50 protein-coding genes are annotated in these 54,911 nt (G+C 33.1%); 3 read left to right on the forward strand and 47 right to left on the reverse strand.

Annotated elements, in window-relative coordinates; all coding sequences use genetic code 11:
* Nucleotides 1–106 precede the first annotated feature (106 nt).
* From RWL86_RS03410 to tig, 40 genes are all read right to left on the reverse strand, one after another.
* Nucleotides 107–673, reverse strand: a complete 567-nt coding sequence (locus tag RWL86_RS03410; RefSeq protein WP_314077181.1) for a hypothetical protein — start codon at nt 671–673, stop codon at nt 107–109.
* A 528-nt stretch (nt 674–1,201) separates the two neighbouring features.
* Nucleotides 1,202–2,428, reverse strand: coding sequence for a peptidase T (gene pepT, locus RWL86_RS03415; protein WP_314077182.1), 1,227 nt, complete (start codon nt 2,426–2,428; stop codon nt 1,202–1,204).
* Between the two features lie 17 nt (nt 2,429–2,445).
* Entirely contained in the window at nt 2,446–3,570 is a 1,125-nt protein-coding gene (locus tag RWL86_RS03420) for a Nif3-like dinuclear metal center hexameric protein (protein ID WP_314077183.1), read from the reverse strand.
* A complete protein-coding gene (locus tag RWL86_RS03425) occupies nt 3,557–4,267 on the reverse strand; it encodes a class I SAM-dependent methyltransferase (RefSeq protein WP_314077184.1) in 711 nt (236 codons plus the stop codon). Before RWL86_RS03425 ends, RWL86_RS03420 begins: the two co-directional genes overlap by 14 nt.
* An 18-nt stretch (nt 4,268–4,285) precedes the next feature.
* Nucleotides 4,286–5,053: a DeoR/GlpR family DNA-binding transcription regulator gene (locus RWL86_RS03430; protein WP_314077185.1), complete on the reverse strand. Its 768-nt coding sequence runs from the start codon at nt 5,051–5,053 to the stop codon at nt 4,286–4,288.
* Between the two features lie 72 nt (nt 5,054–5,125).
* Complete coding sequence (aspS, locus tag RWL86_RS03435) at nt 5,126–6,883, reverse strand: aspartate--tRNA ligase (RefSeq protein WP_314077186.1); 1,758 nt, start codon at nt 6,881–6,883, stop codon at nt 5,126–5,128.
* Between the two features lie 15 nt (nt 6,884–6,898).
* Nucleotides 6,899–8,215 carry a histidine--tRNA ligase gene (hisS, locus tag RWL86_RS03440; RefSeq protein WP_314077187.1) on the reverse strand — a complete coding sequence of 439 codons (1,317 nt, stop codon included), beginning with the start codon at nt 8,213–8,215 and terminating at the stop codon, nt 6,899–6,901.
* A 424-nt stretch (nt 8,216–8,639) separates the two neighbouring features.
* Nucleotides 8,640–9,326 carry a hypothetical protein gene (locus RWL86_RS03445; RefSeq protein ID WP_314077188.1) on the reverse strand — a complete coding sequence of 229 codons (687 nt, stop codon included), beginning with the start codon at nt 9,324–9,326 and terminating at the stop codon, nt 8,640–8,642.
* A complete protein-coding gene (locus RWL86_RS03450) occupies nt 9,310–9,477 on the reverse strand; it encodes a hypothetical protein (protein WP_314077189.1) in 168 nt (55 codons plus the stop codon). Before RWL86_RS03450 ends, RWL86_RS03445 begins: the two co-directional genes overlap by 17 nt.
* A 210-nt stretch (nt 9,478–9,687) precedes the next feature.
* Nucleotides 9,688–10,680, reverse strand: a complete 993-nt coding sequence (locus RWL86_RS03455; RefSeq protein ID WP_314077190.1) for a glycosyltransferase family 2 protein — start codon at nt 10,678–10,680, stop codon at nt 9,688–9,690.
* Nucleotides 10,681–10,689: 9 nt separating this feature from the next.
* Complete coding sequence (locus RWL86_RS03460; RefSeq protein ID WP_314077191.1) at nt 10,690–12,129, reverse strand: hypothetical protein; 1,440 nt, start codon at nt 12,127–12,129, stop codon at nt 10,690–10,692.
* 193 nt (nt 12,130–12,322) lie between these two features.
* A complete protein-coding gene (locus RWL86_RS03465) occupies nt 12,323–13,714 on the reverse strand; it encodes an ATP-binding cassette domain-containing protein (protein WP_314077192.1) in 1,392 nt (463 codons plus the stop codon).
* Entirely contained in the window at nt 13,714–15,228 is a 1,515-nt protein-coding gene (locus RWL86_RS03470) for an ABC transporter substrate-binding protein (RefSeq protein ID WP_314077193.1), read from the reverse strand. The genes RWL86_RS03465 and RWL86_RS03470 overlap by 1 nt, the downstream gene beginning before the upstream one ends.
* On the reverse strand, nt 15,225–16,013 hold the full coding sequence (locus RWL86_RS03475; protein ID WP_314077194.1) for an ABC transporter permease: 789 nt from the start codon (nt 16,011–16,013) through the stop codon (nt 15,225–15,227). Before RWL86_RS03475 ends, RWL86_RS03470 begins: the two co-directional genes overlap by 4 nt.
* On the reverse strand, nt 16,010–16,945 hold the full coding sequence (locus RWL86_RS03480; protein ID WP_314077195.1) for an ABC transporter permease: 936 nt from the start codon (nt 16,943–16,945) through the stop codon (nt 16,010–16,012). The genes RWL86_RS03475 and RWL86_RS03480 overlap by 4 nt, the downstream gene beginning before the upstream one ends.
* A gap of 13 nt (nt 16,946–16,958) precedes the next feature.
* The gene (locus tag RWL86_RS03485) at nt 16,959–17,690 is read right to left on the reverse strand and encodes a class I SAM-dependent methyltransferase (RefSeq protein WP_314077196.1); all 732 of its coding nucleotides are present in this window, start codon (nt 17,688–17,690) and stop codon (nt 16,959–16,961) included.
* On the reverse strand, nt 17,690–18,466 hold the full coding sequence (locus tag RWL86_RS03490) for a class I SAM-dependent methyltransferase (protein ID WP_314077197.1): 777 nt from the start codon (nt 18,464–18,466) through the stop codon (nt 17,690–17,692). Before RWL86_RS03490 ends, RWL86_RS03485 begins: the two co-directional genes overlap by 1 nt.
* Before the next feature lie 158 nt (nt 18,467–18,624).
* A complete protein-coding gene (locus RWL86_RS03495; RefSeq protein WP_314077198.1) occupies nt 18,625–19,725 on the reverse strand; it encodes a 3D domain-containing protein in 1,101 nt (366 codons plus the stop codon).
* A gap of 91 nt (nt 19,726–19,816) precedes the next feature.
* Complete coding sequence (gene accA, locus RWL86_RS03500) at nt 19,817–20,584, reverse strand: acetyl-CoA carboxylase carboxyl transferase subunit alpha (protein WP_314077199.1); 768 nt, start codon at nt 20,582–20,584, stop codon at nt 19,817–19,819.
* Nucleotides 20,581–21,444, reverse strand: coding sequence for an acetyl-CoA carboxylase, carboxyltransferase subunit beta (accD, locus tag RWL86_RS03505; RefSeq protein ID WP_314077200.1), 864 nt, complete (start codon nt 21,442–21,444; stop codon nt 20,581–20,583). The genes accA and accD overlap by 4 nt, the downstream gene beginning before the upstream one ends.
* A gap of 12 nt (nt 21,445–21,456) precedes the next feature.
* Nucleotides 21,457–22,827, reverse strand: coding sequence for an acetyl-CoA carboxylase biotin carboxylase subunit (gene accC, locus RWL86_RS03510; RefSeq protein WP_314077201.1), 1,371 nt, complete (start codon nt 22,825–22,827; stop codon nt 21,457–21,459).
* Between the two features lie 3 nt (nt 22,828–22,830).
* The gene (fabZ, locus tag RWL86_RS03515) at nt 22,831–23,262 is read right to left on the reverse strand and encodes a 3-hydroxyacyl-ACP dehydratase FabZ (RefSeq protein ID WP_006702538.1); all 432 of its coding nucleotides are present in this window, start codon (nt 23,260–23,262) and stop codon (nt 22,831–22,833) included.
* A gap of 10 nt (nt 23,263–23,272) precedes the next feature.
* Nucleotides 23,273–23,761, reverse strand: coding sequence for an acetyl-CoA carboxylase biotin carboxyl carrier protein (gene accB, locus RWL86_RS03520; protein ID WP_314077202.1), 489 nt, complete (start codon nt 23,759–23,761; stop codon nt 23,273–23,275).
* 3 nt (nt 23,762–23,764) lie between these two features.
* Nucleotides 23,765–25,000, reverse strand: a complete 1,236-nt coding sequence (fabF, locus tag RWL86_RS03525; RefSeq protein ID WP_314077203.1) for a beta-ketoacyl-ACP synthase II — start codon at nt 24,998–25,000, stop codon at nt 23,765–23,767.
* 12 nt (nt 25,001–25,012) lie between these two features.
* Entirely contained in the window at nt 25,013–25,744 is a 732-nt protein-coding gene (fabG, locus tag RWL86_RS03530; protein WP_314077204.1) for a 3-oxoacyl-[acyl-carrier-protein] reductase, read from the reverse strand.
* Nucleotides 25,741–26,700 carry an ACP S-malonyltransferase gene (gene fabD, locus RWL86_RS03535; protein WP_314077205.1) on the reverse strand — a complete coding sequence of 320 codons (960 nt, stop codon included), beginning with the start codon at nt 26,698–26,700 and terminating at the stop codon, nt 25,741–25,743. Before fabD ends, fabG begins: the two co-directional genes overlap by 4 nt.
* 48 nt (nt 26,701–26,748) lie before the next feature.
* Nucleotides 26,749–27,708 carry an enoyl-[acyl-carrier-protein] reductase FabK gene (fabK, locus tag RWL86_RS03540; RefSeq protein WP_314077206.1) on the reverse strand — a complete coding sequence of 320 codons (960 nt, stop codon included), beginning with the start codon at nt 27,706–27,708 and terminating at the stop codon, nt 26,749–26,751.
* Nucleotides 27,709–27,723: 15 nt separating this feature from the next.
* Nucleotides 27,724–27,954 carry an acyl carrier protein gene (locus RWL86_RS03545; RefSeq protein ID WP_314077207.1) on the reverse strand — a complete coding sequence of 77 codons (231 nt, stop codon included), beginning with the start codon at nt 27,952–27,954 and terminating at the stop codon, nt 27,724–27,726.
* 19 nt (nt 27,955–27,973) lie between these two features.
* The gene (locus tag RWL86_RS03550; RefSeq protein WP_314077208.1) at nt 27,974–28,927 is read right to left on the reverse strand and encodes a beta-ketoacyl-ACP synthase III; all 954 of its coding nucleotides are present in this window, start codon (nt 28,925–28,927) and stop codon (nt 27,974–27,976) included.
* Nucleotides 28,927–29,391, reverse strand: coding sequence for a MarR family transcriptional regulator (locus RWL86_RS03555; protein ID WP_314077209.1), 465 nt, complete (start codon nt 29,389–29,391; stop codon nt 28,927–28,929). The genes RWL86_RS03550 and RWL86_RS03555 overlap by 1 nt, the downstream gene beginning before the upstream one ends.
* A gap of 137 nt (nt 29,392–29,528) precedes the next feature.
* Nucleotides 29,529–31,658 (reverse strand): heavy metal translocating P-type ATPase, encoded by a 2,130-nt coding sequence (locus RWL86_RS03560; RefSeq protein ID WP_314077210.1) that lies wholly within the window; start codon nt 31,656–31,658, stop codon nt 29,529–29,531.
* A gap of 151 nt (nt 31,659–31,809) precedes the next feature.
* On the reverse strand, nt 31,810–32,094 hold the full coding sequence (locus RWL86_RS03565) for a post-transcriptional regulator (protein WP_314077211.1): 285 nt from the start codon (nt 32,092–32,094) through the stop codon (nt 31,810–31,812).
* A gap of 15 nt (nt 32,095–32,109) precedes the next feature.
* Nucleotides 32,110–32,409, reverse strand: coding sequence for a preprotein translocase subunit YajC (gene yajC, locus RWL86_RS03570; RefSeq protein ID WP_314077212.1), 300 nt, complete (start codon nt 32,407–32,409; stop codon nt 32,110–32,112).
* Between the two features lie 56 nt (nt 32,410–32,465).
* Entirely contained in the window at nt 32,466–33,611 is a 1,146-nt protein-coding gene (gene tgt / locus RWL86_RS03575) for a tRNA guanosine(34) transglycosylase Tgt (protein WP_314077213.1), read from the reverse strand.
* Nucleotides 33,612–33,758: 147 nt separating this feature from the next.
* Entirely contained in the window at nt 33,759–34,061 is a 303-nt protein-coding gene (locus tag RWL86_RS03580; RefSeq protein ID WP_314077214.1) for an iron-sulfur cluster biosynthesis protein, read from the reverse strand.
* 64 nt (nt 34,062–34,125) lie between these two features.
* Entirely contained in the window at nt 34,126–34,551 is a 426-nt protein-coding gene (locus RWL86_RS03585) for a GNAT family N-acetyltransferase (protein WP_314077215.1), read from the reverse strand.
* A 5-nt stretch (nt 34,552–34,556) separates the two neighbouring features.
* Nucleotides 34,557–35,150, reverse strand: a complete 594-nt coding sequence (yihA, locus tag RWL86_RS03590) for a ribosome biogenesis GTP-binding protein YihA/YsxC (protein ID WP_314077216.1) — start codon at nt 35,148–35,150, stop codon at nt 34,557–34,559.
* Nucleotides 35,151–35,152: 2 nt separating this feature from the next.
* Nucleotides 35,153–36,427, reverse strand: a complete 1,275-nt coding sequence (locus RWL86_RS03595) for an MFS transporter (protein WP_314077217.1) — start codon at nt 36,425–36,427, stop codon at nt 35,153–35,155.
* A 17-nt stretch (nt 36,428–36,444) separates the two neighbouring features.
* Nucleotides 36,445–37,683 carry an ATP-dependent Clp protease ATP-binding subunit ClpX gene (gene clpX, locus RWL86_RS03600; protein ID WP_314077218.1) on the reverse strand — a complete coding sequence of 413 codons (1,239 nt, stop codon included), beginning with the start codon at nt 37,681–37,683 and terminating at the stop codon, nt 36,445–36,447.
* 148 nt (nt 37,684–37,831) lie between these two features.
* Entirely contained in the window at nt 37,832–39,112 is a 1,281-nt protein-coding gene (gene tig / locus RWL86_RS03605; RefSeq protein WP_314077219.1) for a trigger factor, read from the reverse strand.
* Nucleotides 39,113–39,345: 233 nt separating this feature from the next.
* Here tig and recU point away from each other — a divergent pair, with 233 nt between their 5' ends.
* The gene (gene recU, locus RWL86_RS03610; protein ID WP_399534388.1) at nt 39,346–39,933 is read left to right on the forward strand and encodes a Holliday junction resolvase RecU; all 588 of its coding nucleotides are present in this window, start codon (nt 39,346–39,348) and stop codon (nt 39,931–39,933) included.
* A gap of 10 nt (nt 39,934–39,943) precedes the next feature.
* Nucleotides 39,944–42,445, forward strand: a complete 2,502-nt coding sequence (locus RWL86_RS03615) for a PBP1A family penicillin-binding protein (RefSeq protein ID WP_314077221.1) — start codon at nt 39,944–39,946, stop codon at nt 42,443–42,445.
* A gap of 85 nt (nt 42,446–42,530) precedes the next feature.
* Here RWL86_RS03615 and rny read toward each other — a convergent pair whose 3' ends face one another.
* The 6 genes from rny to gtfA form a co-directional block, all read right to left on the reverse strand.
* Nucleotides 42,531–44,096 carry a ribonuclease Y gene (rny, locus tag RWL86_RS03620; RefSeq protein ID WP_314077222.1) on the reverse strand — a complete coding sequence of 522 codons (1,566 nt, stop codon included), beginning with the start codon at nt 44,094–44,096 and terminating at the stop codon, nt 42,531–42,533.
* 121 nt (nt 44,097–44,217) lie between these two features.
* Entirely contained in the window at nt 44,218–45,189 is a 972-nt protein-coding gene (locus tag RWL86_RS03625; protein WP_314077223.1) for a bifunctional oligoribonuclease/PAP phosphatase NrnA, read from the reverse strand.
* Nucleotides 45,190–45,197: 8 nt separating this feature from the next.
* Nucleotides 45,198–46,514 carry a DRTGG domain-containing protein gene (locus RWL86_RS03630; RefSeq protein ID WP_314077224.1) on the reverse strand — a complete coding sequence of 439 codons (1,317 nt, stop codon included), beginning with the start codon at nt 46,512–46,514 and terminating at the stop codon, nt 45,198–45,200.
* Nucleotides 46,515–46,551: 37 nt separating this feature from the next.
* The gene (locus tag RWL86_RS03635) at nt 46,552–46,959 is read right to left on the reverse strand and encodes a metal-dependent transcriptional regulator (protein WP_314077225.1); all 408 of its coding nucleotides are present in this window, start codon (nt 46,957–46,959) and stop codon (nt 46,552–46,554) included.
* Between the two features lie 175 nt (nt 46,960–47,134).
* Nucleotides 47,135–49,774 (reverse strand): bifunctional acetaldehyde-CoA/alcohol dehydrogenase, encoded by a 2,640-nt coding sequence (gene adhE / locus RWL86_RS03640; protein WP_399534390.1) that lies wholly within the window; start codon nt 49,772–49,774, stop codon nt 47,135–47,137.
* A gap of 188 nt (nt 49,775–49,962) precedes the next feature.
* Nucleotides 49,963–51,405 carry a sucrose phosphorylase gene (gene gtfA, locus RWL86_RS03645; protein WP_314077227.1) on the reverse strand — a complete coding sequence of 481 codons (1,443 nt, stop codon included), beginning with the start codon at nt 51,403–51,405 and terminating at the stop codon, nt 49,963–49,965.
* Nucleotides 51,406–51,560: 155 nt separating this feature from the next.
* Between gtfA and RWL86_RS03650 the strand changes: the two genes are divergently transcribed.
* Complete coding sequence (locus RWL86_RS03650; protein ID WP_314077228.1) at nt 51,561–53,084, forward strand: AMP-binding protein; 1,524 nt, start codon at nt 51,561–51,563, stop codon at nt 53,082–53,084.
* An 82-nt stretch (nt 53,085–53,166) separates the two neighbouring features.
* Here RWL86_RS03650 and RWL86_RS03655 read toward each other — a convergent pair.
* A partial coding sequence (locus RWL86_RS03655) for a G5 domain-containing protein (RefSeq protein ID WP_314077229.1) occupies nt 53,167–54,911 on the reverse strand: 1,745 nt, incomplete at its 5' end.

The raw sequence follows: 54,911 nt of genomic DNA on the forward strand, positions 1-54,911 counted from the left end.
TCATAAGTTTGTTGAAATTCTGGATATAAATTGAATTCTTTCAGAGCGTTAATAATAAAATCTTCATTCACAATTTCATTTAGTAGATTGTCAATTTGCTCCGATGTTAACCTTCTTTCCATAACTCTACCTCCTTAATTTTCTGAACATTTCTTATACAATATTCAAGACCATTTGGAACATTAGAATTCATTGTATCAGACAGCACTGATACAGTCCATGATTTTACACAATCACATTGCTCAATGCCAAAAAAGTCCTCTGAATAACGTTTTATTAGATGTTCTAACATTATACCTTCTAATTCAGATTGATTTCCATTTCTTAATTCCCGACATAAACTCTTAAATATAGGTAAATTCATGAATTTCTCACGAAATTTTTGGTAAATTTCATTGTGTTCTTCATTCGTCAAATCTAAAATATTCATATCTTCTAAATTAAGTCTAATTAGAATAACTGCTGTTTCACTTCGAATTTTTTCAGAAATATATTTTTTACATATATATATTTGACTGAAAGCATATACACCATAACCCAAAGTTCCAGGTTTCTTTTGAAATGATGTTTGATTAAAATTCCATTTAGGTAAATTAAAACCCATATTTAAAATAGATTTTGCGCCTTCCTTTGTTGTACCATGATATAATTCTTTTATCCTGATATCAACCATCTCCCATTCGTAAAATAAACAAAGTATGATTATTTACATATAGCTTTTCATACGGCTTTTTTATCAATCAAAACCTGTTCTTAAACATATCTCATTATAACAAATTTACGTCAAACAAACAATATAATATGAAATTATTTTTGTAAATGAAAGTGATTAATATTGCCACCATGTAATAGTATTTTGGTCAATTCTGTATTAAAATCTCATTTATAAGGCACTTTTTTGTTAATTATTCCTGATAGCTTAATTCTATAACTAGTGGTTTTTTTATACTTTTTTTAGGTTTAGAAAAAATATTGTACACTCTCTCAGTTTTAACCGTCCAAAATAAAATTGGCTTTTCTCTACCGTCAGTATATACAGAAGAAGCACATCGCAAACGTACACTCATAAACTTCCGTCAAAATATAATTAGCTTTTCTCTGTAGCTGATGACCAAGGCTCGATTTTTAGCAATGAGACTCGCTATGCGAGGCTGCTTGCGCCGTAGCTACTAAAGAAAAGCTATATTATATTCTTTATTTTTTATTTCGCTAGTAATTGCGCAATTTCAATAATAACATCTCGTGCTTTTTCCATTGATTCTACAGCGACGAATTCATATCGTCCGTGGAAGTTTTCTCCACCTGCAAAAATGTTTGGTGTTGGTAAGCCCATAAATGAAATTTTAGAACCATCTGTACCACCACGAATTGGTTCAATAATTGGCGTAATAGATAAGTTTTCCATTGCTTTTTGAGCAACTTCAACAGCTCTAAAGTCTTTTTCAATGATTTCAGCCATATTGTAATATTGATCATTCATATCAATTGAAATGCGATTGCTATCTAATGATGCGTTTAGTCGATCTGCAACTAATTGTAAATAAGCTTTTTTCGCTTCAAATAAGTTACGATCATGGTCACGAATAATATAGACTAATTTTGCTTCTTCAACGACACCATTAGCATACATTAAATGATAGAATCCTTCACGTCCAGCAGTATGTTCTGGTACTTCAAATTCAGGTAAAGCATTTTGGAATTGACGTGCAAGTTCTAAGGCATTCACCATTGTATCTTTTGCAGTTCCAGGGTGAACATTTTTCCCTTGGATTGTAATTTCAGCTTGAGCAGCATTGAAACTTTCGTATTCTAATTCTCCTACTGGGCCTCCATCCATAGTATAGGCAAAGTCACAGCCAAATTCTTCCACATCAAATAAATCAGCACCACGTCCAATTTCTTCATCTGGACCAAATGCTACACGAATTTTTCCGTGTTCGATTTCAGGATGAGCTAATAAGTATGCACCTGCAGTGACAATTTCACTAACACCTGCTTTATCGTCAGCTCCTAATAAAGTTGTACCATCTGTTGTAATTAATGTTTTCCCAACATAATTTTTTAAATTTGGAAAATCTTTTGGAGATAAAACAAATTTACCTTCTTTATCTAATACAATCGCTTCTCCATCATAGTTTTCATGGAATTGAGGTTGTACATTACGAGCTTCAAAATCAGCTGTATCTACGTGAGCAATAAATCCAACAACTGGTACTTCTTTTGTAGTTGTAGCTGGAATTGTTGCCGTTACGAAACTATTTTTAGGATTTAATCTTACATCTTGATAGCCTAATGCTACTAATTCTTCTACTAAGTCCTTTAAAAACTCTGTTTGACTTGGTGTTGATGGAACAGTTGTGCTTGCTTCATCTGAGCGAGTTTCTTTTTTTACATAACGAATAAAACGATCAATTAATTGATTTGGCATATTACATTCCTACTTTCTTATAAAAATTCAAATGGGTCTGTATCAATCGTACTTTTAATCACTGATACATTCCAATTTTCTTCTTGATTCCATTGTACAAGCCAGTTCGCTAATTTTTCAATACAAACGACTTCAATATGATGCCCTGCATCCACTAATAACATTGGAGATTCTTGAATATCATGAGCCACATGATACGTAATATCGCCTGTTACAAATGCATCTGCCCCCTTAGCTACAGCTGCTTGGTAAAAACTTCCACCAGAACCCCCTAAAACGGCAACTTTACGAATCTTGTATAACGAACGATTTCGTGGAGTGACAAAACGTAATCCTTTTAATTGGAATTGATTTTTGACATAAGTGACAAATTCTTCGACAGATAATGGTTCAGGTAATTGTCCAATTCGTCCAATTCCTAGTGTTTTTGCATCATTTTCTAAAGCCCACACTTCATAAGCTGGAACTTCATAAGGATGACTTGCTTTCATAGCAGTAATAATAGCATCCACTTGATTTTCATAACAGATAACTTCTACTTTTTCCTCTGCTACTTGTTCTGCTTGATTCACTTGTCCAATTGCAGGATTTGCTCCTTCAGTTGGTGTAAAGCGTCCTACTCCACTAGTAGTAAAACTACATTCCTTGTAACAATCACCAATTTGTCCTGCTCCTGCTTCATGCATTGCTTGACGAACTGCGCTAGCTTGTTCTTCAGGCACAAACACGGCAATTTTCATTTGGCGAAGTGTTCCTGTTGGAGATAGTACTTCTACTTTTTCTAATTGTAGGACTTCACTTAACCAATCATTGACTCCGCCTGAAACAACATCCAAGTTTGTATGAGCCGCATAAATGGCAATATCATGTTTTAAAATTTCTTGGTACATTTTATGTTGCGGATTTGTTAAATCAAATTGTTGTACCGGTCTAAAAATCAGCGGATGATGGGCTATAATTAAATCAACATTTTTTTCAATAGCTTCTTGAATGATTGAAGGACGAATATCTAACGTCGTCATCACTACTTGGACTTCTTGATTCCAATCCCCAAAATGTAAACCAATTGGGTCTTTTCCCATTGCTAAAGACTTCGGAACTCTTTGTTCAAATTTACGAATAATCTCTCTAACGGTTGGCATTGTCAATCAATCCTTTCAATTCAAGATATTGATGGTTAAATTTTTCTACTTTTTCAGTTGGAACTTCTTTGCTATTTTTCAATTGTACTAAAATTTCTGCAATTTTACGTAATTGTCGTTCCCATTTACGAATCACTAAATCTGTTGGATTCTCTATTAATTTTGGACCGAATTTAATTTGCGTTGCTGTTAATGGGACACTCTGTTCTCTTTTTTCCGCTACAATAATTTCATACAAGCGATGATGATCTTCCACTACAACTTCTTCTAAAATTTCATAGTGATGGTCCACTAACCACTGTCTTAATAAATGTTCTGCAACATTTGGTTGCAACACTAATTTCTCATTACCCGTTAACGTACCCTTTACTCGACCTTGTTCTAAAATACGAGCAATCAATTCTCCACCCATTCCACAAATAGAAATAGCTGTAACTTCGTCTTTAGAAGTAACAACATCTAATCCATCCCCTAAACGAACAGAAATTTTATCCGTTAAAACATAGTCTTGAACGGTTTGCTGTGCAGACTCGAAAGGACCTTTAACTACTTCACCTGCAATAGCACTAGTAATCAATCCTTGCTGAATGGCATACACTGGTAAATAAGCATGGTCAGAACCAACATCACATAATAATGTCACTCCTTCTATAAAAGAAGCAACGGTTTTCAGTCTTGGACTTAATTCTACTGTCATCTCCTACTCCTTTCTACATTAAGAAATAAATAAAACTTTTACACCAATACTCTTTAAATAAGAAACTGTTTCAGCATCAGCGGAATAATCTGTAATCAAATGCGTAATCATCGAACAATCTGCCGTATGGAAATTAGACTCTCGTCCAACTTTAGCTCCTTCAGCAACAACAATCTTAGGACCATTCGTCCGTTCTAAAATCACACGATTGACTGCTGTTTCGGGTAAAGCAACAGTCGTAATTCCATTTTTATTAATGCCACCGACACCTAAGAAACAAATATTCGCACGTGCTTTCGAAAAAGAGTTAATGGCAAAATCGCCGACTAAAGATTTCTTTTGTTCGAAAATTTCTCCTCCACTTAACACAATCGAAGCTTTTGAAGAGGCTTTTTTAAAAATAGATCGTCCATTATTCGTTAATATCGTAACATTTTCATCTGCTAAATAATTCAATAATAAAAAGGCTGTAGAACCTGAATTAATAAAGACCATATCATGTTCACGTACTAAACCGGAGGCTCGACGAGCAATATTTTTCTTAGTGGAATTATATTGTTTTTGATCAATATTTTCTTTTTCGATTTTACCTGTGATATATTTTGCTCCACCATAAAATCGTTCGATCAATCCTTGATCTTCAAAACGTTGTAAATCTCTTCGTATTGTAATTTCGGAAACTTCTAATCTAGAAGATAACTCTTCAACTGAAAGTTGCCGATGTTCTTGTAATAATTTTAAAATTTCTTGTTGTCTTTTAAACACAACACCTTTGCTATTTTTCATTAGTATTCGTTCCTTATTTTTCTCTATGAAGAACAGAGGAGAAGCCTTCAAAGACTTCTCCATTGCTCATTTTTAGCGAATTTTTAAAGATAATTCTTGTAATTGTTGTTCAGATACTGGACTTGGTGCTTGTGTCATTGTATCCATTGCTGAACCGTTTTTAGGGAATGCAATCACTTCACGGATGTTATCTTCCCCAGCTAATAACATGACTAAACGGTCTAATCCTAATGCAATTCCTCCATGTGGTGGGAATCCATAATCTAATGCATCCATTAAGAATCCAAATTGTTCTTGTGCAGACTCTTTTGTGAATCCTAATACGTTAAACATTGCTTCTTGCATGTCTCTTCTATAAATTCTTAATGAACCTCCACCTAATTCATATCCATTTAATACAATATCATAAGCTTGAGCTTTAGCTGCTGCAGGATTTTCTAATAAAGCATTAAAATCTTCATTTACTGGACGAGTAAATGGATGGTGCATTGCTTGATAACGATTTGCATCTTCGTCATATTCTAATAATGGCCAATCAACAACCCATAAGAAATTGAATTTAGATTGATCAATTAATTCATGTTTTCTACCAAAGTGTAAACGTAATTCAGATAATGATTGAGCTACAACACTTGGTTTATCCGCACAGAAGAAAATAATATCTCCAACTTCTGCATCTAATCGTTCTCTTAATGCTGTTTCTTGGTTTACTAAGAATTTAGCGATTGGTCCTTTTAGACCATCTTCTTCAACTTTCAACCAAGCTAATCCCTTTGCTCCATATTTAGCAACAAATTGTGCTAAGCTATCTGCATCTTTACGTGAATATTCATCTGCTAATCCTTTTAAGTTTAAAGCTTTAACATGTCCACCATTTTCAACAACTGTACTGAACACTTTTAAGTCAGAATCTTTTACAATATCTGCTACATCAATTAATTCTAATGCAAAACGAGTATCTGGTTTATCATTACCATAACGGCTCATTGCTTCAGCAAATGAAAGACGTGGGAATGGAGTTGTTACTTCTACTCCTAATGTATCTTTCATCACTTTTTTCAACAAACCTTCCATCATTTCTTGAATTTCTTCAGCTGATAAGAAACTTGTTTCAATATCAACTTGTGTAAATTCAGGTTGACGGTCTCCACGTAAATCTTCGTCACGGAAGCAACGAACGATTTGGTAGTAGCGGTCTAATCCCCCACCCATTAATAATTGTTTAAATGTTTGAGGTGATTGTGGTAAAGCATAGAAACTTCCTTCATGTACACGAGAAGGTACTAAGTAGTCACGAGCTCCTTCTGGAGTTGATTTTGCTAAGTATGGAGTTTCTACATCGATAAATCCTTCAGTATCTAAATATTCACGAATCGCACGAGTTGTTTTATGACGTAAACGTAAGTTTTCTAATACAGGTTTACGACGCATATCTAAATAACGATATTTCATACGTAATTCATCTGATGCTACTTTATCATCTTCAATATAAATTGGTGGAGTTTTAGCTTTCGCTAATAATTCAACATCATGTACTTCTAATTCCATTGTACCCGTTTTTAAGTTTGGATTTGCTAATCCTTCTCCACGTAAAGCAACAGTACCTGTTACTTCAATAACATATTCTGAACGTAATGTATCCGCAATTTCAAAAGCTGCTTGGTTATGTTGTGGGTTAAATACAACTTGCATCACACCTTCACGGTCACGTAAGTCGATAAAAATAACTCCACCATGGTCACGACGTTTTTGTACCCAACCATGTAATGTAATTTCTTTTCCTACTAATTCTTCTGTGACTAATCCACAATAAATTGATCTCTTTTTCATACAAATCCCTACTTTCTATTTTCCAAAATATTCATCAATTGCTGTTGTATCCATTGTTGCTTGGCGGAATAGACTATCAAAATCTTCATATACATCTGCTAAGTCAACTTTTACTTCTTTACCAGTACTCATTACTTTTAGTGGAACTTGACGACTTGCCAATTCTTCTTCTCCTAAAGTAATCACAACTTTTGCTCCATATTTTTGAGCATTTTTAAATTGAGGTTTTGCTTTTCTACCGAAGAAATCACGATCTACAGAATACCCTTGTTGACGTAAAGAGATAGAAAGTTTTAATACTTCCTCTTCCGTTTCTTCTCCTAAACCAACAATATAAGCATCTAATTCTTGTAAGTCAGGAATTTCTACTTGTTCATCTTTCATTAATAACACAAGTCTTTCCATTCCTAATCCAAATCCGAATCCTGGTGTTTCTGGTCCATCTAATTCTTGAACAAGACCATCATAACGTCCTCCACCACAAATCGTTGTTTTAGCACCAAATGATTTTGAATCCGTCATAATTTCAAAAATCGTATCTTGATAATAATCTAATCCACGAACCATTGTTTCATCAATTTCAAATGGAATTTCTAAGGCAGTTAGATATTGCTGTACTTTTTCAAAGTGACTACGTGCTTCATCAGATAAAAATTCTAAAATACTTGGTGCATTTTTTACGATTTCAATATCACGTTTATCTTTACTATCTAATACACGTAATGGATTTTTGTGAAGACGATTTTTAGAATCTTCACTTAATTCTTCTGCAAATGGTTCTAAATAATCAATTAAAGCTTGTCGATATGCAATACGATCTGCAGTTTTACCTAGTGAATTAATCACTAAACGCATATTTGATAATCCAAGTTCTTTTAATAAATCCCATGCCATTGCAATAGTCTCAACATCTGTTGCTGGATTTGTTGAACCAAATACTTCTACCCCTAATTGGTGGAATTGTCTTAAACGACCTGATTGTGGACGTTCATACCGGAACATTGGAGCCATGTAATAAACTTTAAAAGGTTTCTTATGTTCTGGCCCAAATAATTTATTTTCTACATACGCACGAACGATAGCTGCTGTTCCTTCTGGACGTAATGTAATATGACGGTCACCTTTATCATAAAAGTCATACATTTCTTTAGAAACGATATCTGAAGTATCACCCACACCTCTACTAAATAATTCATAGCTTTCAAACATTGGTGTACGCATTTCTTCGAATTGATAATCGCCTAAAATAATGCGAGCTGTTTCTTCAATGTAATGCCAAATTTTTATTTCCTCTGGTAATAAATCGGCTGTTCCTTTTGGTTTTTGAATCATTTTATCCCTACTTTCTATGTATAAAAAATTGTGTAAAAAAAATCCTGACTCAAATGAATGAGTCAGGACGATTATTTCGTGGTACCACCTAAATTTGAACAGAGTCTTCTCTATTCCTCTACTAAATAACGGCTCTTTTGCCGGAATAACTTTGCATTATTCTCCTCCAGAGTGTCTTTCAATTCTTTCAGTCTTATGAGAAACTTTCAGCCACGATTTCTCTCTCTAATTGCTGCGAATCTACTTAGCTCCTTCACTGGATTTCCTATGAAATTGATACTAATTTACTAAAAAGTTAACTGTTTGTCAAGTAATGTGAATAGAAATGTTAAATTTGTGTCAAACACAAGTGATACTGTCTCAATGAAATACAAGAGTCTGGTTTTCTGGTATCTGCAACCACTCGCAAAATTAAATAACAGAATTACGAATTCTCAAGCTTGGTCAAGTCTAATGCCATCGGCTGATAAGATTGATTTTCATCATTTACTATCGAACCGTATTTAGTAAAACCAAAACTCTCATAAAAATTGATTACCTTATCATGGTTTACACTATCCAACACAATAGTCTGTCCACCAATAATCTTCCGAGCTTTTTGAATTTGAGTAAGAACTAAATTCATCAAATCATCACCACTGATTCTTTTATCAGCTTTATAGTTTTTTCCGAATTGAGCTATTAGAATAGCTGGAATTTCTGAAATATGTTTTGCGGCAGAACGCTTTCCACTGGTCAAAAGCTTCTTCTTTTGACTATTTGATAAGTCATCCATTTTAACAACTTTCAATGTTAGAGAGAAAATTCCAAGCAAATCACTAGAAGAATTTGGCGCTTCCACAATAAACGAACGTGTCTTATTATCCAACTCATCCTTTAAAGCTAATTTAGAAAAATAATCAAGCATATCCTGGTTTCCATTAAAATCAAACTCTTCTATTACCAGATTAGAAAGAGCTAAATAGGTTTCTTCTTTAAAATGATTAACACTTTTTTCATTTGAAGGATTTAACCTTCCATCTTCCATCCAGTTTTTCCACATAGTATTGTAGATAACATCCTTGTAGAACTCTTTTAATGGGGTTATAACTAAATCATCTGAGATAAGCATCAAATCTGCCTTCTGTCCTATGTGGTCTTTCAACTGGTTTAGAAGATTTCTTAATAGCATCTAGGAATTTTTTAGTTGGAGCTGATTGCTTAATTTTTTTCAAGTCTTCTTCAGTAAAAACTATCTCACGAGTAATGCTAATTGTAGCCATATCTAAACCTCCTATTAATTTATCATAATAATTATCTCTATTATACCCTTTACAACGCTTCTAAGTCAATTTAGAGAACCATTTACACTGTCATCTGTAAAACACAAGTGATACTGTCCAATTAATGTTACAATTTAGGATATTTCGTCACATTTTGATTTACACTTGATAGTAATACAAATAGAAATGTTAAATTTTGATGATAGAATATTATTCAATTAATAACCTTTTACCATTTTCACTACTATTGTTTTCTTCATATGTTCTTTTAGAAATAATATATCTGGGTCTGTTTTTAGTTTCTAAATAAATTTTTCCTATATATTCACCAATAACCCCTAAACTAATGAGTTGTACTCCTCCTAATAAGCTAACAATAGCATAGGTACTAGCCCATCCTGCAACACTTTCTCCTGTAAGTTTAGTCCATAGAACCCAAACAATTAGTAGAAAACTAAAGAATGATGTACAAACTCCTATAATAGTTATCATACGAATAGGCTTTACAGATAAACTTGTAATACCATCAACTGCTAATTTAACCATTTTAGAAAGTGGATAATGACTCTCTCCTGCGATTCTTTCTTCTCGTTTATATGTTACAATCGAGTATTGAAAACCAACTAAAGGCACAATTCCTCTTAAAAATAAGTTAACTTCTTTATATTTGCTTAATTCTTCAATAAATCGTTTACTCATCAAACGATAATCTGCATGATTAAATATAATTTCAGCACCAAAAAAGCTCATTAAACGATAAAAACTTTCCGCTGTAAATCTTTTAAAAAACGTATCTGTTTTTCTATTTTCTCTTACTCCATATACAATTTCAGAACCTTTTTCATAAGCTTCTAGCATTTTATTTACACAATGAATATCGTCTTGTCCATCAGCATCAATGGTAATAACTACGTCTGCATATTTTTTAGCCTCGAATATTCCTGCTAAAACACTGCTTTGGTGTCCACGATTTCTACTTTGGCTAATTCCAACAACAAACTCATTATTTGAATATTCTTCTATTAAATTCCACGTATCATCAGTACTTCCATCATTCACATACATCACTCTTGATTGTTGAGAAATGATTTCTTTTTCTACCAATTCTTGAATTTTATCTTTAAAAATCACATTGGTAAAAGGTAAAACTTTTTCTTCATTAAAACATGGAATAACTATATATAAGATTGGCTTTTTCTTCATTGAAACTCCTTAATTATTTTTAAATTTATAAATACTCATACTTTCAATTTCTTTTTCAAAATCATAGTGTTCTTTTATATATTCTTTAATAAATTCATCTGTTAATCTACGATAATCCCATCTTGAATCAAAAACAATATATTTCGGTGGATTATTTAGGATAGAATTTTTAAAATCATCAATTAAAGGTGTTTCATCCTTTAACGATGGAATAAAGAAAAATTTTGTACTAGCTAATCGATCACTTTCTAAATAAATAATTCCATTCATTCTATGAGAATAAATTCTATCGTCATTATATGTATGAGTACGAATATAGTTAGCTACTTCTCTCTCATTAACAGACAAGTCTTGATAACGATGTGAAATATTATCTTTTATTTCCTTTAAAGGATGATAATAAATGATACACATTCCAATTAGTAATATCACAATTCCATATTTTGATAAATAATTGTTAAAATAATCCATAAAAATACTAATATAAGGTACATATAATGGAATCAACACTAATAAATAATGGAAATATGTTCTCTTTGAAACTAATGCAACCACAATACAAAAAATCACTAATAGATTATAAGCAATGACTTTCCAATGATATTTTTTTAATGCTAGTAAACTAGATAACACTATCAATATATTTATTTGTAATTGATTTGTTTGTAATAAATACCATTCAATTACTTCTTTTAGCGAATACTCACTCGGCTGTTTAGAATAAATCATATTTACAATAAATGACTGATAAAACATATCAGTTAATGCACCATTCATCATTAAATATAAAAATAATGGCACAAGAATTAGAAGAATTCCACTTAAAAATAATCCTATTAATTGAATTAAGTCTTTATACTTTTTTTGATAGACTAAATATACAGTTATGTATAAAGTAAAAAATAACCACATTCCTACCATATTAGCTTTTGTAAAAAATACAATAGAAAAAAATAAACCATTTAGTACAACTTCCATTGGTTTAATTTTACTAGTTAATGAATAGTTTAAAAATACATATAAAGAATAACTGATACAAGGTAAAATATAACCTTCTAATCCCCATCCACCTTCAAAGTACTTTTCAAAAATAATAAATACAATAACATTAACCAATATAGAAATGGTTTTATCCGAAAATAATCGTGAGATACGATAAGTCCAATAAAAAAATAAATATATACACAATAAATATAATGCTTTTATCCCTAAAGGACCGGCAACAAAGTACCCTAATGCATTAAAAATAAAAATAAACGGTCCCTTATGATCAAACAAATTAGTATACATTACTTGACCATGATTCATCGCATATCCAAAATATTCAAATATACTAGCATCATAAAGTGCTAAACCTTTTCGAACACTTGTCGTCATCGATAACCAAACTATTATCATTAAAACAAAGGATACAAAATTACCAATGAAAAAACCCTTTTTAAATTTCAATGAACATCCCCCTAAATGTATCATAATATACAAGTATTATATCATAATCTAATAAAATTCGTTGAATATCTTTAATATTTTGTAAAATGAAAATCCCTTACCATTTTATTAGTAAGGGATTCTCAAACAATATATTCTATTTTTTAAGTCTTCTTTTTTTCTCATTCAGATGTTTTTTTCTATATCAAGACTATCATCGCCCTTCCGTTAACACAATAACATTCGAGCAAATCGATTCAATCAACGACTGATTATGGCTAATCAATACTATTGTCATATTGGTTTCTTCTTGAACTTTTTGTAACACTTTTATAACTTTTTCCTGGTTTGCATCATCTAGAGAACTCGTTATTTCATCACAAATCAAGCACTCAGCTCTCGCTAATATAGCTCTTGCAATGGCACAGCGTTGACACTGTCCTCCAGATAATTGATGAGGATATTTTTCTAGCCACTCGAATTCTAACTCTAGAGTAGTAAATAATTCCTGTATCATTTGAATTCGTTCTGTCTTATTCTTTATTTTCCGCATGAATCTTAACGGTTCTTCTAAACTTTTCAAAATCGTTTGATTTGGATTAAAAGATAATAAGCTATTTTGGAATAAATACTGAACTCTTCTGTAATAGCTTTGTTTTTCTTGAGCGAATAATTCTCTTAATTCCTTTCCTTCAATCTCAATACTGCCTTCATATGGGATAAAACCAGATAAAATCTTTGCAAGAGTGGTCTTCCCTGCTCCTGAATGTCCAATGATTCCAGTTACTTCATATTTTGGAATATCAAGTGTAAGATTTTGAAGAATAACATCCTCATCTTTATAATGGTTCGATACGTTTTTCAATTGAAAGAATACTTCTTTTTGTTCACCGTGTTCTCGAACAAAGGAATATTTTTCTTGTAACACTTCCTTTTTATCCACAAAATGACCCTCTTCTAAAGTCAACACTCTCGTACAAAATTGATACGCTAACTCTCGCTGATGTGTCACCATAATGGTTGCAGTATGAAACTGCTTTGCTAGAAGAAGGATTAATTGCATCATCTCCATTTGCAAAGGAATATCTAAAGCACTAAAAGGTTCATCAGCAATAATTAACTTCGGCTGATTGATAAATGCCATTGCAATCATCACTCTTTGTAGCATTCCTCCAGATAATTCATGAGGATATAATTGCAATACTTTTTCTTCTAATTGAACCATTTTTAGAGCTTCTATCATTGTTTGATAATTGGGTTGTACCATTAATTCTTCCAACTGTTGTCTAATTGTAAATAAAGGATCTAAACTATGTTGTCCATTTTGGAAAATGATGCCAATATCCTGCCTTAAATATTCTCTTCTCTTTTTACTAGATAATTTCAACCAGTTTTCTTCTAAAAACATCATTTCAGCAGCATTCATCATTACTTTTTGATGAATATTACCAAGTAAACATTCTAAAAAAGTTGATTTGCCAATACCCGACTCCCCAATAATTCCAATGACTTCTCCTTCTTTAATGGAAAAATCTAAATCTTTGAGAACCACTTCCTGTCCATATGAAGCATTTAATTGTTTAACTTCAAAAATTGTCTGTCCCATTAGTCTTTTACCAATTTATTCGTAATATGATAAAAATCAGATGGAGAAAGTTCAAAATGATGAATATAGTTGTTCATTGCTCCATGTAAGTTGACAAATCCAATGTAATCAACGACTGCTTCATCTCTTGCATAATCTTGAATTTCTGTCACTTCACTACGAGTTTTAGCTTCATCTACTTCATGAGCTAAGGTTGTAATTTTTTCATCTAACCATGAGTCTGAATTTTTCACATAATTTAAGGCTCCATCACTAGATAAAGTTGCATTTAAGAAATAATGAGGATCTCCCGTTGGCAATGTTAATGCGGAAGCTAATGCAATGTCATAATCTAATTGATTTAATCCGTCGACTTTTTCTTGAATATCAATTTTCAAATCAATCCCCAATTGTTTGAATTGTTGTTGGAGTGCTGTAGCAATTTTTTCATTGGCTAATCTCTTATATGTTTTTAGAACAATTTGTAATGGCTCATTTTGCACATTCACTAAAATCCCATCTGCATTTTTTGTTTGATAGCCAGCTTCTGCTAATAATTGTTTCGTCATTTCTGGTTGATATTGTTTATTAGCAAATGTACCACTTGAATAAATACTAGAATCTAAAAAGGCACCATCTGCAGGAGTGACATGACCTTTTAAGAAGTCTTGTGTCAATTCTTGTTTATTAATCGCATGTAAAATCGCTTGACGTACTTTTCTATCTTGTAATCTTGCTTTATTCAATTCTAAATGATACGTTCTTGTACTTGGTTGATTATACACTTGAATAGAAGAATCTTTCATTAATGAATCGGCTACATCATCATTTAAATCTAATCCACCATCAACTTCTTTTGATTTAATCGCTAATTCCAATGTTTTTTGATCTGGAATTAATTGATAATGAACTTCCTTAATCGAAGCATTGCCATCCCAATAATGAGTCGAAGCCGTTAATGAAATGGAATCATTTGGTTTAAATTCTGTCACTTCATAAGGGCCCGTTCCTATAATTTTATCCGTACTTGTTACATCTACAATCGCTGTTTTAGCATCCACTAATTCATGAATAAACTGAGGACTTGGTTTTTCAGTATGAATTGTAAAAGTTAGTGAATCATTAGCAGTATAAGTAGATGTTTTAAAAATTTTACCTGACTTATGGTTTTCCCCTACTCTTTGAATGCTAGCTATAACCGAATCACTCGTAACAGGATTTCCATTAGAAAAAGTAAGGTTTTCTTTTAAATGAATTTCCCATGTTTGATCATCAATCTTCTTATAAGAGGATGCTAACCATGGTTCTACATCAAAGTCCTTTGTTAAACGGAATAATGTTTCTCCAATTCCAAATCGAATCGTATACCAACCTTCCCAATCTTTTGCTGGGTCAATTCCTGCTGTAAATTGAGAATACCCAATTTTAAATGTTGAAGTTTGACTACTTTCTTGTTGTTGAGATGCTGGCTGTACAGGTGCACATCCCACTAAAACTGCTGCTGCAATAGTTAATAACATATTTTTTAATTTCATAAATTTCTCCCTTTCTTCTGTTGAATCCAATGATGAATTCCATTAAACATAATAATCGTTATCGTAATCGCAAGTCCTGGTGCAATCATTAGCCAAGGTGCTTGTTCAAACGATAATCTTCCCTCATTTAACATTGTTCCCCATTCTGGTTGAGGAACTTTCACTCCTATTCCTAAAAAAGATAAAGTTGCTAAACTTAAGATAGTACTCGAAATATTGACGAGCATATACGTCACTAATGGTTGTTGAATATTTTTTAAAATCGTCATCATCCGATACCATAATGGAGCTCCTTGCATATACATTACGGTGACATATTCTCGAACTTTTATTTTACGAATTTCTCCTCTTGTTAATTTGGCATAATACGGTAAATAACTTATTACAAGAGCAATGACGCCATTTCTTAACCCTCCACCTAATACTCCAGCTACCGTAATGGCTATCAGTAAACTAGGAATAGCTAATAAAATATCTAACATACTTGTTATGATTCTGTCGATCCATCCACCAAAGACTCCCGCTAGTCCTCCTAGAAGAATACCGCCTAAATAAGATAATCCAACAATGAACAGAGAAGCTCCAATTGAATATCTAGCTCCTACAATCACTCGAATAAACACATCACGACCAAAATCATCAGTACCAAACCAATGACGAGAACTTGGTGGACTTAACAAATCATTGGCATTCATCGTTTCATAATTTAGGAAAATTGTACTCCACAATAGTAATGCAACTACTAAAATAATAATTCCAATTCCCCATTTTTCCCTTTTTATCATGGCAACTCACCGCCTTTAATACGGGTATCTGTCCTATTTTGTAGTCCATCAGAAATTTGAGTAAGTACTAAATATAAAAAGCTAATACATACAACAATCATTTGTACGAGTGGATAATCTCTCGAACTAATACTATCCATTAATAACTTCCCAATTCCTGGCCAATAAAAAATAGTTTCTACTACAACAACACCCGCCATTAGAGAACCAAACGATAGTAAAATAATCGTCACCATTGTAGGAAATATATTTTTCAATAAATGTCGTTGAAAGATTTTGGACTCTTCCATTCCACGGTAATAAAGCACTTTAACATATTCCTGTTGTAATTCATGTTCTAACAACGCTGAAAATTGTTGAATAAATTTTGCACTCACTGGAATAACAATTGTAATAATCGGCAATATTAGTCCAATACCACCTTGTTTAGCCAGTAAAGGAACCCATTTTAATTGAACACTAAATACAAACATCAAGAAATAACCAATCACGAAAGATGGTAATGACATTTTGAAAAATAGAATCAATTGAAGGAATGATTTTACAATCCGGTTTTGACATCGTACAAAAAATATCGACAATGGAATCGAGATTCCTAGTGAAACTACTAGAGTTATCACTGCTAATTGAATCGTATTCATAGCTGCCGGAATGATTAATTTCTCAGTCTTGATATCAGACACTAAACTCTTTCCAAAATCTCCTTGAAGAAATTTATAAAGCCAATTTCCATATTGTACAAGTAATGGTTGGTTTAGTCCCATTTCCTCACGCATGAGCGCAAGAGCTTCTGTAGAGACACGACCTGTTCCTGCTGACATTTTGACAGAAGCTGGGTCACTAGGTGCTAGATGAATGAGTAAAAATACAAAAAATGAAATACCGACAAATAATACAACTATCGTTAAAAATTTTTTCAATCCTTTAAACATCCACTCCCACTCCTTACTTCTTAGCACATAGTAAGAATAAAGGTGTTGGATTATAAAATTCATCTTTTTCAAGATAAATTCTTTGGCTAATCGATCGATCAATTTGAAGAGAGTCAACTTCTTGATTTAATAAATAGTGCACATCCCATTGAGGTCGCACTTCGCTAGAAATAGATAAACTTCTTTGAATCATTTCGCATTCTGTTAAAGTATCTTGACTTAAATGATGATGAGCATGATGCTGTGGTAAATGACTCGTATCTGTCATACTAGAAGCACCATAATTCCCATCAATATTTATGAGTAATCCACCTTTTTTTAATACTCGAAGCCATTCCTGATAAGCTTTTGGAACATCTGGTAATGTCCAAGTAACATTTCTTGCAATGACGATATCAAAACTTGCATCTTTAAACTCAAGATTTTGAGCATCCATGACTAAAAATTGCGCATCGAACTTCTCCTGTTTAGCAAATACAGTAGCTAAATGAATCATTTCCTTTGTTAAGTCAATTCCTATTACTTCATGACCCATTTGACTTAAAATGCCTGTAAAAAATCCTGTTCCACAACCAATATCTAAAATTTTTAACTCAGTCTTTTGTGGCAAATATTTTTCAAATTCTGTAATCCATCTATCTTTTAATGGGCTATGAAATTCTCTTGTTCGTTGCTCTAAAAAAGAAGCACTTCGATTTGTCCAATAATTTTCAACACGTTCTTGTATCGTTTGTTTCGATGTCATTACGAATCCTCCTTTACAACTTTTATACAAAACATCGGTGTTGCACCATAATTTAATTGTTCTTCATAATCCCACACTAAATCTCCAAAATTTTCTTCCATTTCTACTGAAATTCCATCTTGAGTAGAAAAATATTCCATATCCCATTGCGGTCTTTGTTGATACGTCAAAGGTAATTGCTGAACAATCCAATTCATTTTTTCCTCATCAACACCTTCGCCTTGCCAATAATCTTCTAACTTTTCTTCAATGGCTCTTTTGCGTTTTTCTTCAAATTCTTTTGCTAATGATTCATTTTGAAGAAATGCATACCAATTAGCATCGAAGATGAATAAAGTTCCATTTGGTTTCAATACTCTTAACCATTCTGAATAAGCTTGTTGTGGTTTTTCTAAATTCCAAGTTAAATTTCGACTAACAATAATATCAAATGTTTCTGATTTAAACTCTAACTTTTGAGCATCCATTTGAATGAGTTGTATACTTGAATTTTTTTTGCCATATTTTTGAATATTCTCTTTGGCAACTTCTAGCATTTTATTAGAAACATCAATCCCCGTTATTTTTGTATAACCTAATTCTTCTAAGATAATTGTAAAAAATCCAGGGCCTGTTCCTATATCTAATACTTTAAGAGTTTGATTAGCTGATAACAATCGTTTTAATTGGTCTTTCCATCTTTCTCTTTGAGTTCCCTCTAATTCTTTTTGATTCACTTTAGAATATCCTGTATATCGATGATTCCAATAGCCTTGTATTTCTTCTAATAGGTTCACATTTGTTACTCCCTTTTCACCTTACTTCTGTAATTTCTGTTACAAGTTTATCAAAGAGTTTTCGATTTAATGTTAACAAATCATCACATCAAAAATTTATTTTTCAATGAAACGTTTGTTAACAAAAAAAGAATTCCAGATTAAATCTGAAATTCTTCTTAATTCAACACTTTTATCGTAATTTTTTGTCTTCCAAAATCCACTGCTTGTTGTACTTCCGGATAATGTAAATCAATTCGATTTCCTTTAATATCTCCACCTGTATCACCAGCAATCGCCACTCCATATCCTGGAACTTCCACTAAAGTTCCTAAAGGAATTTGAGTAGGATCTACTGCAATGACATTCGGATTCTCTCTTAAATCAATTCCCATCGCTGTATAATTATTTAGCCCAGGTTGTTTATAAGAATAAGCTGTTGCTTCTGCCGCGAATTCTTTCCCAGTAGAGGCAGTTGTAGAAGATTCTACTGTACTCTTCGTTAAAACTTTCTTTGACTCTTTCTTTTGGAGATACTGATCGACTGCTGAAGGTTTAATTTCAGTAGACCGTTCATTCTTCTCCTCTTGAACAACTTCTTTTTTAGATTCATCCGGTGCATGATGCGTTGTTGGTTCTGTATTTTCAGAATTCTGTTTGGCTTTCAATTCTTGTTCATGTATCGCAAACAATGCTTCTTTATTAGTAGAAAGATTTTGTTTTAACACTTGAATACTTTCTTCATATAAAGTAGATTCTGTTTGTAAATCTTGTTGTTTTCTTAATAAACTATCTTCATTCTCTTTTAATTCTTGTTTAGAAATAACTAATGAATGAACTTCTTGTTTGTAATTTCGTATTGTTAAAATATCTGCCTTGAATATCTCTTGAATCGCAAAAAAGCGATGGAAAAAATCAGAAATACTCGCTGCCTGAAATAGTTGAATAAATCGTTGATACATAATACCACTTGACTGTAATGCTAATAACCGTTGTTTCACAACTGATTCTTTTTCCAGTAATTTTTCTTGTTGTTGATTAATTTGTTGTTCTAATAATGCTTGATTGGATGCTAATTCCTTTAAATCGTTCTTTAATGTTGCAACTTGACGATACTTCTCATTAGCAAAATTTAATTTTTGAGAAAGTTCTTGCTCTAATTGATGAATGGATTCTTGAGAAATTTCTTGTGCATGTATGGATATAGGAGAATGTGTCAGTAATAGAGCTACTACTCCCGTAATGACAATATTTTTTCTTAATTGCTTATCCAGATCCACTCACCACACTTTTCTCATAGTATTCTCCATTATACAAATTCTATATAAAAAAAACGTAACAACCGTATTACAGTGTTGTTACGTTTCACGATTAATATTTTCTAAATTTTTCTAAGCGTTGGCTTACTAGTTCTTCCTTTGATTTGGTACGCCATTCTTTTAAAGATGCCAATAAAGAAGTTTGAAGTTCTGTCGCAATTTTTTTAAACGAACGGTTTTTCTCTAAAATAATTTTATCGACAATTCCTTCTTCGAGTAATTCCTTACTTGTAAATTTCATTAATTCACTTGCTTGTTCTGCTTTTGTACTATCTTTCCACAAAATCGAAGCAAATCCTTCTGGAGATAAGATTGAATAAATGGCATATTCCATCATCCAAACTTCATTAGCAACGGCTAATGCAATGGCTCCGCCACTTCCACCTTCACCCATTAAAATAGCAATAACTGGAACGGTTAAATGACTCATCTCTTGAAGATTTTTAGCAATAGCTTCCCCAATCCCTCTATCTTCAGCGCTTTTACCACAAAAAGCTCCAGCTGTATTAATCATTGTAATAATTGGACGATTAAATTTTTCAGCCTGTTTCATCAGTCTTAAACTTTTTCGATAACCTTCTGGATGAACTTGTCCAAAATTACGCTCAATATTTTCTTTTAAAGTATGGCCTTTTTGCATTCCAATGACTGTAACTGGAATCTCCTTTAAACGAGCAATACCACCAATAATGGCAGCATCATCTGCAAAAAAACGATCTCCTTTTAATTCAATAAAATCATCAAAAATTTCGTCAATCCATTCTTTAGTAGTTGCACGGTTAATATCACGTGCTTTTTGGACGATTTTCATTGGTTTCATCTGAGTTCCTCCTCTAAAGAATGTAGACTTAGAATAGTTTTTAATGTTTCTTTTAACTGAGTACGATGAATGATAGCATCAATAAATCCATTTGCCTGTACAGTTTCTGCTTGTTGGAAATCATCCGGTAACCTTTCTTTCATCGTTTGTTCAATGACACGTTTACCAGCAAATCCTACAATAGCTTTCGGTTCACTAATAATAATATCCCCTTGCATCGCAAAACTTGCTGTGACACCACCAGTTGTAGGATCTGTTAATACCGTGATGTACAATAATCCTGCTAAGTGATGTGCTTGTACTGCTGCACTAATTTTTGCCATTTGCATTAAAGAAAAAATCCCTTCTTGCATTCTAGCACCACCAGAAGCTGTACAAACTATAATTGGAAGCTTTCTCTTTGTTGCTTCTTCAAAGGCTAAAGTCAGTTTCTCACCAACGACTTGTCCCATTGAACCCATCATAAAATAAGAATTCATAATTGCTAAAACAAATGGTAAGTGACTAATTTTTGCAAGACCAACGCTTACAGCTTCTTGTTCTCCTGTTGTTTGTCGTGCTTTTTTCTGTTTCAAATCATACCCTGGAAACTCAACGGGTACTTTTACCTTTGTATCAACAAACCATTCTTCAAACTCATCTGTCATAAAAGCAATTCTTTGTTTTGGTGTTAATCTAAAATGATAATCACAATTTGGACAAATTTGAAATTCCCCAATATCATCCAAATAAACTGTTTTTTGACATTGAGGGCATTGAATCCATTTTCCATCGGGAATCATTGGAGCTTTTTCAGATTCTACTACATCAACAGGATTCTGTTTTAATGAAATATAAGGACGTTTTTTAAATAAACCCATCTAATCACCCCTTTATGGACGAGACTCATGAAACCACTCTGCTAAGAATTTTTCTTCTACAACATTTGTCGTATAATCTCCTCTTTCAAAGAAAGGTGTTACTAATAAATCTTGTAAAAATTCTTTATTTGTCTCTACGCCTTCAACTACTAATTCTTGAAGAACTCGTTGCATTTTTGAAATAGCCTGAGTTCGACTTGGTGCATGGACAATTAATTTTGATAACATGGAATCATAAAATGGTGGAATTTTATATCCAGAATATAAGGCAGATTCAATTCTTACACCTAAACCTCCATTTGGTTGATGTAATACTTTAATCGTTCCAGGCGCTGGTCTAAAGTTTTCCCTTGGGCATTCTGCATTTAAACGACATTCGATAGAGTGCCCTTTAATTTGAATGTCATCTTGAGTAAAGTTTAATCTTTCGCCAAATGCTACTTTTAATTGCCATTCTACTAAATCAATTCCTGTAATCATTTCTGTAATAGGATGTTCCACTTGGATACGAGTATTCATTTCCATAAAGTAGAAATTTTTATCCTCATCTACTAAAAATTCAATCGTGCCCGCATTTTCATATCCTACTGATGTTGCAGCTAATACAGCTGCTTGCCCCATTTTTTCACGTAATTCGTCATCTAAATAAGGACTTGGAGCTTCTTCAATAATTTTTTGATTTTTTCGTTGTAAAGAACAATCACGTTCCCCTAAATGAACAACATTACCATGAGAATCTGCTAAAATTTGAAACTCAATATGTTTGGCAGGATAAATGATACGCTCAATATACACTTCTTCATTCCCAAATCCTTGAAGCGCTTCTTGTTGAGCTGCTAAAAATTGTTTTTCAAACTCATCAATCGTTTGAACTTTACGAATTCCTTTTCCACCGCCACCTGCGACAGCTTTAATTAAAAGAGGAAATCCAATTTTTTCTGCAATTTTCAATCCTTCTTCAACAGTTGGAACAACCCCATCACTACCTGGTATAACGGGAACTCCTGCTTTCATCATTTGTTTACGAGCTTGTGCCTTATCCCCCATCATTTGAATAACATGTGCACTAGGTCCAATAAATTTTACTTGACATTCCTCACACATTTTTGCAAATTTAGGATTTTCTGATAAAAAACCAAACCCTGGATGAATGGCTTGTGATCCAGTTAATACAGCTGCACTTAAAATATTTTCAACATTCAAATAAGATTCTTTACTAATATTTTTACCAATACATACTGCATAATCTGCTAACTGTACATGTAGTGCTTCAGAATCAGCCTGAGAATATACTGCTACTGTTTCAATTTGAAGTTCTCTACATGCACGAATCAATCGACAAGCAATTTCTCCTCGGTTCGCAATTAAAATTCTTTTAAACATATCCTACCTACCAATAATAAAGGTTAACTCCGCTTCACAGACAACTTTACCATCTACAAAGGCTTTTGCTTTCCCAATTCCTGCATATTCTTTTAATTTAAGAATATCCACTTGAAGCGTTAAAACATCACCTGGTGTTACTTTTTTTCTAAATTTCACGTGATTTAAACCACCTAAATAAGCAGTTTTCCCTTTAAAACTTTCTAATGATAATAATGGAATTGAGCCAGCTTGTGCTAATGCTTCAACAATTAATACTCCTGGCAATACTGGTTCTCCAGGGAAATGTCCTTGGAAAACATGCTCATTATACGTTACATTTTTAGTAGCAACCACGTGCTCACCTGGAATTAATTCTTCAACACGATCAATATATAAAATCGGAAAACGATTTGGAATTAATTTCATTACATCTGTTACTGTCATTACACTCATGATGAACCTCCTAAATTTTCTTTAAAGCAAATAATTCTTGCCCATAATCTACCATTTGTCCATTTTCAACAAGTATTTCTACTACTTCACCAGAAATTTCTGCAGTAATTTCATTCATAATTTTCATAGCTTCGATAATACATACTGGTTGTCCAACTTGAACTTTATCTTGTACTTGTACAAAAGTAGGATCATCTGGAGAAGGGGCTAAATACACAATCCCCACAATTGGACTTTTTATATATTGTAAATCTTCTTTTGCAACTACTTCTTGAACTTCAGGCGCTTTAGTAGCTACCGTTTCAGCAATGATTTCCTTTGTAGGTACAAGTGCCACTGGCTTTTCTTCAATCGTTTCAACAACTTGTTTAGAATCACTTACTGGATAATTTTCTCGTTTAGAAAGTTGAAGATTTACTCCTTCTTGTTGTAAATGTAATTCCATTAAACTTGAATGATCGAATAACGAAACAATAGCTTTTAAATCCTCTATATTCATATATTACCCTTTCCACTTTTTAAAGCATAATACTGCATTATGTCCACCAAATCCTAATGAATTACTAATGGCAACATTTACTTCTTTTGCAACACCTGTTAGTGCTGTTACATTTACAGAACATGCTTCATCTTGTTCTTTTACATTAATCGTCGGTGGAATAAAATCCTCTCCAACTGCTTTAATACAGGCAATCGCTTCAATAGCTCCTGCAGCACCTAATAAATGTCCTGTCATTGATTTTGTACTTGAAACATGTACGTTATCTGCAGCTTCTTTTAAAGCATAGCGAATTGCTGTTACTTCAGAAGAATCATTTGCAGGAGTACTTGTTCCATGTGCATTAATATAATCTACATCACTTGGAGATAATTGCGCTTCATTCAAAGCCTGTAAAATTGCTTTTCCTGCACCACTACCATCTGGTGTAGGAGCCGTCATATGATAAGCATCAGCTGTTGCTCCATAACCAACGATTTCAGCATAAATCGTTGCTCCTCTTTTTTGAGCATGTTCTAAACTTTCTAAAACAACAACTCCTGCTCCTTCCCCCATCACAAAACCATTACGGTTTTTATCAAATGGGATAGAAGCTGCATTTGGGTCTTTGCTATTACTTAATGCTGTTAAAGCAGCAAATCCTGCAATCCCAATTTCACAAATCGTTGCTTCTGAACCACCAGCTAAAATGACATCAGAATAACCATGCTTAATATTTCTGAAAGCTTCACCAATCGCATGAGTTCCACTTGCACAAGCTGTTACAATCGAAGTACAAATTCCTCTAGCTCCTGTTTTCATTGAAATATTTCCAGCAATCATATTCCCAATTGTCATCGGAACAAATAATGGAGCAACTCTCGTTGGACCTTTGTCATGCATTTTGATGATTTGTTGTTCCATCGTTGGTAACCCACCGATACCAGAACTTACAATGACACCAAAACGGTCAAAATCCGTATTTTTATGAGTAATTCCACTATGTTCAACTGCTTGTAACGCTGCCGCAATTCCATATTGGCAAAATAAATCCATTCGCTTTGCTTCTTTTCGGTCCATATATAAAGTAGGATCAAATCCTTTTACTTCTGCAGCTACATGAACATCAATATCTTTCGTATCAAATTTTGTAATGAAATCTATACCATTTTTACCATTTTTCAATCCATCCCAAAAACTGGCAACATCATTTCCTAATGGTGTAATAGCACCCATTCCTGTAATGACTACTCGATTCATGTTTTTCCTCCTTTACATATATAAACCACCGTTAATTTGTAATACTTGTCCTGTCATATATTTTTGTTCGGCTAAATATAAACAAGCTTCAGCAATATCTTCAACTGTTCCAAATTTACGCATTGGAATTTGTTTTTCCCATTCTTTGCGAATTTTTTCTGGAAGTGCTTGTGTCATTTCAGTATCAATATATCCAGGTGCGATAGCATTAACGGTAATTCCTCTTGAACCAATTTCTTTTGCTACTGATTTCGTTAAACCAATAATTCCTGCTTTACTTGCAGCATAATTGACTTGACCAGCATTACCAGATACACCAACAATACTTGTCATATTAATAATACTTCCCGATTTTTGACGTACCATATATGGACTAGCAAAACGAATTAAGTTGAAACAACCTTTTAAATTAATATCAATGACATCATCAAAATCTTTTTCTTTCATTTTTAATACTAATCCATCACGAGTAATTCCAGCATTATTAATTAATACATCTATTTTTGAAAACTTCTCAATCGTTTGTTCCACTAAACTTTCAGCAACCTCAAATTTTGAAATATCACCAACAACACATAGAACTTCTCCTGGATATGGAGTAAATAGCTCTAATACTTCTTGGTCAATTTCTGAAGTTGCATTTAGGACAATATTAGCCCCTTCTTTTGCAAAAGCTAATGCAATGCCTAATCCAATTCCTCTTCTACTTCCCGTTACAACGACTGTCTTATCGATAAATTTCATATATTCTCCTCTTTCATTCTACGTAATTCTTGTACTGTTTGATCCAATAACTTCATTGATTCTGTTTGAAGTACAGTTACTTCGATTGAATGACTTTTGGCAATTTGTTTAATCATTTGAGATAAACTTTTTCCAGGTCCAATTTCTACAAACACTCGTACACCTTGTTCTAACATCCATTCAACATTTTGTTTCCATTTAACAGAATGAGTGATTTGTTGTGTCAATATTTCTGCTTTAATAGGAATAGAATGTTGTACTCCAGTCACATTACTTAATACTGGAATACTTGGTATTTGAAACGAAATTGTTTTTATAAAGTCATTAAATTTTTCTGCTGCAGGAGTCATTAATTCTGTATGAAAAGCTCCACTTACGGGAAGAACAATCGCACGTTTTGCACCTTGTTCTTTTAATTTTTCTACTGCTATTTCAACAGCATCCTTTTTTCCACCGATTACTAATTGTCCTGGTGTATTATAATTGGCAGGCGATACTAATAATCCTTGTTCTTGTAATTCTTTACATACCTTTTCAATGACTTCATCTTCTAATCCCAAAATAGCAGCCATTGTACCAGCATTTTGATTAGCTGCCTCTTGCATCCATTCTCCTCGTTTTGAAACAAGCATCAAAGCTGATTCATAACTTAATGCACCACTTGCCATTAATGCACTATATTCCCCAAGAGATAGACCGGCAACGATATCTGGATGAAATCCTTCTTCCTCAAGAAACTGTAAAATAAGTTTAGAAACAAATAATAATAAAGGCTGTGTATATTTTGTTTCATGAAGCTTCGTAGAATGTTCATCTTCTAATAGTTCTAATACCGAAAAATCTAATACTTTTTGTGTTTGTTCTAATAAATTTTGACCCTTAGGATTATCTAGAAACTCTAACCCCATTTGAGGTTTTTGACTTCCTTGTCCTGGGAAAATAAAAGCCGTTTTCATAAGCACTCCTTATACTTTGAAGTTCAAAATAAATTTTGCGTAAAAAAATTATTCTTTAAAACGTTTCATTTGTTCTTGAATCGTTTTTATTGAATCTCTCATTAATTCTTCGATAATTTCTTTACAAGTTTCTTCTTTTTGAATTAAACCAGCAATTTGTCCTGCCATCATCGATCCCATTTGAGTATCCCCTTCAACAACAATTCGTCTAAGAGCTCCTTTTCCAATAGCTTCTAATCGTTCAAAATCAGGATTTTCTTTACTTGTTTCTTCTTTTTCTGCTTGTAAATAAATTTTGGTTAATTTGTTTCTTAATACACGAACTGGATGTCCTGTAATTTGACCAGTAATTACTGTATCAATATCTTTTGCTTTAATCACTGCTTGCTTAAAGTTATCATGGGCAGTAGATTCTTTTGCAATTAAAAATCTAGTTCCTAATTGAACAGCTTCAGCACCTAACATCAATGCAGCTGCCATTCCACGACCATCACCAATACCACCAGCTGCGATAACTGGAATAGTTACAGCATCGACTACTTGAGGCAATAAAGCAATGGTAGTTGTTTTACCAATATGTCCGCCTGCTTCCATTCCTTCAATGACAACAGCGTCAGCCCCAGCTTTTTCCATACGTTTTGCTAAAGCTACAGAAGCCACTACTGGGATTACAGTAATACCTGCCGCTTTAAATTTATCCATATATTTTCCAGGATTTCCAGCTCCAGTACAAACAACTTTTACACCTGCTTTGCAGACTACATCGACAACTTCATCAACAAACGGACTTAATAACATAATATTCACACCATATGGTTTATCCGTTAATTGCTTCATTTCATCAATAAATCCTTGTACAACTGGACCAGGAGCATGTCCACAGGCAATAATTCCTAGCCCACCTGCATTAGATACCGCACTTGCTAAAGATGGATTCGCAACCCATGCCATTCCACCTTGAATAATAGGATACTGGATACCAAGTAATTGACAAATTTTTGATTCCATATAACTCATTCCTTATTATTTTTCTTCTAATTGACTATCAACGTATTTTACTAAATCTTCTACAGTTTCTAATCCATCTTCTGTATCAATTTTTACATCAAATTCATCTTCAATATCATTAATGATTTGGAATAAATCTAAGCTGTCAGCTTCTAATTCATCTTTTAAGCTAGTTGATAATTGTACTTCTTCTTTTTCTTTTCCTAATTGCTCTGTAATAATTTCTTGAATTTTTTCGAATGTCATGTTTGTTTCCTCCAAATAGTTAAATTGTTATGATCATACTTCCCCAAGATAATCCGCCACCAAAGCCACTTAGTAGTAATTTTTGACCACTACCAATTGTAATCAATTGATTTCGAACTAATTCATCTAAAAGAATTGGAATACTTGCTGCTGAAGTATTTCCTACACTAGCTAGATTTGTTGGGAATTTTTCAATTGGTTGTTTTAATTTTTTTGCAACTTGTTCGATTAATCGAATATTTGCTTGATGAAGAATATACAAATCTACCTCATCTGCACTCATATGAGCTTTTTCTAGAGTTTCTGAAATATTTTTAGGAACTTCCCTTGAAACGAGTTCAAAAACTCCTCTACCGTCCATTTTCATTGTGGAAAGTGTATATTGCTCTAATCTTTCTCCACAAACTAAAGCGTCTCCTTTTTGGCCATCAGAACGCAAAGTTTCAACAAATAATGTTGCATCATCTGTTTTTTCTAATAGAACCGCACCTGCTCCATCGCCAAAAAGAATGGCAGTTGAGCGATCTTTCCAATCTAAAACAGATAACATTGTTTCAGCACCAATCACAATACCATATTTTTGATTTCCAGCTGAGAGCATCTTTATTCCTGTTGATAAAGCAAATACAAATCCTGCACAAGCGGCACTAATATCAAATGCAAATGCATGATTGGCTCCAATTGCTCCTTGAACTTTCGCTGCACAAGAAGGACTCATAGTGTCAGGAGTCATTGTAGCTACAATGACAAATTCAATTTCCTCTGGCTTTATCGCAGACTCTTCTAAAAGCTTTTGAGCAGCTTTTATCGCTAAATCACTTGTTGTTAATTCTTTAGCGTAGCGTCTAGTTTGAATTCCAGTTCTTTTTTGAATCCATTCATCTGTAGTATCCAATTGAAGCTCCCAATCAGCATTTTTTATTTCATGAATTGGTAGATAAGAACTTGTATGAATCACTTTTACAGTGGACATCAAATCTCTCCTTTTTGAACTTCAGCTTTGGCTTCATGTAAAAAGTTATATAAATTATGAAGTCCTTTTACTAAAACAGCCATTTCTTCCTCGTTCATTCCTTCAATCGTACGTTTCACTAATTTTTCATGAAACTTACGATGTAATCGATACAAGAGACGACCTTTACTTGTTAAACCTAATCTAACAATACGACGATCTTTTGCATCCTTTAAACGTTCGACATAACCTTTCTTTACTAATGCATTAACTGCTACTGTTAGCGTCCCAACGGTCACATTTAATGTATTGGCAACTTCTGTTGTCGTATGCTCATGGTACATGCCGATTGCTTCAATTGCATGCATTTCTTTAATCGATAAATCTTTGAATTGACTTTGTGCCAATGAAGATTCTTCAATATCTAGCATTTGGTTAAAGACGTCTACCAAATACTCATTAATTTTCTCTAGAGTTGTTTCCATTACTTTCTCCTAATTAGTTTGAATATCAAATCATTTGATATTCAAACTATACTAAATAATATTTTGAATGTCAAACATTTTTTTGCAAAAAAAATTTCTCTTTCATTTCTATGAATTTGAAAGAGAAATTTTCATCATTATTCAATTGGTGTAACAATTAATCTTAATGCATGTAATAGCACTACTACTGTACTTCCTTCATGAAGAATGACTCCAAGTGTTAAATCACTCCAACTAAGGAAATTTAATAGCACTAATATAATCACAATCAATAAAGAAAAAATTAAATTTTGCTTTGTAACAGTCATCATTAATTTGGAAACTTTATGTAATGTTTTTAAAGAATCTAATTGACTATTCATCAATACAATATCACTTGATTCCATTGCAACATCCGTTCCTTTTCCCATTGCAATTCCAACTTCTGCATTCACTAATGCTGGTGCATCATTAATACCATCTCCAACCATTGCAATTGTCGGATATTTCATAGACCACTCTTTTAAGGTATTTGCTTTTTCTTCTGGTAATACATTAGCTCTTACTTCATCCACTTCTAATTCATTAGCAATTGCCTCAGCTGTTTGAATAGAATCTCCCGTTAAAAGCATCGTTTGAATATTTTCTTCTTTGAAATAATCAATCACTTGTTTTGCCTCCTCTTTCGGAGTATCTAAAAGGGCTACTGCTCCAACTACTAAATGATCCTCACTTAAAACTACAACTGTTTTCCCTTCATTCATCCATTGCTCAACAATTGCTGTATATTTTCTTAATGTAGCAAAACTAGAAGGTTTTCCAATACGATAAGTATGATTTCTGTAAGTTGCTTCTAATCCAATTCCTACTTTTGGTGTAACAGATAATGAGTAAGTACGATAAGCTAATCCAGATTCTACGATTGCAAAGGCTAATGGATGATTTACTTTTTTCTCCATCGATACAAGAATGGAGTATAATTCAAATTCACGATCTTTATCCATCACTTTTGCCACAACTTTCGGTGTACCATTTGTTAGTGTACCAGTTTTATCAAAAGCAATCGCTTCAACTTCAGACATTTTTTCTAAAGAAGCTCCAGATTTAATAAAGATTCCTTTTCTAGATAAAGTTGAAATAGCTGCTACCGTTACTGGTGTAGCACTAGCGGCTAGTGCACATGGAGATACCGCAATTAAATAAACCATTCCACGATAAAAAGCTGTTAAGAAATCCCATTTTAACAATAAAATTCCAATCGCTAACACAACTGGGAATAAAGCCAATACGATTGTGACATAGACTGGTTCCCATTTCTTTAAGAAACTACCTGTACGAGTTAAAGATTGACCTGCATCTTGAACTAAGGTAATAATCTTTCCAAGTACACTGTCTTGTTGTTTTTTAGTAACTTTAATAAGCAGTGTTTGTGTTAAATTTAAAGTTCCAGCAAATACTTCACTTCCTACTTCTTTTTCAACCGGAATGGATTCCCCAGTTACAGAAGCTTGATTAATAGAGGACATTCCTTCAATAATTATTCCGTCTGCTGAAATTTGACTACCATTCAATACTTGAATAATATCTCCAACTTCTAAAGAAGAAGCATCTACTTCTTCAAAGTGTCCGTTATTCATTTTTTTCAAAGCTACTTTTGGTTGCAATTGTAATAATTGAGTCATATCTTTACGACTTTTGTTTTCAACATATTCTTCAAGTGAATGAGCAATCGTAAATATAACAATTAGCATTGCTGCTTCTTCAAATTTTCCAATAAAAATTGCACCTAGTGCAGCAAGTGTCATTAGTAAATGAACATTAGGACGAAACTTTTTAAAATGCTTTGTTTCCTCAATAGTATCCAAAATCCCTTCAGTAATGACTTCTTTTCCAATACAAGCAATGGTTAAAAGAAATAAAGCATTCGCAACCCATCCTACACTTCTTTCTAACATCAATGCTAATACAAACATACCAATCGCAAGAACCCAGCGTTGCCAAGGAATTTCATGATGATGATGACCCGAACAATCTCCACAATGATCATGATGGTGGTGGCTACCGTGTTCGTGTGAATGATGATGAGAATCATAATCGTGACTGTGATATTCATCGTGTTCATGAGAATGATGGTGAGAATCATGATGGTGACTATGATGTTCACTGTGTTCATGAGAATGTTCTTCATGATGATGTATTTTTTCATTTATTCTTTGATTCAATAATTGATTCCATTGTAGTTTAAAAACTTCCATAAATTCTTCTAAAACTTTAAATCGATGTTTCATACTCCACAACCTTTCTTACTGAAACTATTATACATGAACATTCATGTTTCAACAAAAAAAGAAATGACTTTTCCTAGTAGTAGTTTAGCCATGAAACCATAGGTTTGCTGGCGTCCTTTACTACTTAAAAAAGTCAATTTCAACTAAAATATTAATCTAACAAAGCACTCAAATCAATGGTGTCCAATGTCATTTCCGTTGAAGTTTGAGCCATAATTGATTCATAATCAAAATAATCATTAATCGTTAATTGATTCAACTGATAAATTTGTTCAAACAAATTTTCAGGCTTCTGCTTCTTCCAGCGATACGTCACAAAATAACTTGCAATATCATAACTGGAAATCGATTCATATCCTTGTGTAATAAACTCAATCGTTTTATATCCTAACCAAGGACGAAATTGTTCTAAAAATTCTTCTTGTTTATCCATCATGACTAAAAGTTCTTACTATTCTCCATCAACAACAGGAACATTATTTTCTCCAACAGTTGGAACAACATGATGAATCGCACGACGTTCAAAAGTTAAATAAACACCATCACAATCGATTTCAACAGTTTGTGCATCCGTATCAATATAATGAACAATTCCATGTAAACCACCAATCGTAACAATGTGGTCTCCTGCTTTCAAAGCATTCATTTGCTCTTGTAATTTTTTATTACGCTCACGATTTTTACGACCAATAAACCACCAAAGGGCTCCTAAACCTACAATATAAAGTAACATTAATGCTAATTGACTCATTTTCAACACTCCTTCATTTAATGTATTACTACTGTATCAAATTTTTCCTAAGAATACTAGAAATTACGAGCATTTTCTTTATTAAATCCATATTCTTCGAAAAATGCTTCTCTAAATTCTAATAAATTATCATCCATAATCGCTTGACGAACTTGTTTCATTAAGTTCAATAAGAAGTATAAATTATGATAACTTGTTAATCGTAAGCCAAATGTTTCATCTGCTTTAAATAAATGACGAATATACGCACGAGAATAATTACGACAAGTATAGCAATTACATTTTTCATCAATTGGACGGAAATCACGTTCATATTTCGCATTTTTTACAACCAAACGTCCGGCACTCGTCATACAAGTCCCATTTCTTGCAATACGTGTTGGTAGTACACAGTCAAACATATCAACTCCACGAATCACTCCATCAATTAATGAGTCAGGAGAACCTACTCCCATTAAATAACGTGGTTTATGAGACGGAATCAGTGGCGTCACATAGTCTAATACTTCATTCATTTCTTGTTTTGTTTCCCCTACAGATAATCCACCAATAGAATACCCTGGGAAATCAAGAGAAATCATATCTTTAGCATGATTCATTCGTAAATCTTTGTATCCTGCTCCTTGTAAAATTCCAAATAAAGCTTGAGTTTCCGGAGATTTATGAGCTTTCAATCCACGTTCTGCCCATCTTGTTGTACGAGCAATAGAGTTTTTCACATAATCATGAGTATGATGGAAATCTGGACACTCGTCAAAACTCATAATAATATCTGCCCCTAATTTATTTTGTACATCAATTGAAATTTCTGGAGACAAGAATAATTTTGATCCATTTAAATGGTTTCTAAAATGTACTCCTTCTTCTTCAATTCTTCTCATATCACTTAAAGAAAATACTTGGAAACCACCTGAATCCGTTAAGATTCCTTTCTTCCAGTTCATAAAGTTATGTAATTTTCCTGCTTCATCTACAATATCCGCACCTGGGCGTAACCATAAGTGATACGTGTTACTTAAAATAATATTTGCTCCCATTTCATCTAATTCTTCTGGAGACATTGATTTAACAGTTGCAAGTGTTCCTACAGGCATAAACATTGGAGTTGGAAAAGTTCCATGTGGTGTAATAATTTCTCCAAGACGAGCACCTGTATGTTTTTCTGTTTTAATTAAGCGATAAGTTACAGCTGGTTGTGTCATTTCTACATTCCTTTCTTTGTACAGTCAACTATATAACTGTATCTTACTATGCTCTATTTGTCCAATGTTTTATAAGATTTTGAGCAAATAAACAAAAAAACTTCAAAAGTCAGATAAAGTTTCTAACTTATGAAGTTAAATTTTTCATTATGCAGTTTGAATGGCACGATAACTATAGGATGGTTCTTTTAATTTTTCATCAAATACAACATCTAAATCGTGTCCTTGGAAAAACCATTCATCACCTGTTTCAACAAAATAAGTAATCCCATTTTTTTCCAAACTAACAAATGGATTATTTGGTGTATCAACTTCTACGGCTAAAGAAAAGCCTTCATGAATTGGACTACATCCATAAACTTTTCCTAAAAAACGAACACCTCGTTCTTTAGAAACTCCCATTTCTTCTTCAAACCATGCTTGTGATTTTTCATCAATTGTTAATTTCATATGCTCCATCCTTTGATCCATCTTTTCTTAATACAAGTTTACCATAGTTTTAAAAATCTTGCTTTTACTTTGCTTGCAATAATGGATTAGCCATAAAAGAAGTACATCCATATTTAGACAAAGCCGTAAATCCATTAGCTTCATAAAACGCAATTGTTTTTAACTCACTATCTGTTGTTAAAATAATTTGATAAACTTCATTAAAATACTCCAGAGTTTGACGTAGTAATTGTGTACCAATCCCTTGTCTATGATATTCAGGAAGTACAATAATATCTTGAATATAGAGAATAGAATAACCATCTCCTACTGCTCTTAAAAATCCAATTAATTTCCCATTTTCATCTCTTGCTGAAATTAGAAACAAACTATGTTCTAATGCATTTTTTAACATCGTAGGATTTGTCGTATAATTCGTCCATCCTACTGCTCCATATAATGGAAATATTTCTTCAAAAGAGATTGCATCATTTGTCTTATACCCAATCAACCTATTCACTCCTCATCTAATACGATTGATTCAATCCATTCCCAAGCTTTTTCTACCCCTTCTCCTGTTTCAGAAGAGAAAGTTAAAAATAATTCTTCCGGTGGTTTTCCAAAAGCTTTTCGAATTTGACTGACATGTTTATTCCATTTACCACGAGGAATTTTGTCACACTTCGTCATAATAATTCGATAAGGAATTTTATAATACTCTAAAAATTCACGCATTTGAACATCTTCAGTACTTGGCTCATGACGGAAATCAACAAGGATTAAAACGAGTTCAAGATTTTCACGAGTTGTAATGTACTCTTCAATCATTTTTCCCCATTTTTCGCGTTCTTTTTTAGAAACTTTTGCGTATCCATAACCAGGAACATCGACAAAGTAAAACAAATCATTAATATGATAGAAATTTAATGTCTGAGTTTTACCTGGTTTACTAGAGGTTCTAGCTAAACTCTTACGTTGAATTAAACGATTAATAAACGATGACTTTCCTACATTCGAACGGCCTGATAAAGCAATTTCAACTTTTTGATCCGTTGGATATTGATTAGGACCAACCGCACTAATCGTAAATTCAGCATTTGTCACTTTCATAATTATGCTCCTTCCTCTGTTGTTTGAGGATTAATTTTAACAAAGAATAGTAATCCTCCTCCAATTAAGAATAGAAGAATAAGAGAAAATACTCCATGTAATGAATTCCCCGTCATTTGCGCTGTGATTCCTAATAATGTTGTTCCTAAAATAGATGAGAATTTTCCAAAAATATTATAAAATCCAAAAAATTCATTCGCACGATTTGCAGGAATAATTTGCCCAAAAATAGAACGACTAATTGATTGTACCCCACCTTGAGCTGTACCGATACAAATCGCTAATAATAAGAAATCCGTATAAGTTTTTAATCCAGTTGCTAAAATACAAATAATCACATAAGTCGCAATTCCTAAAAATACGGTATTTTTCGATCCAATTTTCTTTGCTAAATATCCATAAATAATACTGAATGGGAATGCTACGATTTGTACAATTAACAATATTACAATCAAACTATTTCCATCTAATCCCACATCACTACCTACAGCAGTTGCCATTTTAATAATCGTTCCAATTCCATCAATATAGAAGAAATAAGCAATTAAGAATAAAAATACATGTTTATGTTCACGAATATGTTTAATCGTTGTAAATAATCGTGCAAAACTATCATAAACGGGATGTTTGTCATGTTCCATAAAGTGTTTTTGTTTTACATGTTTCCAAAATGGAATGGTAAAGACAAACCACCAAACAGCAGTGATGAAAAATCCAATTTTAACAATGACGTCTCCAGACAATTGAGAGAATTGCATAATCATCATAAATAATACAAACGGAATAACACTTCCAATATAACCATATCCAAATCCTGCAGCAGAAATACGGTCCATTCTTTCGTACGTAGTTACATCCATAATTGAACTATCATAAAAAATATTCGATGCAGAAAAACCAATAGCAGAAATTGTATATAAAATTAATAAAAACATCCACTGATCACTACCAGCAAACATCATCCCTAACACAGAAAATACCCCTACCATCGTTGAAATGGTAAACATAGGGTTTCGATATCCTCGATAATCTGCTAATGCTCCTAATACTGGTGCCATCACTGCAACGACAAATGTAGCAATTGAGTTTGCATAACTTAAATAAGCTGTTGAATTAGCAGCAGTCACTCCCGCATTAGTTGTAACTGTTTTAAAGAAAATTGGAAAAATAGCGGTAGTAATCATTAATGAATACACTGAATTAGCCCAATCTTGTAAAATCCACGAAAATTCTTCTTTCGTATATCGACTTGCAAAAAACTTACGAATTGCAGACATAAAATTCCTCCTAAAAATTAAGCTTTCAATAATTTTCCTTTTTTATTGTATAATTCTGGTTGCCCTTCATTATCTACAACCGCTTTTGTTACAACGACTTTAGAGACTTCTTCCCTACTTGGAATTTCAAACATTAAATCCATCATCACAGATTCAATAATTGAACGCAGTCCACGAGCTCCTGTTTTACGTTCAATAGCTTTAGCTGCAATTGCATCTAACGCTTCTTGATCAAACTCTAATTCAACTTCATCCATTAAGAATAGTTTTTGATATTGTTTCACTAATGCATTTTTAGGTTCTGTTAAAATAGATACTAAATCTTTTTGTTCTAATTTTTCTAATGCTGCAATAATTGGTAAACGTCCAATAAATTCTGGAATTAATCCAAATTTTTGTAAATCTTCAGGAATAATCATTTGCATTAAACTTTCATGTTCAGAAATGTTTTTATTTGAAGAACCGAATCCAATGACTTTTGCTCCAAGTCTTTCCTTAACAATCGTTTCAATGCCATCAAACGCTCCACCTACAATGAATAAAATATCTGTAGTATCGATTTGAATTAATTCTTGTTGTGGATGTTTACGTCCACCTTGAGGAGGAACAGATGCAATCGTTCCTTCTAAAATTTTTAATAAAGCTTGTTGAACACCTTCACCACTTACATCACGAGTAATGGATACATTTTCGCTCTTACGTGCAATTTTATCAATTTCATCAATATAAATGATTCCTTTTTTTGCACGTTCAACATCATAGTCAGTTGCTTGAAGAAGTTTTAGTAAAATATTTTCCACATCTTCCCCAACATATCCAGCCTCGGTTAATGTTGTTGCATCTGCAATTGCAAATGGTACGTTTAATAGACGCGCTAATGATTGAGCTAAATAAGTTTTCCCTGAACCTGTTGGTCCGATTAAACAAATATTACTTTTTTGTAATTCTACTCCATCTTCATCTACTAAATGATTAATTCGTTTATAGTGATTATAAACTGCAACCGCTAATGCTTTCTTAGCATTCTCTTGTCCAATGACATATTCATTTAAAATTTCACGAATTTCTTGTGGTTTTGGTACTGTAATTTCCCCTTCAAAAAATTGTGTTAATAATTCTTCATCAATAATTTCTTTACATAAATCTACACATTCATTACAAATAAAAACATCTGGTCCAGCGATAATTTTCTTCACTTGATCTTGTGACTTCCCACAAAATGAACAACAGACATGTTTTGGTTCATCTTTATACAACTAAGAACCCTCCATTTCATTTTTTGACACTATAATAGTAGATTAGCATATCTGAGTAGTTTGAACAAGAAAAGTCCATCCTAGATTGAAAATTTTCCATAAAAAAGAACAATCCTGTTTCCAAGATTGTTCCCTGATTATTGTAATATTAAGCTTCTACTGCAGAATCAGTAATTAAAGCTAATGCTTTTTTCATTGAAATATCGTTTTTCAACATTTCAACTGAAACAGCTGCACGAACAGCTCCTTCTTCCATACCATATTGAGCAGCTAATTCTTTCACTTCTGCATCAACATCAGCATCAGTTACTTCAATGTTTTCATCTTTAACGATTTGTTCTAATACTAAGTTAGTTTTTGTACGAACGTCAGCATCTTTTTCCATCATTTGGTGTAAGTCTGCTTCAGTTGTACCTGTGATTTGGTAGTACATTTCTGGTGTAATACCGTTACGACGCATGTCGTTTAAGTAGTGTTGCATTTGACGGTGTACTTCTTCGTGAACCATTTCAGCTGGTAATTCCACGATTTCAGCATTTTCAACTGCTTGACGTAACGCTAAGTCAGCAACAGCTTCGTCAGCTGCTTCAGCTTTAGCTTCTTCTAATTCTTTACGGAATTTTTCTTTTAATTCAGCTAATGTTTCAACTGAATCATCAACGTCTTTAGCAAATTCATCTGTTAATTCTGGTAATTCTTTTGTTTTAACTTCGTGAACAGTTACTTTGAATACAGCATCTTGACCTTTTAAGTTTTCTGCATGATATTCTTCTGGGAATGTAACTTTAACTTCAACGTTGTCGCCTTCTTTAGCGCCTACTAATTGATCTTCAAATCCAGGAATGAAAGAACCTGAACCTAATTCTAATGAGTAGTTTTCACCTTTTCCACCTTCAAAAGGTTCTTCACCTAAGAAACCTTCAAAGTCGATTACAACTGTATCTGCTAATTCAGCAGCACCTTCTTTAACAACTAATTCAGCTGATTTAGCTTGTTCTTGTAATAAACGATCTTCTACATCTTGTTCAGAAACTGTACGATCTTGTTTTTCAACAGTTAATCCTTTGTATTCACCTAATTTAACTTCAGGTTTTACAATTACAGTTGCTTTAATCACCCATGGTTGACCTTTTTCTAATGATTCGATATCAATTTTTGGTTGAGTTACTGGGAAAATACCAGTTTCTTCTACTGCATTGTCGTATGCATCTGGTAATAAGTAGTTTAATGCATCTTGATATAATGCTTCTTCACCATACATTTTGTTAAAGACTTGGCGACTTACTTTACCTTTACGGAAACCAGGAACGTTTAAGTTCTTTTTCACACGGTTAAAAGCAACTTCTAAACCTTGTTTAATTGATTCTTCTGAAATTTCAAATGTTAACACAACTTCATTTGTGTTGATTTTTTCAAATTTTGCTGTCATAGCTTTCCTCCAAAAAATTCTTACTTCATCAAATAAATTGATGAGGGTTTTACATACTCATTTATTTTACAACACCTTTGTAAAATTGTAAAATATTTCTGATTATTTTTTTTAAATAATTCTCTAAAATACTGTTTAGAAATATAATTGTAATGTAGTTGTTGTCATTCTTAACAATAATTTTAGCTTTTAGTGTTCAATCAATGGTATAATATGCATAGATTTGAGGTGATATTATGATTCAATACCCAAAAGGACAACAAAGAGTCTCTTCTACTCAAACTTCTACTGTTTCATATGGTAGTCGTGGAATGTTCTTAGAAACTTTATTGAATCAAACAAACGATTATTATCGATTAAGAAAAATAGCTGTTATCCATAAAAAGCCAACTCCTATTCAAGTCGTAAAAGTAGATTATCCAAAACGAAGCGCCGCAGTGATTAAAGAAGCTTATTATCGTCATGCATCTACTACAGACTATAATGGAGTGTATCGTGGATGCTATATTGATTTCGAAGCAAAAGAAACGAAAAATAAAACTTCGTTCCCTTTTATAAATATACATGAACATCAATTACAACATATGGAAGAATGTATTCATCAAGGTGGAATTGTGTTTGTTATTTTTTACTTTTCTTCATTAAATGAATATTATTTATTAGAAAGCCAGTATTTGCTTTCCTTTATCAAGGAGAATAAAGAAAACAAAAAATCTATTCCATTAGCGTATATCCAAAAATATGGTGACCCCATTTCATTAACCGTTCAATCCATTTTGGATTATATTCCTATAGTTGATAAATTAATTGATAAAATTTAGGAGGTATTCTATGCCAGAATTACGCCGATCTAGACGTACACAACACAGTAAAACAAAAAAAACAAGTAAAGGAACAGCTAAATCTATTTGGAAAAAAATAATGTTAGCATTATTTTCACTCATTGCACTTGCCATTGTTTGTTTCACAGGATTAGTGTTCTATTATGCTTCCACTACGCCAGATGTCACAGCAGCTGACTTGCAAGGAGCTACAGAAACACAAATTTTGGATATGGATCAAGAACTCATTACAAAATTAGGTGGAGAAAATCGTGATTTAATTGAACCGGAAGAAGTTCCGCAAGGTTTAAAAGACGCGATTACTTCAATTGAAGATAAGCGTTACTATTCTCACCTAGGAATTGATCCAATTCGTATTGTTGGTTCTTTTGTCCGTAACCTACGTGCGGGTCATATTACTCAAGGTGGTAGTACAATTACACAACAATTGATTAAATTATCTGTCTTCTCTACTAAAAAAGAAGACCAAACTTATAAACGTAAAATTCAAGAAATTTTATTAGCTTTACAAATCGAACGTGAATTTTCAAAAGAACAAATTCTGACTTATTATTTGAATAAAGTATATATGGCGAATAATACTTATGGATTTGGAACTGCTGCTAATTACTATTTTGGAAAAGAATTAAAAGAATTAACGATTCCTCAATTAGCACTACTAGCTGGGATGCCACAAGCACCAAGTTCCTATGACCCATATGCTCATCCAGAACAAGCAAAAGATCGTCGTGACCTTGTATTGCAATCAATGAAAGACAATGGCAAATTAACAGATGCTCAATTACAAGAAGCTAAATCGACTCCTATAGACGAAGGATTAGTCGCAGAACATGAACAAGTTTCTAATGATGATAACCGTTTAATTTTCGATTCATTTTTAACAATGGTTGCTGATGAAGTAAAAGAAAAAACCGGTTTAGATGTTTATTCCGATGGATTAACAATTGAAACTACTGTTAATTCACAGGCTCAAAATCATTTATATGAAATCCTCAATACAAATCGATACGTTCAATACGTAGATGATAACGTACAAAATGCGGTTGTGATGTTAGACTCTACTACAGGCGCTGTAAGAGCGATTAATGGTGGTCGTAAGCAAACGAATTTATTAGCTTATAATCGTGCGACTGAAAATGATAGAAGTACTGGTTCTGCCATTAAACCAATTATGGATTACGGACCAGCAATTGAATATTTAAACTATTCTACTGGACAAACGGTAATAGACAAACCTACAACTTATTCGAGTGGCTTTGAATTAAATAACTGGGATAATCAATATATGGGAACAATGACAATGCGTAAAGCATTAGTCTTATCACGTAATACTCCTGCATATCAAACATTTAAAGCAGTCGGAAATGACAATATTCAAGCTTTCCTTAAAAAACTAGAATTATCTGTTATAAATGACGGAAAAGAATCTTTAGTAGACAGCAACTCAATTGGTGCAAATTTATCTCCATTAAAAATGGCAGCTGCCTACTCTGCATTCGCTAACTATGGTACTTATTCAAAACCATATACTGTTACAAAAATTACAACTCGTGATGGTCAAGTATTAGAATTTAAACCTGAACAACATCAAGCAATGAAAGACTCTACAGCTTATATGATTACAAATATGCTAAAAGATACTTTCACTTATGGATTTGCAAATGATTTAAAAATGGGAAATCTTCCTCATGCTGCTAAAACTGGTTCAAGCAACTATACGCCGGAACAAAAACGTGCAATGGGTGCAAGTGAAACAGATAATATTATTCCTGATTCATGGTTTATTGGATACTCTCCTGCTTATACAATTTCAATATGGACTGGTTATGACAATCCTTATACAGCAGGAAGTGGCTTAACATTAACAGAACAAGCTTATTCTAAATGGATTTATGGTCACTTAATGAATTATGCAATGAAACAAACTCCTGTTAAAGATTGGGAACAACCTTCTAGTGTTGTATCTTCACCAATTATTGTTGGTTCAAACCCATTAGCATTAGCTGGACCAAATACTCCTTCTGATCGAGTAAGTACAGAATTATTTGTAAAAGGAGCCTTACCTGCACAGCAACAACAAGTTGTTGAAGAAAGAATTGCTCCACCATCAGGATTAAATGTAAGTTATGATGCTGCTAAGAAAGAAATTACAGTAACTTGGAATGCAGTAAAATCTGATGGAGATAAACCAAGTTATACAATTAGTGTTGGTGGTCAAACACAAACAGTCGATAAAACAAGTGCAACCTTTAAAAATATTACAGGTGAATCTGTTCAAATTAGTTTATCTGTCTCTATTAAAGGTAAAACATCAGATCCAGTAACTCATGAATTAAAATTAGGTACTAAAGCCGAGGAAAAACAAGAAACAAGTACTACAACTATTCAACAAAATCCTCAGCAACAACAACCGCCACAACAAAATGGACAAACTTCACAAGTACCGACAAGAAATGAAACACCAACTCAATCCGCTGGGCAAAATAACTAAACTCCTACCCCTTCTCTAATTGAGAAGGGGTGTATTTTTGCTTTTATGTATAAAAAAACACGCCAGATATCTAGCGTGTTTTTCATTATTTAGCATATTCTACAGCTCTTGTTTCACGAATAACTGTAACCTTAATATGTCCTGGATATTGTAGTTCTTCTTCAATTTGTTTACGAATTTCACGTGCTAATAAAATTGAACTTGCATCATCAATTTTCTCTGGATGAACCATAACACGGATTTCACGACCCGCTTGAATGGCAAAGCTACGTTCCACACCTTCGTGTTCATTAGCAATAGCTTCTAATCGTTCTAAACGACGAATGTAGTTTTCCAAGGATTCACTACGTGCTCCTGGTCTTGCAGCTGATAAAGCATCTGCTGCCGCTACTAATATCGCAATTGTCGAGGTTGCTTCCACATCTCCATGGTGAGATGCAATCGCATTAACCACAATTTTGTTTTCTTTATATTTTTGAGCAATCTCTGCTCCAATTTCTACGTGAGATCCTTCAATTTCATGGTCTAATGCTTTTCCTAAATCATGTAATAAACCAGCTCTTTTCGCTAGATTTACATCTTCTCCAAGCTCACCAGCCATAATACCGGCAAGTTTAGCAACTTCAATACTATGATTTAAAACATTTTGTCCATAACTTGTACGGAAATATAAACGACCTAAAATTTTAATTAAGTCTGGATGTAATGAATGAATTCCAACTTCAAATGTTGCTTGTTCCCCAATTGAACGAATTCTTTCATCCATTTCTTTACGAGATTTTTCGACCATTTCTTCAATTCTTGCAGGATGAATACGTCCATCTGCAATTAATTTTTCTAAGGTCATTTTAGCAATTTCTCTACGAATAGGATCAAAACCACTGAGCACTACAGCTTCTGGTGTTTCATCAATAATTAAATCAATACCTGTTAATGATTCTAATGTGCGAATATTTCTTCCTTCACGTCCGATAATTCGCCCTTTCATTTCATCATTTGGTAAAGTCATTACTGTCACAGTATTTTCAGCCACTAAATCAGCTGCTGAACGTTGAATCGCTTGTAAGATAATATCTTTGGCAGCTCTATCTGCTTCATCTTTAGCACGCTGTTCAGATTCTTTTATCATGACAGCACGTTCATGACTTAATTCATCTCGTGTTTCTTGCATAATAATTTGTTGTGCTTCTTCACGACTAATTGTTGAAATTCGTTCTAATTCAGCTTTTTGTTCAGATAACACAGCGTCAATTTCTTCTTCTTTTTCAGTCATGACTTGTGCTCTCTCTTGAAGTTTATTTTCTTTATCTTCAATAGATTGTTCACGTTTTTCAAGAACTTCATCTTTTCGATCAAGATTTTGTTCTCTTTGAATCATCCTTTTTTCTTGAAGTAAAACTTCATTTCTTCTTTCTTTTAACTCATTTTCAACTTCAGTACGATATTTATGATTTTCTTCTTTAGCTTCTAATAATACTTCCTTTTTCAATCGGTCAGCATCTTTTTTTGCATCTTCTAAAATCATTTCAGCCGATTCACGAGCAGCTACAACTTTTTTCTCATAATTGGATTTGAAAACAAAATATCCAGCAACAATTCCGATTACTAAAGTTAAGATCGCGAGGCCTCCAGTTAATAGTCCTGAGTTCATTGAGTCACCTCCGTCTCATTTTTAATTTTTCAAAATTAATTGCATAAACAATCGTTGGATAGAATAATCCAACTCAATAACCATTGTATTATTCTATCCAACTAAAGTCAACTATAAGTCCTTATTTATTCAATGAAGCAAGAAATTTTTTAGAAGATTCATTTAGTTCTTCAGACATTTTATGAACTTCTTCTAATGTTTTCACGACAGCACCAGACGCTAGAGGATGTCCTCCGCCACCATGGTTCGCAGCAATTTCATTTACGATTGGTCCTTTTGAACGTAAATTACAACGATAAGTACCATCTGGTTGCTCTACGAATAGACACCAGCAATGAACCCCTTCAACTGTACTTGGTAATGAAATAACCCCATGTGTTTGATGTTCTTCTACCCCAAACTCTTTTAATTGTTCTTGGCTTAAAATCGTAATTGCTACTCCATTTTCAGAAATTTCCATATTTTGATAAATATACCCTGCTAAACGACTAACTGAAACAGGATTTGTAATCATATGATAAGCAATTTCAGAAATTTTCACTGGGAATTCTAATAATTTAGAAACCATTTCAAATGTCACTGTTGTTGTTGCTGGATATAAGAAACGTCCTGTATCCCCTACAATCCCTGCATATAATGCATTGGCAACTTCTTCATTTACTTTCCAAGGAGAGTTTTCACTAAATACAAATTGGCATAAAATTTCACTTGTACTACTTGCAGTGGTATCAACATAAGAAATTTTTCCATATACATCTCTATCAGGATGATGATCAATTTTAATCACTTCTGAAGGATTTACTTCATAAGGAGAATCAATACGGGGAGTATTCGCGGTATCATTCACAATAATTAATGAAGCATCAAATACTTCTTGAGAAATAGTATCCATTGTACCAATATACGCTAGATCATCATTCATTTCTCCTAAAGCATACACTGTTTTGCTAGGATAAGTTGCTTCGATGATTTTTTTCAAAGCAATTTGAGAACCAATCGCATCTGGATCTGGTAACTCATGGCGTAAAATAACGATTGAGTCTGCTTTTTGGATTTCTTGATCAATGGCTACTAAATATTCTTGTTTATTCATTCTAATAATTAATTCCTTTCCATTAACTGACTAGACATGACAGCTTTTGCAACAATGGTATTTTCTAAATACACTGAAATATCTAATTTTGTTATTTTTCTTCCATTATCTAATGATTGAATTTGTAAAATAATTTCACTATCAATTGGAATCATTTTTAAATAATGCAAATCTAATTGCTCAATAACTGCATTTCTTCTTTGACTACGAGATATAAATTCTTTAGATGCTACACTGACAACTTCGCAAAGAACACCAAATGATAACATCCCTAAATTATTCGTCATTTGTGGAGTTACCGTAAATTGGAATTTGGCTTGTTGTGTATCCATTTCTAACACATTTAAACTTTCATCTACATCATCTTCAAAAGTATTTCCAACTTGAGGTTGACGTTGCGCTAATTGCATAGCCTTCATTACATCCTGTCTAGAAATAATGCCTAATAATTCCATATTATCTTGAACAACAGGAAGCATTTCTAACCCATTCCAAATCATAGAATGTGCAACACTGGCAACACTAGCATGCAATTTAGTCACGCTTGGATTTTTTGTCATCACTCTTTCAATAACAAGATGATCACTTTTTCCAATGACATCTTTTGCTGTTACAACTCCTACAAGACGATTGGAATGATTAATAACTGGGAATCTAGAATTTCCAGTTTTATGATTCATTTTTCTATAATCTTCCACTGTATCATCAATCATTAAATAATGTGTGTGTGAATAATCTGTATAAATATCTGATACAATCATGATTTTTTTCTTAATCAATTGATCCGTCATTGCACGGTTAATCAGTGACGCAACCGTAAATGTATCATAAGTTGTTCCAATGACTGGTATCGCTAATTCATCAGATCTACGAATTAATTCATCTGATGCAGTAAATCCCCCTGTAATTAATACAGCTGCCCCTTGTTCAAGTGCTAATAATTGCGCTTCTTTACGATTCCCAATAATCACTAATGATTCTGGATGAATATAACGAGTCATCGCATCTTCTGTCATCGCACCGATTACAAATCGATTTAAAATTTTATCTAAACCTTCAGAACCTCCATATACTTCCCCTTCGATAATTTTTACAATTTCACCAAAAGAAAGTTTTTCAAAATTATCTTTTGATTTACGTTCAATTCGAATCGTCCCAACACGTTCAATCGTTGAGACTACTCCTAAATTTTCAGCTGCCTTAATCGCGCGATAAGCAGTCCCTTCACTTAATTGCATATTTTTAGCAATACTTCGAACGGATATTTTTTCACCAACAGGCAATGACTCAATGTATTCAATAATTCGTTGATGTTTGGTTGACATATTTCCCCTCCAAATCAGTATTTATTTCATGCATTGCTTAATTTTCATGTATTGTAGGAATAATTTCTCCATGAGGACAATGTGTCGGATCATCCAGAAAGTTTACTAATCGGTTAATTAATTCAGGTGTAGAGGCGTGTTCCAAAACTTCTGCCTGTGCATGAACTTCATCTGGCGAAAAACCTAATGACTGTACTAAAAATACTTCCCATATTTTATGTGTACGAATTAAACGCTCAGCAAATAATATCCCTTTTTCTGTCAGTCTAGCTCCTTTATATCTTACATAAACTACATAATCTTCTGATACTAATTTATTGAGCATCTCAGTTGTAGATGCTGCTGATATTTGAAGCATTTTAGTGATTGACTTATTAGAAACGATTTCATAATTGCCACCTAATTTGTAAATTGCTTTGATATAATCCTCTTTATTAGGGGTCATATTGTTTCCTCCTTTAATCCTCACTGACTACTTCTATTCCTTCAACAGTATACCACAAAACTGTATTAAAATAAACTCAACAACTGTATCAGTCTTCCCTCTGAATAATAAAATTTTATATAAAGAAAAAGCGTAATAGTCCGAAAACTATTACGCTTGATATTTGTTTAATGGATTATTTTAAACGTCCTGGACGAGCTGCGTAACCATAGTATGCATCAGCAAGAATTTCTTCCATATGAGCTACCATTGGTAAACGAGGGTTCGCTGGTGAACATTGATCTTCATATGCTAACAATGCGATTTCATGGATTGTTTCTTTCCATTCTTTTTCATCTACACCTTGAGCTTTGAAGTTCATTTCAATTCCTACACGTTCTCCTAATTCATAAACAGCTTTTGCTAAAGCATCTACTGCTTCTTCTGGAGTTGATGAAGGTAATCCTAACATTCTAGCAATGTCTTGGAATTTTTCATCTGCACGGTAGTAGTTATATTTAGGCCATGTAGCTGCTTTAGCTGGGCGAGTACCATTGTAACGGATAACATATGGAAGTAAGATTGCATTTGTACGTCCGTGTACTGTATGGAAGAATCCACCAACTTTGTGAGCCATTGAGTGAGACATTCCAAGGAATGCATTGGCAAATGCCATACCAGCCATTGTAGAAGCATTATGCATTTTTTCTCTTGATACGAAGTCTCCATTTTTAACTGAACTTTCTAAGTTTTCAAATACTAACTTGATTGCTTGTAAAGCTAAACCATCAGTGTAGTCATTTGCTAATGTTGAAGTATAAGCTTCAACTGCGTGTGTTAATACGTCCATACCTGTATCTGCTGTAACAAATCCTGGAACTGTCATAACTAATGCTGGGTCAACAATCGCAATTGTTGGAGTTAATGAGTAGTCCGCTAATGGATATTTACGGTTATTAGCTTTATCAGAAATAACGGCAAATGGAGTTACTTCAGAACCTGTACCTGAAGTTGTTGGAATACCAACATATTTAGCTCTTTCACCTAATTCAGGGAATTTGAATGCACGTTTACGAATATCCATGAATTTTTGTACTAAATCACGGAAGTCAATTTGAGGTTGTTCGTAGAACATCCACATAACTTTAGCAGCATCCATTACAGAACCACCACCAAGAGCTACGATTGTATCTGGTTCAAATGATTTCATAATTTCAGCACCACGGTTAACTGTTGTGATATCTGGATCTGGTTCAACATCTGAGAATACTTCATAAAGTACTTTGTTAGGGCGTAATTCTAATTGTTCAATCACACGTTGTAAGAATCCTAAGTTAACCATTTGTTGGTCAGTTACGATCATTACACGGTGTACATTTTTCATTTTTTGTAAGTATTGAATTGAATCACGTTCGAAATAGATTTTCGAAGGAACTTTAAACCATTGCATATTATTTCTACGTCTCCCTACTTTTTTGATATTTAATAGATTCACAACGCTTACGTTATCACCAACTGAGTTACGTCCATAAGAACCGCAACCTAATGTTAGAGATGGAATGAAGGCATTGTAAACATCCCCGATACCACCAAATGTAGATGGAGCGTTCCAGATTACACGAATTGCACGAACAATACGTCCGAATTCTTTCGCTAAATCAGCATCTTCTGTATGAATTGCTGCAGAGTGTCCTAAACCGTTAAATTCAACCATTTGTCTTGCTTTCTCAACACCATCTTCACGAGATTCAGATTTTAAGATTGCAATTACTGGAGATAATTTTTCACGAGTTAAAGGTTCTTTTTCCCCTACTTCGCTACATTCAGCTGCTAAAATGTTTGTTCCTTCTGGAACTGAGAATCCTGCTTGTTCTGCAATCCATGCAGCAGGTTTACCTACGATATTAGCGTTTAACTTAGCGCCAGCACAGTTTTTGCTGTTAGCTTTTACACCAAAGCAGAACTCTTCAAGTAATGCTTTTTCTTTTTTAGATACAAAATAAGTATGGTAGCTCTTTAATTCTGCTACAAACTCATCATAAATTTCTTTATCAATAATAGCTGCTTGTTCTGAAGCACAAACCATTCCGTTATCGAATGATTTACTCATTACAATATCGTGAGCAGCTTGACGAATGTTTGCAGATTTTTCAACATATGCAGGTACGTTACCAGCACCTACCCCTAAAGCAGGTTTTCCGCATGAATAAGCTGCTTTAACCATTGCGTTACCACCTGTAGCAAGGATTGTTGCAATGCCATCATGATTCATTAAAGCATTTGTAGCTTCGATTGATGGGTGTTCAATCCATTGAATACAGTTTTTAGGTGCTCCAGCTGCAATCGCTGCATCACGAACGATTTGAGCTGCATGAGCTGAACTCTTTTGAGCTGATGGATGGAATGCGAATACGATTGGGTTACGTGTTTTCAATGCAATTAATGATTTGAAAATCGCTGTTGATGTTGGGTTAGTTGTTGGTGTAATACCACATACAACCCCAACTGGTTCTGCGATTAATGTTAAACCTGTTACTTCGTCATCTTCAATAACTCCAACGGTTTTCGTATGACGCATATTATGAACTACGTGTTCACATGCAAATAAATTTTTAGTCGCTTTATCTTCGAATACTCCACGACCAGTTTCTTCTACAGCGTGTAAAGCTAACACACCATGTTGATCAAGAGCTGCTACTGATGCTTTAGCTACGATATAGTCAACTTGTTCTTGATTGAGCAATCTAAATTGTTCTAAAGCTACTAGCCCTTTCTCTACTAATTCATTCACTTCTTTTTGAGAGTCTACTACTTTTTTCTCTTCAGTCACTGTGATTTCCTCCGTTGCTTGTTATTTTTATCACATAGTTATAATAACAAATTTTCTTCATTTTGTAAATAGCAGAAAACAATTTTTTTAAAAGAAAATTGTTTCGCTAAAATTGAAAATCTATTTTCATAACTATTGTTATATACGTAAAAGTGAATATAAAGAGGAGAAATTTCTCCCCCTTATATGGAATTTTATAATTGAATAGTTACACCATTTTCTTCAATCGTAAATTCTTTTGTTGCTAAATTTGCTACTAGACGAGCTTTTGTTTGTTGATCAGCACTTGAACGAACAATTTCGATCGTTGATTCATCTGGAGTTGAAATTTCAATTTTTCCTTCCAAATCAAATGCTTTTGAAGTATTTCTAAAGCTTAATAATGATAGTAATTGTTTGACAACTGGTCGCTCAACTTCTTTTTCAATTTCTTCTAATGTATAGTAATGACGATTAATATTACGTCCTTCTTTTGTTGCTTCAAGAAGTTCAATATCATTTTCCCCTGCTAATAATCCTACATAATAAATTTGAGGAATCCCAGGAGCAAAACATTGTAAAATTCTTGATAGTAAGTAACTAGCATCATCATTTCCTAACGCACTATAGTAAGTGCTATTAATTTGATAAATATCCAAGTTATTGTATTTCTCACTAGAATACACTCTCTTAACATTTGCTCCAACTTTATACAATTGTTCTGAAGTATAATCTAATTCTTCATCTGTTAATAAATCTCTTGCATCTACAACACCAATTCCATCATGTGTATCTAATGTTGTAAATTGTTTCATTGGACTCATTTTTAACCAATTTGCAAGTCGATTTGATTTCCCACTATAAAGTGAATATAAAACAACCATTGGTAATGCAAAATCATATACAAAATAATCATGATCTGCAATTTTCATTTGAATAGAATAATGTTCATGAATTTCAGGTAATAATTCTACTTGATACTTTGCAGCTTCCGCTCTTACTTCATCTAATAAATCCCAAATTTCTGGTTCTACAAAGAAATCATTTGTATCTAATTTTTTTACAGCATAGGCAAAAGCATCTAAACGAATTAAGGAACATCCGTGACTTGCCATATCTTTAATCGTTTCACGAATAAATTCTTTTACAATAGCCTTATTCACATCTAAATCAATTTGTTCTTCGCCAAATGTATTCCACACTTCTTCTGTTGTATCATCTTCAAAATGAACTGTTTGGAAAGGTGCTTTATCTTTTCTCTTATAGATTAAATCGATATCTTCTTGTGTTGGACGTCCAGGAGGGAAAAATTCATGGACACGAATAAACATATCTTTATAAGGAGAATTTTCATGATTCTTTTTAAAATCTTGGAAAAATTTTGATTCACGAGAAATATGATTAATCATAAAATCAAACATTAAGTAATATTGCTCTCCTAATGCATCAACATCTTCCCAGCTTCCTAAGTCTGGATCAACTGTCGTATAATCACTTGGTGCAAATCCTCTATCACCTGTTGAAGGGAAAAACGGAAGTAAGTGTACTCCTCCAATTGATTCTTTAAAGTAAGTTTCTAAAACATATTTTAGATCCTTCATGTTTTTTCCTAAGCTATCTGAATAAGTTATCAGCATTGCTTCGTTTTTAATTTGCACATTTATCAACTCCTATTCTACCGGTGTTAAACCGGTTGCATACGTGTATTTTACCAAAAATTAAAACGTTTGCATACTAGTATGCATAAATTTTTTTGCAAGTTTTATATCTCTCCTGTATACTAGATAAAGACTATTTTTGAAAGGATGTTACTATGTCTACCATTTATGAACACGAACCTTTACACTTATATAAAAATTATGAGAAAGCTTGGTCTGACTTTCCAAATACAAAAATTTATGTTGATCAAGTGTTATCTGCTTTCCCTGAATTTGGATTAGAAACTACGTATCAAGAAAGTTTGAAATTTATTCAAAAACGTGCCTTTCAATTAGCTAGTTTAGGAATTAAAGCAACAGAAAAAGTAATGGTATACAAATCTTCTGCTGTCGATACTTATTGGTTAGCTTGTGCCATCTCTTATTTAGGAGCTATTCCTGTCATGACTTCTGCTCATCTTCCTGCTACCATTATTGATACATTTTTTAAGCGATTAGAAGATGCTTGGTTAATTTACGATGATGAAACAGCAGAAAAAGTGATGCTTTTACAAGAAAAAAATAAAGCGAAGGCTCTTTCTATACAAGAAATCCAAGAACAAATTGAAACCATTACCCCTTTCATTTCTCTTGATACAAATGAGATTAGTTATATGACACACACTTCTGGTACAACAGGCATTCCTAAACTAATCGCACACTCAGCTAATAGCATGGGATGGCGAACTGCTTTCCAAAAAAGTATTTTTTCAAAAATGGAAGAAAAAGAATTGCTAGCTTTTCATATCTCTCCGGTACATTCTCGATTTAATATTGGAATGTCTTCTTTAATGAGTTTAGGATTTTCTTACTTAGCGATTAAAGATCCTAGTATTCAAAATATCGAACATTTACTGCAACGATACCAACCAATTGGAATTGAAACGCATCCAAATAATTTTGTTCAATGGGCTACTCTTGCTAAAAATCGTCCAGAATTATTTGAATATACTCGTTACTATCACTCGACATTTGATGCGATTAATAAGGAAACTATGGCTACATTTTTAAAAACGAATCACAAGAAAAATGGTATCTATTTACAAATTTATGGACAAAGTGAATGTGGACCTGCCATCGTTCGTAAACACACATTAGAATCATTACCAGGAATAAATATCCGTAATATGGGGATTGGATTTGAACATTTTACAAAAGCAAGAATTGCAACAAATGACGGAACACTTCTTCCAACGAATACTCCAGGAAATATTCAATTATATTCTAAAGGACGAGCATTAACTTACTTCAAAGAAGACAATCGATTCCAAGAAAATGTATACGATGAATGGTGGGATACTGGTGATTACGGGCTTATCAATGATAAAGGTGAATTGCTCCTTCATGACCGTCAAGTAGACTTAGTAGAAACTTTGGAAAGTACACTAGCTATTGAAGATTATTTACTAGACCATCTACCCTTCCTGGAAGAAGTCGTCATTATTCGTGATAACCATGGCTATCCTCAACCAATTGTAGCTATTGCCGATGGAGAACTCTTCCAAAATGAATTATGGTTTAATGCTATTGAAAATTTACCTCATCTAAATGAACCAATTATGATGGAATACGAAAAAATTCCAAGAACAGCAACTATGAAAGTTCAACGGCGTGAACTAGAACAATTGTTGTTTCATTAAAATTTTAACCAAAACATCAAAAGAGACTTCCGTATCAACGAAAGTCTCTTTTACATTTGTAAAAATTAAAATCATCAAATATTTATTTATCTTTTGATTTTTTACGTTTTAAAACAGTAGTTAAAACTCCAACTCCTGCCAAAACAGCGACTGTTTCAGCTATTAAAATTCCATTATTCCTTGAAGTTTCAGTATGTTCTACTTCCTCTGTTTTAACTTTTTCATTTGGTACTTCAGAATTACTCTTTTCTTCTGTACTCGTTTCAGCTTCAGTAGTTGATTTCACTTCTAATTCTTCATTTTTTGTTGCTACACTTTCCACTTGAGTGGTTTCTTTAATAGAGACATTATCAGTAAGTAAAATCTCATTTAAATTGTTTGGTAAATAATGATTAAATGGTATTACTGTTTTTTCATACTCTACCTTTTCAACTTCTCTTAAACTATATACGTTTGAAACTGTTTCTGTTATTTTATCTACCTTATGAACCAATAAATAATCAATAACAGGTAATACTAATTCTTTTTCAGAAGCAATTGGATTGAATCCTTCTAATTTATTTGTATTTCTTTCAATTGTTTCAGAATTAATCTTTGATTCTTTGTTTACTTCAACTGGAATCTTCTCTTCTGTATTTTCAATCAATTCTTTATTATTTTTTGGTACTTCTGGTGATAAAGGTTCATCTGTTTTCACAACTTCTTCTGTTACTGTTGGAGTTAGTGTACCATTTGTTGGATTTACTGTATATGTTGTCATTTCTTTAACAACATCATTTCCTTTTTTGATGTATTTTTTTTCATCTTTGGCAGGTACTTTCACAACAGTTTCTGTAGCTGGTACTACAATTGGTTGTCCTTCTCTTGGAATAAGGTTTCCATTTTCTGGATTCACTTCATAAGTTGTCGTTACTGTACTTGTACCTGTTGTGCCAGTTTCTGTGATGTTTGCTTCACCTTTTTCTCTTGTTGAATCTTTTTCATAACGGATTGGAGATTCAATTGGTGTTACAACATCTGTATTTTTCGCTCCATCTTTTTTCACAACTTCTTCTGTTACTGTTGGAGTAAGTGTACCATTTGTTGGATTTACTGTATATGTTGTCGTTTCTTTAACAACATCATTTCCTTTTTTGATGTATTTTTTTTCATCTTTGGCAGGTACTTTCACAACAGTTTCTGTAGCTGGTACTACAATTGGTTGTCCTTCTCTTGGAATAAGGTTTCCATTTTCTGGATTCACTTCATAAGTTGTCGTTACTGTACTTGTACCTGTTGTGCCAGTTTCTGTGATGTTTGCTTCACCTTTTTCTCTTGTTGAATCTTTTTCATAACGGATAGGAGATTCAATAGTCGTTACAACAACTGTATATTTTACTCCATTTGGACTTACTATTTCTTCTGTAACAGTTGGAATTAATATCCCAGTATCAGTATTCACATCATACGTTGTTGTCTTCTTAACAATATTGTCACCGTCTTTTAAATACTCTACTTTGGCTTTTGCGCCGACTTTAATAATCGTTGGCTGTGCTTCTTCAACAACTGGATTTCCTCGATGCTCTATGGCTTCTCCTGTTGTCGCATTTACAGTATACGTTATTGTGACTGTTCTTGATCCATCTCGTCCTTCTATTGTGACATTTGGTGTATCTTTTTCTCGCTTGTCATCTTTTTCATAACGAGTAGTTTTTGGAATCGTTGTGACTTCTACTTTGTCTTTTGCGCCATTTTCTTTATACACTACTGTTTTTTCACTCGGCGTTACAGTTCCAGTATCAGTATTCACATCATACGTTGTTGTCTTCTTAACAATATTGTCACCGT

This window comes from uncultured Granulicatella sp. (assembly GCF_963515095.1).
Taxonomy (GTDB): Bacteria; Bacillota; Bacilli; order Lactobacillales; family Aerococcaceae; genus Granulicatella.

Excerpts from the sequence above, each read along its gene's own strand:
- RWL86_RS03465 (WP_314077192.1), bottom strand. The coding sequence starts at position 13,714 with ATGGGACAGACAATTTTTGAAGTTAAACAATTAAATGCTTCATATGGA.
- fabZ (WP_006702538.1), bottom strand. The coding sequence starts at position 23,262 with ATGAGTGTAATGACAGTAACAGATGTAATGAAATTAATTCCAAATCGT.
- RWL86_RS03555 (WP_314077209.1), bottom strand. The coding sequence starts at position 29,391 with ATGGAAACAACTCTAGAGAAAATTAATGAGTATTTGGTAGACGTCTTT.
- fabG (WP_314077204.1), bottom strand. The coding sequence starts at position 25,744 with ATGAAATTTATCGATAAGACAGTCGTTGTAACGGGAAGTAGAAGAGGA.
- RWL86_RS03420 (WP_314077183.1), bottom strand. The coding sequence starts at position 3,570 with ATGCCAACCGTTAGAGAGATTATTCGTAAATTTGAACAAAGAGTTCCG.
- yajC (WP_314077212.1), bottom strand. The coding sequence starts at position 32,409 with ATGAGTCAATTAGCATTAATGTTACTTTATATTGTAGGTTTAGGAGCC.
- RWL86_RS03425 (WP_314077184.1), bottom strand. The coding sequence starts at position 4,267 with ATGACAGTAGAATTAAGTCCAAGACTGAAAACCGTTGCTTCTTTTATA.
- RWL86_RS03565 (WP_314077211.1), bottom strand. The coding sequence starts at position 32,094 with ATGATGGATAAACAAGAAGAATTTTTAGAACAATTTCGTCCTTGGTTA.
- RWL86_RS03650 (WP_314077228.1), top strand. The coding sequence starts at position 51,561 with ATGTCTACCATTTATGAACACGAACCTTTACACTTATATAAAAATTAT.
- RWL86_RS03455 (WP_314077190.1), bottom strand. The coding sequence starts at position 10,680 with ATGAAGAAAAAGCCAATCTTATATATAGTTATTCCATGTTTTAATGAA.
- RWL86_RS03580 (WP_314077214.1), bottom strand. The coding sequence starts at position 34,061 with ATGAAATTAACAATTGATGAAAAATCACAAGCATGGTTTGAAGAAGAA.
- RWL86_RS03475 (WP_314077194.1), bottom strand. The coding sequence starts at position 16,013 with ATGATAAAAAGGGAAAAATGGGGAATTGGAATTATTATTTTAGTAGTT.
- pepT (WP_314077182.1), bottom strand. The coding sequence starts at position 2,428 with ATGCCAAATCAATTAATTGATCGTTTTATTCGTTATGTAAAAAAAGAA.
- RWL86_RS03560 (WP_314077210.1), bottom strand. The coding sequence starts at position 31,658 with ATGAAACATCGATTTAAAGTTTTAGAAGAATTTATGGAAGTTTTTAAA.
- RWL86_RS03595 (WP_314077217.1), bottom strand. The coding sequence starts at position 36,427 with ATGTCTGCAATTCGTAAGTTTTTTGCAAGTCGATATACGAAAGAAGAA.
- RWL86_RS03410 (WP_314077181.1), bottom strand. The coding sequence starts at position 673 with ATGGTTGATATCAGGATAAAAGAATTATATCATGGTACAACAAAGGAA.
- hisS (WP_314077187.1), bottom strand. The coding sequence starts at position 8,215 with ATGATTCAAAAACCAAAAGGAACAGCCGATTTATTACCAGAGGAAATA.
- accB (WP_314077202.1), bottom strand. The coding sequence starts at position 23,761 with ATGAATATAGAGGATTTAAAAGCTATTGTTTCGTTATTCGATCATTCA.
- RWL86_RS03630 (WP_314077224.1), bottom strand. The coding sequence starts at position 46,514 with ATGTCAACCAAACATCAACGAATTATTGAATACATTGAGTCATTGCCT.
- RWL86_RS03450 (WP_314077189.1), bottom strand. The coding sequence starts at position 9,477 with ATGGCTACAATTAGCATTACTCGTGAGATAGTTTTTACTGAAGAAGAC.
- yihA (WP_314077216.1), bottom strand. The coding sequence starts at position 35,150 with ATGAAAGTGACAAATGCTGAATTTACGATTAGTGCGGTTGGTCCTAAT.
- RWL86_RS03625 (WP_314077223.1), bottom strand. The coding sequence starts at position 45,189 with ATGAATAAACAAGAATATTTAGTAGCCATTGATCAAGAAATCCAAAAA.
- aspS (WP_314077186.1), bottom strand. The coding sequence starts at position 6,883 with ATGAAAAAGAGATCAATTTATTGTGGATTAGTCACAGAAGAATTAGTA.
- RWL86_RS03430 (WP_314077185.1), bottom strand. The coding sequence starts at position 5,053 with ATGAAAAATAGCAAAGGTGTTGTGTTTAAAAGACAACAAGAAATTTTA.
- tgt (WP_314077213.1), bottom strand. The coding sequence starts at position 33,611 with ATGACACAACCAGCTGTAACTTATCGCTTAATTAAAACAGAAAAACAT.
- RWL86_RS03485 (WP_314077196.1), bottom strand. The coding sequence starts at position 17,690 with ATGACATCGAAACAAACGATACAAGAACGTGTTGAAAATTATTGGACA.
- RWL86_RS03445 (WP_314077188.1), bottom strand. The coding sequence starts at position 9,326 with ATGCTTATCTCAGATGATTTAGTTATAACCCCATTAAAAGAGTTCTAC.
- accC (WP_314077201.1), bottom strand. The coding sequence starts at position 22,827 with ATGTTTAAAAGAATTTTAATTGCGAACCGAGGAGAAATTGCTTGTCGA.
- RWL86_RS03545 (WP_314077207.1), bottom strand. The coding sequence starts at position 27,954 with ATGACATTCGAAAAAATTCAAGAAATTATTACAGAGCAATTAGGAAAA.
- RWL86_RS03480 (WP_314077195.1), bottom strand. The coding sequence starts at position 16,945 with ATGTTTAAAGGATTGAAAAAATTTTTAACGATAGTTGTATTATTTGTC.
- fabK (WP_314077206.1), bottom strand. The coding sequence starts at position 27,708 with ATGGAATCAAAAATTTGTCAATTACTTGGTATCCAGTATCCTATTATT.
- fabF (WP_314077203.1), bottom strand. The coding sequence starts at position 25,000 with ATGAATCGAGTAGTCATTACAGGAATGGGTGCTATTACACCATTAGGA.
- accD (WP_314077200.1), bottom strand. The coding sequence starts at position 21,444 with ATGGGTTTATTTAAAAAACGTCCTTATATTTCATTAAAACAGAATCCT.
- accA (WP_314077199.1), bottom strand. The coding sequence starts at position 20,584 with ATGAAACCAATGAAAATCGTCCAAAAAGCACGTGATATTAACCGTGCA.
- RWL86_RS03470 (WP_314077193.1), bottom strand. The coding sequence starts at position 15,228 with ATGAAATTAAAAAATATGTTATTAACTATTGCAGCAGCAGTTTTAGTG.
- RWL86_RS03550 (WP_314077208.1), bottom strand. The coding sequence starts at position 28,927 with ATGTCCACTGTAAAAGTGATTCATACAAGTTCTTATCTACCAATTCAT.
- fabD (WP_314077205.1), bottom strand. The coding sequence starts at position 26,700 with ATGAAAACGGCTTTTATTTTCCCAGGACAAGGAAGTCAAAAACCTCAA.
- RWL86_RS03635 (WP_314077225.1), bottom strand. The coding sequence starts at position 46,959 with ATGACCCCTAATAAAGAGGATTATATCAAAGCAATTTACAAATTAGGT.
- tig (WP_314077219.1), bottom strand. The coding sequence starts at position 39,112 with ATGACAGCAAAATTTGAAAAAATCAACACAAATGAAGTTGTGTTAACA.
- RWL86_RS03615 (WP_314077221.1), top strand. The coding sequence starts at position 39,944 with ATGCCAGAATTACGCCGATCTAGACGTACACAACACAGTAAAACAAAA.
- rny (WP_314077222.1), bottom strand. The coding sequence starts at position 44,096 with ATGAACTCAGGACTATTAACTGGAGGCCTCGCGATCTTAACTTTAGTA.